The organism is Klebsiella sp. w6 (assembly GCF_033100215.1).
Taxonomy (GTDB): domain Bacteria; phylum Pseudomonadota; class Gammaproteobacteria; order Enterobacterales; family Enterobacteriaceae; genus Klebsiella; species Klebsiella variicola.
Genome location: NZ_CP136907.1, coordinates 2677055 through 2734725, shown reverse-complemented (window position 1 = coordinate 2734725; position 57671 = coordinate 2677055). Strand labels below are relative to the sequence as shown.

General features: G+C 54.7%; 56 protein-coding genes, 2 pseudogenes and 1 riboswitch (2 of these 59 running past the window's edge). Of the genes and pseudogenes, 18 read left to right on the top strand and 40 right to left on the bottom strand.

Translation table 11 applies throughout. The annotated features are described in order from the left end of the window. The 4 genes from R0140_RS13475 to R0140_RS13460 all read right to left on the bottom strand — a co-directional run. Positions 1–1149, bottom strand: the 5' portion of a protein-coding gene (locus R0140_RS13475) for a multidrug effflux MFS transporter (RefSeq protein ID WP_032735605.1). 54 nt of this gene lie to the left of the window's left edge; 1149 of the gene's 1203 nt are visible here — the first part of the coding sequence; the start codon lies at positions 1147–1149; the stop codon falls past the left edge of the window. Between the two features lie 274 nt (positions 1150–1423). Further along, entirely contained in the window at positions 1424–2416 is a 993-nt protein-coding gene (locus R0140_RS13470; protein ID WP_174159404.1) for an aldo/keto reductase, read from the bottom strand. Positions 2417–2622: 206 nt separating this feature from the next. Then, complete coding sequence (locus R0140_RS13465; protein ID WP_072056601.1) at positions 2623–2874, bottom strand: YdgH/BhsA/McbA family protein; 252 nt, start codon at positions 2872–2874, stop codon at positions 2623–2625. 109 nt (positions 2875–2983) lie between these two features. After that, positions 2984–3769 (bottom strand): SDR family oxidoreductase, encoded by a 786-nt coding sequence (locus R0140_RS13460; protein WP_032735609.1) that lies wholly within the window; start codon positions 3767–3769, stop codon positions 2984–2986. 149 nt (positions 3770–3918) lie between these two features. Here R0140_RS13460 and R0140_RS13455 point away from each other — a divergent pair, with 149 nt between their 5' ends. Then, positions 3919–4812 (top strand): LysR family transcriptional regulator, encoded by an 894-nt coding sequence (locus R0140_RS13455; RefSeq protein WP_032735611.1) that lies wholly within the window; start codon positions 3919–3921, stop codon positions 4810–4812. A 31-nt stretch (positions 4813–4843) separates the two neighbouring features. Here the strand turns inward: R0140_RS13455 and R0140_RS13450 are convergent, their stop codons facing one another. The 10 genes and pseudogenes from R0140_RS13450 to R0140_RS13405 form a co-directional block, all read right to left on the bottom strand. Further along, the gene (locus R0140_RS13450) at positions 4844–5833 is read right to left on the bottom strand and encodes an aldo/keto reductase (RefSeq protein WP_032735612.1); all 990 of its coding nucleotides are present in this window, start codon (positions 5831–5833) and stop codon (positions 4844–4846) included. A gap of 51 nt (positions 5834–5884) precedes the next feature. Further along, positions 5885–6547 (bottom strand): NAD-dependent epimerase/dehydratase family protein, encoded by a 663-nt coding sequence (locus R0140_RS13445; protein ID WP_032735613.1) that lies wholly within the window; start codon positions 6545–6547, stop codon positions 5885–5887. Positions 6548–6626: 79 nt separating this feature from the next. Then, entirely contained in the window at positions 6627–7535 is a 909-nt protein-coding gene (locus tag R0140_RS13440; RefSeq protein WP_032735614.1) for an alpha/beta hydrolase, read from the bottom strand. 27 nt (positions 7536–7562) lie between these two features. Continuing rightward, positions 7563–8591, bottom strand: coding sequence for an aldo/keto reductase (locus R0140_RS13435; RefSeq protein ID WP_032735615.1), 1029 nt, complete (start codon positions 8589–8591; stop codon positions 7563–7565). 187 nt (positions 8592–8778) lie between these two features. Then, entirely contained in the window at positions 8779–9630 is an 852-nt protein-coding gene (locus tag R0140_RS13430; RefSeq protein WP_032735616.1) for an aldo/keto reductase, read from the bottom strand. A 111-nt stretch (positions 9631–9741) separates the two neighbouring features. Continuing rightward, a complete protein-coding gene (locus R0140_RS13425; RefSeq protein ID WP_032735617.1) occupies positions 9742–10326 on the bottom strand; it encodes a flavodoxin in 585 nt (194 codons plus the stop codon). A gap of 17 nt (positions 10327–10343) precedes the next feature. Then, positions 10344–11057, bottom strand: a complete 714-nt coding sequence (locus R0140_RS13420; protein ID WP_369821943.1) for a carboxymuconolactone decarboxylase family protein — start codon at positions 11055–11057, stop codon at positions 10344–10346. Between the two features lie 25 nt (positions 11058–11082). After that, complete coding sequence (locus tag R0140_RS13415; protein ID WP_177341731.1) at positions 11083–11604, bottom strand: (R)-mandelonitrile lyase; 522 nt, start codon at positions 11602–11604, stop codon at positions 11083–11085. Between the two features lie 77 nt (positions 11605–11681). Then, a complete protein-coding gene (locus R0140_RS13410) occupies positions 11682–12737 on the bottom strand; it encodes an alpha/beta hydrolase (protein ID WP_032735619.1) in 1056 nt (351 codons plus the stop codon). A 551-nt stretch (positions 12738–13288) separates the two neighbouring features. After that, positions 13289–13894, bottom strand: a pseudogene (locus R0140_RS13405) (N-acyl homoserine lactonase family protein); the annotation flags it as partial. Positions 13895–14054: 160 nt separating this feature from the next. Between R0140_RS13405 and R0140_RS13400 the strand changes: the two are divergent. Next, positions 14055–14942: a LysR family transcriptional regulator gene (locus R0140_RS13400; protein WP_032735620.1), complete on the top strand. Its 888-nt coding sequence runs from the start codon at positions 14055–14057 to the stop codon at positions 14940–14942. A gap of 41 nt (positions 14943–14983) precedes the next feature. Here the strand turns inward: R0140_RS13400 and R0140_RS13395 are convergent, their stop codons facing one another. Next, on the bottom strand, positions 14984–15886 hold the full coding sequence (locus R0140_RS13395; RefSeq protein ID WP_032735622.1) for a LysR family transcriptional regulator: 903 nt from the start codon (positions 15884–15886) through the stop codon (positions 14984–14986). 103 nt (positions 15887–15989) lie between these two features. On the opposite strand from R0140_RS13395, the gene R0140_RS13390 reads away from it, so the two are divergent. Further along, positions 15990–17198 carry an MFS transporter gene (locus tag R0140_RS13390; RefSeq protein ID WP_032754410.1) on the top strand — a complete coding sequence of 403 codons (1209 nt, stop codon included), beginning with the start codon at positions 15990–15992 and terminating at the stop codon, positions 17196–17198. Positions 17199–17268: 70 nt separating this feature from the next. On the opposite strand, the gene R0140_RS13385 is transcribed toward R0140_RS13390, so the two are convergent. After that, a complete protein-coding gene (locus tag R0140_RS13385; RefSeq protein WP_004891914.1) occupies positions 17269–17898 on the bottom strand; it encodes a helix-turn-helix domain-containing protein in 630 nt (209 codons plus the stop codon). Positions 17899–17964: 66 nt separating this feature from the next. After that, entirely contained in the window at positions 17965–18624 is a 660-nt protein-coding gene (locus R0140_RS13380) for a winged helix-turn-helix transcriptional regulator (RefSeq protein WP_022065813.1), read from the bottom strand. Between the two features lie 441 nt (positions 18625–19065). Between R0140_RS13380 and R0140_RS13375 the strand changes: the two genes are divergently transcribed. The 6 genes from R0140_RS13375 to R0140_RS13350 all read left to right on the top strand — a co-directional run bounded on the left by R0140_RS13375 (position 19066) and on the right by R0140_RS13350 (position 25207). Next, the gene (locus tag R0140_RS13375) at positions 19066–19596 is read left to right on the top strand and encodes a fimbrial protein (protein WP_032735624.1); all 531 of its coding nucleotides are present in this window, start codon (positions 19066–19068) and stop codon (positions 19594–19596) included. Positions 19597–19653: 57 nt separating this feature from the next. Then, positions 19654–20331: a fimbrial biogenesis chaperone gene (locus R0140_RS13370; protein WP_032735625.1), complete on the top strand. Its 678-nt coding sequence runs from the start codon at positions 19654–19656 to the stop codon at positions 20329–20331. A gap of 28 nt (positions 20332–20359) precedes the next feature. Next, a complete protein-coding gene (locus R0140_RS13365) occupies positions 20360–22894 on the top strand; it encodes a fimbria/pilus outer membrane usher protein (RefSeq protein WP_317704047.1) in 2535 nt (844 codons plus the stop codon). Between the two features lie 34 nt (positions 22895–22928). Continuing rightward, positions 22929–23936: a fimbrial protein gene (locus R0140_RS13360; protein WP_286125801.1), complete on the top strand. Its 1008-nt coding sequence runs from the start codon at positions 22929–22931 to the stop codon at positions 23934–23936. Positions 23937–23946: 10 nt separating this feature from the next. Beyond that, on the top strand, positions 23947–24459 hold the full coding sequence (locus R0140_RS13355) for a fimbrial protein (protein WP_022065809.1): 513 nt from the start codon (positions 23947–23949) through the stop codon (positions 24457–24459). 127 nt (positions 24460–24586) lie between these two features. Then, complete coding sequence (locus tag R0140_RS13350; protein WP_317704046.1) at positions 24587–25207, top strand: helix-turn-helix transcriptional regulator; 621 nt, start codon at positions 24587–24589, stop codon at positions 25205–25207. Positions 25208–25265: 58 nt separating this feature from the next. On the opposite strand, the gene R0140_RS13345 is transcribed toward R0140_RS13350, so the two are convergent. From R0140_RS13345 to R0140_RS13310, 8 genes are all read right to left on the bottom strand, one after another. Further along, positions 25266–25886 (bottom strand): LysE family translocator, encoded by a 621-nt coding sequence (locus R0140_RS13345; RefSeq protein WP_023322627.1) that lies wholly within the window; start codon positions 25884–25886, stop codon positions 25266–25268. Positions 25887–26071: 185 nt separating this feature from the next. Next, a complete protein-coding gene (locus R0140_RS13340) occupies positions 26072–27178 on the bottom strand; it encodes a PTS fructose transporter subunit IIC (protein ID WP_023322628.1) in 1107 nt (368 codons plus the stop codon). A gap of 42 nt (positions 27179–27220) precedes the next feature. Continuing rightward, on the bottom strand, positions 27221–27532 hold the full coding sequence (locus tag R0140_RS13335) for a PTS fructose transporter subunit IIB (RefSeq protein WP_004179922.1): 312 nt from the start codon (positions 27530–27532) through the stop codon (positions 27221–27223). 57 nt (positions 27533–27589) lie between these two features. Beyond that, complete coding sequence (locus R0140_RS13330) at positions 27590–28060, bottom strand: PTS sugar transporter subunit IIA (protein ID WP_012968206.1); 471 nt, start codon at positions 28058–28060, stop codon at positions 27590–27592. 113 nt (positions 28061–28173) lie between these two features. Beyond that, on the bottom strand, positions 28174–28854 hold the full coding sequence (alsE, locus tag R0140_RS13325) for a D-allulose 6-phosphate 3-epimerase (RefSeq protein WP_012968205.1): 681 nt from the start codon (positions 28852–28854) through the stop codon (positions 28174–28176). 23 nt (positions 28855–28877) lie between these two features. Continuing rightward, a complete protein-coding gene (locus R0140_RS13320) occupies positions 28878–30140 on the bottom strand; it encodes a PTS ascorbate transporter subunit IIC (RefSeq protein ID WP_012968204.1) in 1263 nt (420 codons plus the stop codon). Positions 30141–30170: 30 nt separating this feature from the next. Beyond that, positions 30171–30437 carry a PTS sugar transporter subunit IIB gene (locus R0140_RS13315; protein WP_012968203.1) on the bottom strand — a complete coding sequence of 89 codons (267 nt, stop codon included), beginning with the start codon at positions 30435–30437 and terminating at the stop codon, positions 30171–30173. Between the two features lie 11 nt (positions 30438–30448). Continuing rightward, entirely contained in the window at positions 30449–30886 is a 438-nt protein-coding gene (locus tag R0140_RS13310; RefSeq protein ID WP_023322630.1) for a PTS sugar transporter subunit IIA, read from the bottom strand. Positions 30887–31103: 217 nt separating this feature from the next. Between R0140_RS13310 and R0140_RS13305 the strand changes: the two genes are divergently transcribed. After that, positions 31104–32156, top strand: coding sequence for a LacI family DNA-binding transcriptional regulator (locus R0140_RS13305; protein ID WP_032730998.1), 1053 nt, complete (start codon positions 31104–31106; stop codon positions 32154–32156). A gap of 36 nt (positions 32157–32192) precedes the next feature. On the opposite strand, the gene R0140_RS13300 is transcribed toward R0140_RS13305, so the two are convergent. Further along, complete coding sequence (locus R0140_RS13300; protein WP_012968200.1) at positions 32193–33113, bottom strand: LysR family transcriptional regulator; 921 nt, start codon at positions 33111–33113, stop codon at positions 32193–32195. A gap of 104 nt (positions 33114–33217) precedes the next feature. On the opposite strand from R0140_RS13300, the gene R0140_RS13295 reads away from it, so the two are divergent. Both R0140_RS13295 and R0140_RS13290 read left to right on the top strand, forming a co-directional pair. After that, a complete protein-coding gene (locus R0140_RS13295; RefSeq protein ID WP_032735629.1) occupies positions 33218–33883 on the top strand; it encodes an SDR family NAD(P)-dependent oxidoreductase in 666 nt (221 codons plus the stop codon). 124 nt (positions 33884–34007) lie between these two features. Continuing rightward, on the top strand, positions 34008–34646 hold the full coding sequence (locus R0140_RS13290; protein WP_117126975.1) for a hypothetical protein: 639 nt from the start codon (positions 34008–34010) through the stop codon (positions 34644–34646). Positions 34647–34688: 42 nt separating this feature from the next. Here the strand turns inward: R0140_RS13290 and atzF are convergent, their stop codons facing one another. From atzF to R0140_RS13255, 7 genes are all read right to left on the bottom strand, one after another. Next, on the bottom strand, positions 34689–36485 hold the full coding sequence (atzF, locus tag R0140_RS13285; protein WP_032735631.1) for an allophanate hydrolase: 1797 nt from the start codon (positions 36483–36485) through the stop codon (positions 34689–34691). Further along, the gene (uca, locus tag R0140_RS13280) at positions 36482–40087 is read right to left on the bottom strand and encodes an urea carboxylase (protein WP_317704045.1); all 3606 of its coding nucleotides are present in this window, start codon (positions 40085–40087) and stop codon (positions 36482–36484) included. Before uca ends, atzF begins: the two co-directional genes overlap by 4 nt. 166 nt (positions 40088–40253) lie before the next feature. Then, a complete protein-coding gene (locus R0140_RS13275) occupies positions 40254–40889 on the bottom strand; it encodes an urea amidolyase associated protein UAAP2 (protein WP_008804848.1) in 636 nt (211 codons plus the stop codon). Between the two features lie 10 nt (positions 40890–40899). Further along, positions 40900–41628: an urea amidolyase associated protein UAAP1 gene (locus tag R0140_RS13270; protein WP_008804847.1), complete on the bottom strand. Its 729-nt coding sequence runs from the start codon at positions 41626–41628 to the stop codon at positions 40900–40902. A 4-nt stretch (positions 41629–41632) separates the two neighbouring features. Continuing rightward, positions 41633–42409, bottom strand: a complete 777-nt coding sequence (locus R0140_RS13265; RefSeq protein WP_023297640.1) for an ABC transporter ATP-binding protein — start codon at positions 42407–42409, stop codon at positions 41633–41635. Further along, entirely contained in the window at positions 42406–43221 is an 816-nt protein-coding gene (locus R0140_RS13260) for an ABC transporter permease (protein WP_023297641.1), read from the bottom strand. The genes R0140_RS13265 and R0140_RS13260 overlap by 4 nt, the downstream gene beginning before the upstream one ends. 24 nt (positions 43222–43245) lie before the next feature. Next, on the bottom strand, positions 43246–44304 hold the full coding sequence (locus R0140_RS13255) for a putative urea ABC transporter substrate-binding protein (protein WP_317704044.1): 1059 nt from the start codon (positions 44302–44304) through the stop codon (positions 43246–43248). A gap of 56 nt (positions 44305–44360) precedes the next feature. Further along, a riboswitch (guanidine-I (ykkC/yxkD leader) is annotated at positions 44361–44459 on the bottom strand. Between the two features lie 446 nt (positions 44460–44905). Here R0140_RS13255 and oxlT point away from each other — a divergent pair. Then, the gene (gene oxlT, locus R0140_RS13250; protein ID WP_012968194.1) at positions 44906–46204 is read left to right on the top strand and encodes an oxalate/formate MFS antiporter; all 1299 of its coding nucleotides are present in this window, start codon (positions 44906–44908) and stop codon (positions 46202–46204) included. Positions 46205–46241: 37 nt separating this feature from the next. Here the strand turns inward: oxlT and R0140_RS13245 are convergent. Next, a pseudogene (locus tag R0140_RS13245) lies at positions 46242–46820 on the bottom strand (GNAT family N-acetyltransferase). A 69-nt stretch (positions 46821–46889) separates the two neighbouring features. Beyond that, positions 46890–47078, bottom strand: coding sequence for a hypothetical protein (locus tag R0140_RS13240; RefSeq protein WP_048964918.1), 189 nt, complete (start codon positions 47076–47078; stop codon positions 46890–46892). Between the two features lie 336 nt (positions 47079–47414). Here R0140_RS13240 and R0140_RS13235 point away from each other — a divergent pair, with 336 nt between their 5' ends. Next, positions 47415–47993 (top strand): TetR/AcrR family transcriptional regulator, encoded by a 579-nt coding sequence (locus R0140_RS13235; RefSeq protein ID WP_032754419.1) that lies wholly within the window; start codon positions 47415–47417, stop codon positions 47991–47993. Here R0140_RS13235 and R0140_RS13230 read toward each other — a convergent pair. Then, on the bottom strand, positions 47969–49069 hold the full coding sequence (locus tag R0140_RS13230; protein WP_048964917.1) for an iron-containing redox enzyme family protein: 1101 nt from the start codon (positions 49067–49069) through the stop codon (positions 47969–47971). The two genes, R0140_RS13235 and R0140_RS13230, sit on opposite strands and share 25 nt — an antisense overlap. A 203-nt stretch (positions 49070–49272) precedes the next feature. On the opposite strand from R0140_RS13230, the gene R0140_RS13225 reads away from it, so the two are divergent. After that, a complete protein-coding gene (locus R0140_RS13225) occupies positions 49273–50187 on the top strand; it encodes a DMT family transporter (RefSeq protein WP_032735638.1) in 915 nt (304 codons plus the stop codon). 40 nt (positions 50188–50227) lie between these two features. Here R0140_RS13225 and R0140_RS13220 read toward each other — a convergent pair whose 3' ends face one another. Continuing rightward, positions 50228–51460, bottom strand: coding sequence for an MFS transporter (locus tag R0140_RS13220; protein ID WP_032735641.1), 1233 nt, complete (start codon positions 51458–51460; stop codon positions 50228–50230). 276 nt (positions 51461–51736) lie between these two features. Here R0140_RS13220 and R0140_RS13215 point away from each other — a divergent pair, with 276 nt between their 5' ends. Together R0140_RS13215 and R0140_RS13210 are read left to right on the top strand one after the other, a co-directional pair. After that, complete coding sequence (locus R0140_RS13215; RefSeq protein ID WP_023340169.1) at positions 51737–53344, top strand: FAD-NAD(P)-binding protein; 1608 nt, start codon at positions 51737–51739, stop codon at positions 53342–53344. A 107-nt stretch (positions 53345–53451) separates the two neighbouring features. Further along, entirely contained in the window at positions 53452–54552 is a 1101-nt protein-coding gene (locus tag R0140_RS13210; RefSeq protein WP_012541688.1) for an NADH:flavin oxidoreductase/NADH oxidase, read from the top strand. Between the two features lie 232 nt (positions 54553–54784). Here the strand turns inward: R0140_RS13210 and R0140_RS13205 are convergent, their stop codons facing one another. Next, the gene (locus R0140_RS13205; protein ID WP_025712450.1) at positions 54785–55273 is read right to left on the bottom strand and encodes a hypothetical protein; all 489 of its coding nucleotides are present in this window, start codon (positions 55271–55273) and stop codon (positions 54785–54787) included. A gap of 87 nt (positions 55274–55360) precedes the next feature. Next, on the bottom strand, positions 55361–56266 hold the full coding sequence (locus R0140_RS13200; RefSeq protein WP_173818448.1) for a LysR family transcriptional regulator: 906 nt from the start codon (positions 56264–56266) through the stop codon (positions 55361–55363). Between the two features lie 174 nt (positions 56267–56440). On the opposite strand from R0140_RS13200, the gene R0140_RS13195 reads away from it, so the two are divergent. Further along, complete coding sequence (locus R0140_RS13195) at positions 56441–57418, top strand: NAD(P)H-dependent flavin oxidoreductase (RefSeq protein ID WP_023297647.1); 978 nt, start codon at positions 56441–56443, stop codon at positions 57416–57418. Between the two features lie 32 nt (positions 57419–57450). On the opposite strand, the gene hpxK is transcribed toward R0140_RS13195, so the two are convergent. Beyond that, on the bottom strand, positions 57451–57671 hold the final stretch of the coding sequence (gene hpxK / locus R0140_RS13190) for an allantoate amidohydrolase (protein WP_117126972.1). The gene runs 1039 nt beyond the window's last position; only the last 221 of its 1260 coding nucleotides appear in the window; its start codon lies beyond the right edge, outside the window; its stop codon occupies positions 57451–57453.

Here is a 57671-nt window from a genome sequence, read left to right as displayed (position 1 = left end):
CATGATCCACGACATCGTCCATGGCGTGCCGTCGCTCATTGCAGAGAGTAAAAGCGATGACACAATACCGCTGCCATATTGCAACGAACCAATCAGCGCAGAGGCTGACCCTGCCATATTGGATGGGACATTATCAAGCGCTGCCGCCGTGGATGCAGCGGCAACAATACCGTTCATGGAGAAAAAGATAAAAATTGTCACGACCATTGGCGCCATGCCGCCAGTCTGAATTTTTGCGCAAACAGCCAACACGACCATGGCCAGTGCCGCGACGAGAACAGCAACCCGTAACAACGTATGCAACGGATGGTGCTGAACCAGACGGCGATTAATGGAGCTAAGCCCCATTACACCAATGATATTGACACCAAACAGCCAGCCGTAATGCTGCGGGTCAACATGAAAATAGCTGATGTAGACAAACGGCGAACCAGCAATGAAAGCGTAAGCGGCCACGTAGAAAAAACTGACACACAGGGTATAGCGCATGAATGCGCGATTCTGTAGTAACGAAGCATAGTTGCCGAAAGCGCTGCTCAGTGGTGTTGTCAGTCTCTTTTCGTCCGGTAGCGTTTCAGGTAACCACCAGAGCGCGATAAACATTCCTGAACCCAGAGCCATCAACAGCCAGAACACGGCACGCCAGGAAGCAATGGTGACAATCTGTCCACCCAACAGCGGACCAATCACCGGGGCGATAGCACTGATGATCACCAGAGTCGAAAGCATCTGCGCCGCCCGGGTGCGGACATAGAGGTCGCGGATCATTGCCCTCGCCAGCATCGGTCCGGTGCAGGCACCAAAGGCCTGAAACACTCGCCAGAAGACAATTTGCGGCATAGTTAAAGCCATCGCACACCCAACTGACCCAATAACAAACAGTACCATACCGATAAATAATGGCATGCGTCGTCCGATTCGATCGCTGATTGGGCCCCAGATCAACTGGGCCAGTGAGAAACCAATCAGAAAACCGGTAATGGTCAGCTCCACATCCCCATGTAATTCAGCGGCCATTATCGGCATGGAAGGCAGGTAAATATCGGTGGAAAGTGAAGTAAAGGCCATTAATGCACCGAGAATAACGATAAAAAAGACCCCGGATGTCGCAGCGTGCCTGGACGGAGAAAAGATTTTTTGTTTATTCATAATGTCCTGATAATGTTTCGATGACGGAAAAAGCCTTAAAGGTATAACCCGTGTATTTGGGAAACGTAAAATACAGTACGTTAGGGTTACCTTTTAATCAGATGCTAATCTTGATAAAGAGCCCGGGCGCAAATACTGTTTTTTGACCTGTCCAGAGTGGAATAAATAAGAGTCAGTCTTATAATCAGAGCGGAGCTCTGCATCTGAACGTTCTACTGATACGTAAAGTGGGCCGGACGAGGGGAAAAATGAGGTCCACTCGCCCGACATTCTGTCAGAATACGCTCAGGACAGCATGAGGAATATAAGGTGCCTCCAGCGCAGCGATCTCTTCCGGGCTTAGTGTGAGATCCAGCGCGGCGACCGCGTCTTCAATATGGTTGATGGCGGTGGTGCCGACGATAGGGGCTGTAATAAACGGTTTACTGAACTGCCAGGCAAGCGCCACCTGTGCCATCGACACCCCTTTGTGTTGTGCGATTTTTTCCAGGTTATCGACCACGACTTTATCTGCCGCCTCCGTCGCTCCCCAGACCAGTGGAGAGACGCCATCAATCTGAGAACGCTTCGTCCGTGTCCCCCATGGACGGGTAACCCGGCCGCCGGCGAGCGGGCTCCACGGGATGAGCGCTACGCCACGGTTCTCGCAAAGGGGGATCATTTCCCGCTCTTCTTCACGATGGATCAGCGAGTAGTGGTTTTGCATCGAAACAAAGCGGGTCCAGTTATTTTTTTCCGCGATGTTCTGCAGTCGCTCGAATTGCCAGGCGTACATCGAGGAAGCGCCGATATAACGCGCCTTACCACTTTTGACAACATCGTGCAGGGCCTCCATAGTTTCTTCCATGGGAGTGTGCGGATCCAGACGGTGAATCTGGTACAAATCGACATAGTCTAATTGCAGTCGCTTCAGACTGTGGTCGATTTCAGCCATGATGTTTTTCCGGGAAAGCCCGCCTCCGTTAGGACGGTCCGGGCGCATCGGAAAATTAACCTTTGTAGATACCACAATGTCATCCCGGTCAAGATTAAAGGCCTTGATCAGTTGCCCGGTGACGATCTCACTGCTTCCCATCTGGTACACATTGGCGGTATCAAAGAAATTCACCCCCAGTTCAATCGCCCTCTGGAAAATCGGCTTGGCGTCGTCAAAATCTCTGGCCCAGGGAAACAGGCCATTTTCACTACCAGGTTTGCCAAAGCTCATCATTCCCATACAGATCTTCGACACATCCACGCCCGTATTACCCAGTTTGGTATATTTCATGTTTAACCCCAGTTAGTTACGTGAACAGCATTAACATGCCAGTGAACGTTTTTGACAGAAGTAAAGAATAAACAGCAATATTTGATGAGCATCAGCGCTATTAGTGTTTATTCATATTTCTGTAGCGTGCAGGCGGTGTTTTATATCTTTTGGTGAAAACTCTCGTAAAAATCTGTTGTGATTCAAAACCAAAAAGACAGGTGTGACTACCGGTAAATTTCTGCAACCCCGTGCATTTTATTATTCCCTGAGGCTGATAATATTTTGAATGAGGTTGCTCCACGGGCATCTGCCTTAAGGGATAATTCCCCGGTCAGTTCATCCAGAGATAACGCATTACCGGCTGACACGACACCAATTTTTTCTTTACCGGTTGTATTGGTAATTTGTTGTGCTGCACTGGCAATATTTAACGACGCGAGTGTTGATACAATAAGAATAAACAGAGTGGATTTCATTGCCTTAACCTCTTTACTTTCTGGTATTAAAAATGAATGCAGAATACTTCTGCGGTTGATGTCAATACAGATGGATGCGTAACATCCGCCCTACCGTTAATGCGACGATTCACGCCGCTGTCGAATCAGGATGAATGGCATACAAGTCAGCCCTGATAAAATCAGGCTCTTTCTCCGGAGGCATATTATTTAAATCATGAACCCCATCATTGCGGATTGGATTATCCGGAAGCATATCAGCAAACAGTGGAGTGAGCGTGGCCTGCTCATTGCCCTTTACCGCAACCAGCTCAAATGTTTTATTTTCTGCGGCAATATCCGTTAATGCGGAAACCAGTACCCTGGCGATTTGGTCACGAGCAATCACGCCATCTTCCGGTGTTCCGGCATGGCGCCTGTCCCCCTGCAGAAAAACCAGTTGACGCTCATCCGGCTCGTTATAATCAAACCAGCCTGGCCTGACGATGGTATAAGGATGTCCGCTGGCCCGCACAAGACGCTCCGCTCTTCGCTTCCAGTCATGGACTTCTGTTCGCTGGTTCCAGGCCCCCAACCTTTCTGTCACGCCAATCGTGGTCATCAGTACGATGCGGACCGCAGCGCCGGTGAGAAGCTTCAAAATGTTACGAACGCCGCCATAATCAATGGCTCTGGCGCCAATACGACCTTGTTCACCGGAGCCCAGTGTAAAAATCACCGCATCAATATCTTTGATGACATCCTTTAATGTTTCCGGCATCGCGACATCACCATAAACAACATCGGTATCGTGGGGTAACAATCTGGCTTTCCGTGGATTCCTGACCAGCGCTCTGGGCTTATGTCCCATTTTAAAAGCCTCAGACACGACATGGAGGCCGATGCTCCCTGTAGCGCCGACAATTAATATTTTCATAATGGACCTTGATTCGAATGTGCAAATATTTCAATGGACAGATCATAGCAGTTACCATAACTCACAGTAATGAGGCTAAAATGATTGTGTCTATGAACAGTTCTCATGAGTCTGGTATATTGAGAATGGCTTGATCTGGAAAATAACAAATGCTCAGAGAGAATTTTAACGAGCTTCAGCTCTTTCTCGTTGTCGCCAGAGAGCGAAGCTTTACTAAGGCGGCAGGTAAACTCGGTGTCACGCAATCGGCACTCAGCCATGCCATGAAAGCACTGGAAGAACGCTTAAACATACGGCTTCTGACCCGCACGACGAGAAGTGTGGCGCCAACTGAAGCCGGAGAACGGCTTATCGCCTGCCTGGAACCGCGCATCGCGGATCTTGAGCAGGAGCTTGACTCCCTTATACAGTTGAACGGGATCGCCTCAGGGAATATCCGCCTGACCTCCGGAGAGCATGCGGCACGCAGCCTCGTCTGGCCGAAACTCAAACCGTTTCTCCGGGAATACCCGGAAATCCACGTAGAGCTCATGGTGGATAACGGCTTTGTTGATATCGTTGAAGGCCGTTTCGATGCCGGTATTCGCCTGGGGGAAAGCGTAAACAAAGATATGGTCGCTGTAAGGATAGGCCCTGATATACGTATGGCCATCGTGGCTGCCCCGTCGTATTTTGCGGATCACCCGGCACCAGAAACCCCTCATGATCTCCAGGATCATCGTTGTATCAATATGCGCCTGCCCACCGTTGGTGGCCTTTATCACTGGGAATTTGAAAAAGACGGGAAACCCCTCCGTGTTCGCGTGGAAGGACAACTGACGGTTAATCTGTTGCCCGAACGAATTGATGCCGCACTGTCCGGATTTGGCCTGGCCTGTGTACCGGAGAACATGATCCAGGACTATGTGAAGTCCGGCGCCCTGATCCAGGTATTACAGGCGTGGTGCCCCTTTTTCCCGGGCTATTATCTCTACTATCCCAGCCGTAAACAGCATCCGCCAGCCTTTGCCCTGATGATTGATGCGTTACGTCACTCAGAATAGCGGGCCTGTATATACACAAACCCGCTCCCGTTTACCGGCCCACGCGCGCCTGAAGTGCGGCAGGATAACGTTCCCCAAGGATTTTAACTGTTTCCAGGGCCCGGGAGATTTTCTCCAGTTCGCCTGGCGAAAGCTGGATTTCCGCTGCCGCCAGGTTTTCTTCCAGCCGGTGCAGTTTTGTGGTGCCGGGAATGGGAACAATCCATGGCTTCTGCGCCAGCAACCAGGCCAGTGCAATCTGCGCCGGGGTCACTCTGTTTTCTGCGGCAATCACGCTGATCAGTGACACCAGTTTTTCATTCGCCTCCAGCGCCTGTGCCGCAAAGCGGGGAACTTTGCTGCGAAAATCATCTTCGCCAAATGTTGACCCGGCCCGGATCGTCCCCGTCAGAAACCCTTTGCCTAATGGACTGAAGGGCACGAAACCAATGCCCAGTTCTTCCAGTAAGGGTAAGATTTCCTGCTCAGGCTCACGCCACCACATGGAGTATTCACTCTGCAGGGCGGCAACAGGCTGTATGGCATGGGCACGGCGAATGGTTTGCGCACCGGCCTCAGAAAGACCGAAATGCTTCACCTTACCCTCAGCAATCAGATCCTTTACCGTCCCCGCGACGTCTTCAATGGGGACGTCCGGGTCGACACGGTGCTGGTATAACAGATCGATCACGTCTGTTTTCAGACGTCGTAATGAACCTTCCACTGCTTCGCGAATGTGCGATGGTCGGCTGTTTAAAATTTGCTGCCGGTTATCATTTCCAAAGGTGAAGCCAAATTTAGTGGCAATCACCACCCGCTCGCGCAGTGGCTTTAACGCCTCACCCACCACCTCCTCGTTCAGATAGGGGCCATAGACTTCCGCGGTATCAAAGAAGGTCACGCCGCGTTCAACCCCTGCACGAATAAGTTCGATCGCCTGACGAGTGTCAGTCGCCGGGCCGTAGCCGTGACTGAGCCCCATGCACCCCAACCCCAGCGCTGATACCTGAAGTCCTGATTTACCGAGATAACGTTTTTGCATTGATACGTACCTTTTCCTGTTGTTGCGTAAATACCCGGTTCCGGCAGAAGATCACCGGCCCAGCCTGTTGATATCCGCGGTCTCGAGAATAAATGACGTGGCTTTCCCCCGCACAACACTGAGCATGGCGCGTCCCAGTATGTCCGATGTGGTAAACAAGGATGGCACCACCACTAACCAGACGGGAGACAACAGAAATAGCGGGGTGAGGAGGCGTAATACAATCCGGTACCCGGGCGTTCTGCTCCGTGCCCCTGGTGCCGGACGAATAATACCGGGGCGCACCGCGCCTGCATGGCGGAACGGCAGCCTCAGCAATTCGGACTCCACCCGCTGGCGGACACGGGCCCACATGGACTTTCCTCCTGCCCCGGCAGCAGAGCAGTAACAAAATGAGATGCCGGGATTGATACGAAGCAGCATTTTCGCCCATTTGAGTGTCAACGTTTCTGTAATGTGCGCATAGGCCGCTTCATCCATCCCACTGGAGCTGATCCCAATAGCCCAGATACAGGCATCATATCCATGTAACTTATTCTCGATACCCGAAACCTCAAATAAGTCCGGGAGGATAAGTTCCTGCAGTTTTTCATGGGTGACGCCCGTCGGCTGGCGGCCAACTACCAGAACCCTTTCCACATCCGCGGCATTCAGGGCAGTCTGAAGCACGCCGGCCCCCACCATTCCCGTGGCGCCGGTGATGATGACTTTCAATTTTAATCTCCTGCAAGCCCTTTGTTCAGAACGACCGACAGCCCCGTGTTTTCAGCGAAATGGCTGTCGTTCTCTGGGATCACAATTTAGCCGAGAAGAAACCGGCAAGCTTTTCGAAGGCCGGCTCAACATAATGTTTCACGTCGTACAGATCGACGTGTGTCGCTCCCTTGACCACAAACACTTCTTTATCCTGGCTGGCGGCTTTGCTGTAAAACGTATCAACAAAACGGCGGGCATCCGACCGTTCTCCCACGATCAGCAAGAGTGGCTGCGTCAACAACGTATTAATGCGGTCTGTTGCGGAGAAAGTCAGCAGTTTGTCGAGGCTTGTCATCATGACTTTATTGCACGATCGGGGATGCCCGGCACGGGGCGTCCGGTAATAGTCGTGGGCCTCCCGCATCGTGACCGATGTGCCTTCATCCACCGTTTCCGGGACGTAGGGCATATACCGGACGGTTGCGCCTTTTATTTCGGCCGTCCGCTGTGCGGAAACGGCTTCCAGCATATGAATCTGTTCTTCCGCGGTTAGATTCCCGTCCCAGCCTTCGCGGATCGCCGCGCCAGCATCGGTGCCGCTGACGCCGGCGATAGCCTTAATCCGCCGGTCAGTCGTAGCGGCACTGATGGCATAACCTGCGCCGGCACAAATACCCAGTACGCCAATTTTGTCCGGATGAATAAAAGACAGGGTATTGATGTAATCGACAGCACAGCGTATATCCTCAACCCGCCGGAAGGGATCCTCCAGGTAGCGCGGTTCACCTTCGCTGGCTCCCTGATGGGAGGCGTCAAAGGTGAGAACAACCAGCCCCTTTGCAGAGAGGGCTGCGGCATATAATGCCGGGGATTGTTCTTTTACCGAGCCTGCAGGGTGTACACAAATGACCGTGGGATACGTTTGTGTCTCGTCGAACCCTGGAGGAAAGTACAGCGTTCCTGACAGGTTTATCTGGTTATTTTTAAACACCATATTTTTTTTCATCAGCACGATCTCGCTTTAAACTGCAGGTTATCTGGACAGTGCATGAAGTACCGCCTGATCGACTGCATTGTCATTCATCCAGTTAGGGTACAAAGGCGTCAGGGCAGTGAGGCTATCCAGTCCGGATAATTCTTCCGGGGTCAGCTGTAGCTCTGCGGCATGAAGATTGCTGTCTAACTGTTCACGTTTACTCGAGCCCAGTAAGACGCTGGTGACGGCTTTCTTCGACAGCAACCAGGCAATTGCCACCTGGGCAACACTGGCATGATGTGCCCGGGCGATGTGGTGCATGCTGTCGAGTAAACGGAAACCGGCTTCCTTATCGGTGGGTAAAACATCGAAGCCAGAAAGCCGGCTGTTGTTATCCGGGGCGGTTCCCCGGGTGTATTTCCCACTCAGAAATCCTGCGGCCAATGGACTCCAGACGGTCAGACCAATCCCGTAATGCTCGATCATCGGAATAATGTCACGTTCGACATCACGTCCAAGTAACGAGTAGTTCATCTGCCCGTGGGTGAAGGGAGCCCAGCCGTTCGCTTTCTGCAGTTCAATGGCAGCAGCCGCCTTCCAGGCCGACCAGTTGGAAAACCCCAGATAACGCACTTTACCCGCCCTGACGACATCATCCAGGGCCTGAAGCGTTTCGGTTAATGGTGTAAATGGATCTTCAATATGAACAACATAGACATCGATCCAGTCAGTTCCCAGGCGTGTGAGGCTCTGATCCACCGAGCACAAAATGTGTCGGCGTGAAAGTCCAGCCTGAGTTAACGGCTGACCGCTACGGAAACCCACTTTAGTGGTGATCACCGCTTCCTGCCGTCTGTGCTTCAGCGCCTTGCCCAGTAAGGATTCTGATTCGCCGCCGGCGTAGGCGTCGGCGGTATCAAACAAATTAATCCCTTTGTCCAGGGCAACGGAAACCAGCTCATTCGCCAATGCGGCGTCGACTTTATAGACAGAGGCAATGTCGTTATTGCCATCCGAGAATGTCATAGCGCCAAACGCGAGACGGGATACAGCCAGTCCTGTCTGACCTAATAGTGAATATTGCAAAAGTTCTCTCCTGGTTGATCACTACAATGAGTGAGTAATCACTCATCTTTATGGGTGTTTTTGCAATTTTCTAGTACTCTCTTACGCAAGAGGGGATGCGGGTTCTCGCAGGATATAGCCGCCCGGCAGGGCGGTTGTTCACCCCTCATGATATGCCGGAGGTCACCTCGCCTCCGGCATATCCGTATTAAACCTCGAGTTTTCGCTCCGTTAACCATTCCACCATGGCCGGGTCGCGATGGGAGAAGAAGGCGCTGGTCGCGGTATCCAGTGCGGTGATTTTCAGAATATCCTCTGCGCTCAGTTCAAAGTCGAGGATGTTAAAGTTTTCTTCCATCCGTGCTTTGCGTACCGACTTAGCCAGTGAAACAACATTGCGCTGAAACAGCCAGCGCAGCACGACCTGTCCCACGCTTTTGCCATACTTATCACCGATATCCGTTAACACCGGATGCTGGAACAACCCGTTCTTCCCTTCCGCAAAAGGCGCCCAGGCCTCCGGCTGAATATCACGGCTTTGCATCCAGGGTACCGCGTGTAACTGCTGATTGAAGGGGTTGACTTCAATCTGGTTGACGGCAGGGATCACACTGTTGAAGGCCATCAGGTCAGCGAGCCTGTCAGGGTGGAAGTTGCTTACGCCAATGGCACGGATTTTACCTGCCCGGTGCAACTCTTCCATGGCACGCCAGGCCCCGTGTACATCGCCATAAGGTTGGTGAATTAAGTAGAGATCGACATAATCCAGTTGCAGGCGATTCAGAGAACGCTCAAACTGAGCTTTAGCGCCTTCGTAACTGGCACCCTGCAACCAAAGTTTGGTCGTGACAAAAAGCTCATTTCGGGCAACACCACTTTGCTTCAGCGCATTACCAACCTGGGTTTCATTCTGGTAAGACGCGGCGGTATCAATCAGACGATAGCCTGTTTCAATGGCATCCACGACTGCCCGTTCACACTCAGCGGCATCCACCATCTGAAACACACCAAAGCCAAGTTTAGGCATGGTAATGCCGTTGTTAAGTTGTACTGTTTGCATGACGGTATCCTTTATCGGTTAGGCAGGAAAAGCATAACGCAGAGTGGCGTATACGATTAGAGGGCGTAATTCACTAGGACTCATTAACAGGGTTCATTAATCACCACTCAATTAGCTACGTATCGCCTCTAACCAGCTTGTTACTGTCTCGGTTGTTTTCTTTTCCTGATCGCATTCGATGACCAGAGGCCTTTCCCGGCGAGCAGCCGGAGCGAGGCGTGCCAGCACTTCGTCGCTGTCCCCTTTACCGTACCCACCATGAGTAATGAAAGAGATAAGCAATTTTCCCGCGAGATCATGAGTACTCAGGAAGGTTTGCACGACGGGAGGTACGCTGGTTCCCCAGATGGGGAATCCCAGATACACCGTCTCATAGCGTGCGAAGTCCCCTATGTTGTTTTTCAGTGCAGGGAGGATCCCATGCGCGCGTTCCTGTTTCGCCTGTTCTACAGTCTGAAAGTAATCTTCCGGATAGGGAGTGCCGGGTTCAATCTCAAACAGGTCTGTTGTCAGGCTACGGTGTATCACACCGGCGATCACCCGGGAGTTACCGCTGCGGGAAAAGTAGACGACCAGGGTTCGGCTTTTATTCTGTACTGACCCGGTACCGGCAGCGGACGATACCGGGACAGTACTGGCAATCGTCAATCCGGCCAGGGCAGTAATCAACATTCTGCGGGTAGGATCGTGTTCCATCCGGAACTCCATTATTGTCAACGGGTCAGTGTCTGCTGTAGTGCATGTTCAGCCCGGACGGCAGCCTCATTTTCACCATGTTCACGCAATACCCGGGCCAGCTGACGTAACTGACCCACCGTCAGGCCAATGCGCTGACTGGCGCGCATATGCGACAATAACTGTGCCTCCACACCCGGCGTGGCCGCCAGAGCTCCGACAGTTGCCAGTTCGCGGCTTTCCCAGTCGAGGTTATCGCGGGAAAAAATATCGCCAAACAGGTGAGTTTGCAGAAACTGGTTAATTTCCGGTGCAAAATCAAAAACCGCGCCCTTAACCGGTCCGCCTGAAAGCAGAGCCTGATTTTCGGCGCCCACCCGACGGAGTTCGTCTCCGACAGGGATCTGTCGTTGGGGGGCTTTCCCCACAGCATCATGAAGACCCTGCTGTTTACGCACCTCCACCACCTTCATCAGTTCATTGAGCGCATTGAGGCTGCGGGGGAAACCGGTATAGGCATAGAGCTGAATGAGGATTTCTTTGGTTTCGTTGATCGTGAGTCCGGCATCAAGTCCCTGATTCAGAGCCGCATTCAGTTTCCCCATCTGGCTGCTTGCCATCGTAGCGGCAATCAGGGGGATCGCCTGCTGGCGTTCAGACAAGGTATCTGACGCAGGTTGTTGGTGGTGCATTCCGGTGACCTCTTTTTCTGCTGCGTTGACGGAAGAAACCATGAACTGGCCAGCCATCATCAGCAAGGCCACCATCGCGGAGGTTTTAATGGGCGTGATATTGTTCATCCGTTACTTTCTCCATCCAGTCAACTGTCTTTCCATTTATATTCCCGGTAATGGCCAGATGTGTCATAGCACTCTCAGGGGCGGCGCCATGCCAGTGCTTGACGCCGGGCGGGCACATCACGACATCACCCGGTCGAATAATTTGCACGGGCTGTCCTTCCTGCTGCGTCAGGCCGATACCGGAGACCACAACCAGCCGCTGACCGGCCGGATGCGTGTGCCAGGCTGAACGGGCTCCGGGTTCAAAAGTCACGTAAGCGCCGGACACATTGATATTTTTGTCAGCCTGGAACAACGGGTCGACTCGCACGCGCCCTGTAAAATTCCCGGGTGCGCCATAGGCGACAGGTTGGCTGCCCGCGCAGATAATCTGAACTGAATCGGATTCCTGTGCGAAAACTGGTGTGGCGACAAAAGAGGCGGCGATAGCTGTGATGCCGGCAATCAGCAAGTGGCGGCGAGTCAGTGCCTGACGGGCGAATTCTGTTTTATGTTCCATAGTTAACCCGATGTGAGTGATAGAACGATCCCCGGACAATGTGATTACGCCGCGGGGATACAGGAATGACAAAATGATCAGAGGTTCTGGCTATAGAACTGCGTTAGTTTCCCCATTGCCGCGTTTACATATTTAGGCACCCAGTAGGTTTCGATATGGGTGGCGCCATCAATTTTAAATAATTCTTTATTTTTGGTACCGGTCGCTTTGGCAAATGCATCTTCCGTCATATACAACGTGTCAGCTTTGGTACCGGCGATCATCAGCAATGGTTTGTTAATCAGATTGATATGATCGGTCACGTCGAAACTCATCAAATCCAGTAAACTGCTGGTTGTGTATTTAAACGTTGAGTTCGGGTGCGCATGGGTCTTCCAGTAGTATTCGTAACCCTGGCGATATAACGCAAAAGGTAATTTGGCGATCTGCTCATCCGTCAGGTTGGCATCGCCGGAGTAAAGGACTTCGCCGCCCGCAGCTTCCTGCGCTCGGGCATCAGACGCCTGCTGAAGACGCTGCTGAATGGTATCCAGCTGTGAATTCTGTAAGCCATTGCGGCGCACAAGACCTGAGTTAAACATACTGATGGTGGCAATAGACTTGAAACGTTTGTCCGTTTCAGCCGCAACCAGGGAATATCCACCACCGCCACAAATGCCGAGCAGACCGAGTCGGGCTGTATCGACCCCCGGATAGCGGGAAATGAAATCGGCCATACCATGGATATCTTCAATGCGGTTTACGGGTTTATCCACATTACGCGGTGTACCACCGCTGGCCCCCTGATAGGCAGCATCGGCTGCAATGGTAATATACCCCTGCTCAGCCAGTTTCTGGGCGTACAGACCGGCAACCTGTTCTTTCACCCCCCCGTTCGGGTGAGCCACAACAATGGCCGGATATTTTTTGGCTGGATCATAATTTGCCGGCGTGTAAACGTTAGCGGCAATATCGATTCCGTTGAGTTTATAACTGACAGGATGAATATTTACTTTGCCTTTCACATTCTCAGTGATGGCACCTTCATATACGAGGGTAAACGGATTTTGTCTGTAATCTGCGGCCATGGCTGCTCCCGTTGAGACCCCCATCATTGCGACAAGAAATGCTGAATTAATAATGCGACGTTTCATGAAACTCCCCTTTGGCGGATGATTTTTGCAGATAACTAATGGAGTTGAGGCTGTAGACTGGCCGCATTAACTCTGCACGCGGAAAGGATGGCAACAGGCCTGCTCAGAAGTTATGAAGAACATAGTACTGGCATTGTCCTGCCGGATAATCCCGTCAGACGGGATAGGCTTTATGAGCCATTCTCATAAATTAAGGAATTTTAGACTGGCACTCATCCTGGTGTGGCTCCCAGAAGGGTATGCCTCTCACAATTTATGCCCCGCTCCGTATGGCGCTTCGTTTCATTGTCAGGGCCGCTCTTTATTCAGGCCCCTGGATTCACCTGGTGATATGGGCGGTTCCCTTCACATTCGTGGGAACAACTTCAACAGACAGCCTCGTGTCGCAAATTTGCAGTTATTGTGATTTCGGCGCAATGGAACGCAAGCCGGACAGGATAAATGCGAGCACAGTTGCAGTTAATGTGAGCAGGTGGCGATTTTCATTTGCAGCTAATTCGAGCAGAAAAACGGGATAAATGCGAGTCGGCGGGATTTCAAACGCGATTCGTTACAGCTAGCGTAAAATTTGTACCACCCGGTAAGCGGATAAGAAAAGATTGATGGCCCGGTGAATGCCCTGGGGTGAAAATACATTGTAACGTGCCATCACCGTAAAGGTCATAGTGATCATCGGACAACCCGTTCAGAAAAAGCCAGTTAAGTTGGGGACGATCGAAATCGCGTCGGCAATAGGCTCCCGAAGTAAACCAGTCAGGGGCAAAGGCATATTCATACTCTTGCCTCTGGACAACATGCGTAGCATGGGGGAAGCGACCAATTGCTCCCGTATGATCAGAGTGCAAATGGGACAGGACCACATAGCGGATATCCTCAGGAGCAATGCCAATCCTCTTAAGTTGTTCCACGCAACCCTGTTCTTCTGACATCACCGGTTTAAACTGCTCTACAGTACTTCCCCAATAACCGCTGGGATCTTTCAATCCTTCGACAGCCAGACCACCGTCAATCAGCGTAAACCCATCCGGATGGGTCAGCAGAAACCAGGGGACAGGGATCTCATAATGCTCTCCCACGCCCTGATTCATCCGGATATGCTGATATCGACAATGCTGTGTTCCTGACTGGAACATGAAAAGCTTTATCTCTGGCATCATTATTTTCCACCAATAAATCAATTAAATAGATTGAAATTTAGCCTGACTCAGGCCTTGAGTCTGGATTTTTCATTATTTCGCAGGAAAGCAGTAGATGCCTGTCCCCACTTACATTTATCGGTAAAGCCAATATAATTGGTGAATGGATCTCTTCTCAGCAATGCGCATATTTATCAGGGTGGTTGAACGGGGCAGCATGTCGGCTGCAGCCCGCGATCTCGGCATTGGCCAGCCCGCCGTGAGTGAAAGAATAGAAAAACTGGAAGCACATCTTGGGACACGTTTGCTTAGGCGCAACACGCGTAATATGTCTCTAACGCACAGCGGTAACGTGTTTTATGAGCGAAGCAAAACGGCCATTCAGGCGGCAGAGCATGCTCTTTCTGTGAATGAAGAAAATCAGGGGCTGCAAGGCAAAATCCGTATTGCCGCGCCCTATTCCGCCGGAGAAAGCCTGCTGATGCCTGCATTGTTGCAGCTTCAGAACGAGCATCCGGAGCTGCAGGTCGATGTCATTTTTAACGACCGCGTCATCGATCCCGTCACCGAGGGGGTCGATTTATCACTGAGATTAGGTGATGTCTCCGAAGGTTTTTTTGTCGCGCGCCCGCTTGGCACCGTGCGCAGAGTGTTACTGGCCTCTCCGGCTCTGCTGGCGAAAATGGGTCATCCTGACACGCCGGATGCGCTGACAGATTATCCATTTGCTGCTGTTTCCGGTGTATTCGCCAGTAATCGCATTCAATTGATCGCTTCCGAAGATCAACTCATTAATGTTCCCGTCAATATTCAATTTCAGTCCACGCACTGGCGGAGTGTCCTCTCCTGGTTATTAGCGGGACATGCCATTGGTGTTTTGCAAAGTCCGGTTTGCAGAAAAGAAATGGCAGACGGCGCGCTCATCCCCCTCTTAAGCCACTATCCGATCCCGCCATTTAGTGCCTGGTTGCTCCATCCACCAGCTGGGATGATGTCGTATGAAACGCGAATTTGTGCCTCCCTACTGGAGGGCTATCTCAGAGATTTGTTGCTTGAGCCGGCCGGCTGAATAGAACAGCGCCGCCCTGGCGCGCTGAAGATGGCCTCTTGTTAATGACTCAATCTCTGATGCATGAAATCAATAAGCGCTCTTGTTTTTGCCGGCAAGTAACGCCGATCTGAATACAGAGCGAACAATTGCAAGGGGGCTGCCGATTGTTCAAATTCAATCTCGATTAACCGCCCATCATCAATATAGGGTTGGCAGGCTTGTTTCGACAGGATGGCAAAACCGACACCTGAGATGGCCGCTCGCCCTGCCATCTCTCCGCTGTTGACCCGATAACGACCGTTAACCTTAATCGTCTCGAATCCGCCCTTTTTATTCACAAACTGCCAGGGAGCGCCTTTAAGCGCATTCACCGTTGTAATACAGGGTAACTCTTCAAATTGCTGTATTCGAGAAGGCGTGCCATAACGCAGGATGACGGAGGGGGCCGCAACGATGGTGCAAGGGATCGTCACCAGATGACGGGCGATGTAGTCACTGTCATCCATCTGACCACGGCTAACAATGACAGCTAAATCCAGATCATCTCGCAGGGATTCATAACCCGACAAATTTGTGACGCAACTTATCTCCAGATCCGGATGCTGACAGGCGAAATCAGCAACAACAGAGCCCAGCAATACAGGACCGATTTCATTGGGAATACAGATACGTAATGGCCCCTTGAATTGCATTTGTCGCAACGTTAATTCGGTTTCAGTTTGCTCAAGTGCTTCCAGTAATGGTTTCGCCCGGGTATAGAGTAGATGCCCAGCCTGTGTGAGCTTCATATGTCGGGTACTGCGCTCAATGAGCTGAAGGTTCAGTTTGTCTTCTAACTGAGAAATGCAACGGCTCACATTTGATGTCGGCATTTCCAGGGCTTTCGATGCCCCCACAAAACTGTCTCGTTCCACCACAGCAATGAAGATTTTCAGCGCATTAAAGTCCAGGACCGGCCGCATCAACTATCCCACATATGATAATAATGAGTGCCATTTTTACCACCTAATCGACAAGTTTGATAGCAGTTAAGCTAGGATATCTTTCATCCACAGGTCGCTTGCTATGCCACTGGTCACCACAACATTTAATCAAAAGACGCTCATTCGGATTGCTTTGGTAATCGCTTTTGTCCAGTTTACTAATGCGCTGGAATATATGATGTTCAGCCCTGTTTTTACATTTATGGCTGCAGATTTCGCTGTTCCCGTCACCTTCTCAGGCTATGTATCCGGTATGTACACATCTGGAGCCGTCCTGTCAGGAATTATCGCCTTTTACTGGGTTGACCGTTGCAATAAGAAGCGTTTTTTAATCGCTAATATGGTACTGCTAGCCATGGCGACACTGTTGACGACATTGACCACCCGTTTTCCTCTTCTTCTTACATTGCGCTTTTTCGCAGGACTGGTTGGCGGTACGACAATGGGGGTGGGGATCACTATTTTGATAAACCACACGCCGGCTGACTTGCGCGGAAAAATGTTGGCGACGGTGATTGCGTCATTTTCGATGGTCAGCATCGTGGGGATGCCCGCTGTACTATTTTTGTGTACTCATTACGGTTGGCATGTCGCGTTGTGGTTAATCTGTACACTGTGTTGGTTGGCATTGCCACTGATCATCTTCATCATCCCTCAGGATCCCGTCACTTTCGACACGTCCCACGCGCTGCCCCTCGATGTAGATACTTTACTGTTTGCTTCCGGTAATGCGCTGGTACAGTTTAGTCCAATGCTGATCATTCCTGTCCTGGCGCCATTAATGACGCAGCTGTTGGGGGCTTCTCAAGGTCTGCTGCCCTGGTTGTTCTTCGGCGGGGGCCTGGCGGGGTATCTGTCTACCAGAATGACAGGCGCATTAACCTCTCGTGTTTCTGCTTTGAGTTTGGCGACCGGGTCGACCCTCGTTTTTATCCTGAGCTTACTGATACCCCTGATGGGCTATCCGCATCCGGCGCTATTTATTACGTTATTTCTCGGCGCAGCTTACAGTCGTCTGGTGTCATCGTCGGCGGTGACGATTCAGTTTCCTGATAACAAGCAACGAGCGGGATTCTCTTCATTACAGACATCCATGATGTATCTGATGACAACTGCCGCATTTTTCCTGTCTGCTTTTTTGTTACCCGACCATCGCATGGCGCTACAAAATATGGACACGCTGTTGGCGGTATGTGCAATTACCGCATCAGGAACCCCAATTATTGTCATCGTTTTGCAAAAGAAACTGGCTAAGCGTTCGTTCGAGCCCGATCGTTTCACCACTGAGTAGAACAGGGCGCGCCCTGCCCTGGACCTTTAAAACCCAGGTGTGGTCGCTAAATTGAGATGAGGGGCGTTATTTAGTACCTGGCGGGAAGCTTATGGATTTTGATGAGTCTTCCCTCCTCCATTTCGATAAAACCACCCGTTTTTAAATCCGCAAGAATACGCATGACACCGCTGCGAGACAGATGGGTTTTCTCGCGGATGTAGAGTTCTGCTGTGACTGCCGCGCGATAACTCTCATCTTCTTCTATGAGATTGAGCAACTGCTGGCGGATCATTTCGTACGCCGTCGGAGCGCCCTGCGGCATCACGTTGTTGTAAAGTCGGCCATACACAAACATCAGTTGCTTTGAGAGCAGTCCCCATAACGATTTTTCTTTAATAATGTCATTAACACGAGCGGTGGAGATCTCGCCAATCAGGCAGGGGTTTATGGTTTTGATATAGTCATCGAAGTAAATATCCGTCAGATTGGCAAGACCAAACACGGCGGGACTGCGTGCAGTGGACAGCATCATATTATCGTTTCGGCGATAAACCGCTACGGTTCCCTCGAGGATCAGGTAACACACCCCCTGGCCGTTCACCTTGAAATCCAGTTGCTCCCCTCTTTCGGTTTTACGTGGTGTGCAATACGGCTGTAAGTGAGTAATCAGCTCTTGCGCGTAGGGTGAACCTTTGTGAGGTCTTTCTGAAGAGGACATAACCGATAACCTTAATATTGACCTGTCTGATTATAGCGTGGCTTCCAGTCGCGGGTATCCTCATCGTCAGTATTTTCGAGGCAAATGGTTGATATCAAGCAGTATACCCCGTTCCATGGTGATGTACTTCCCGGTTCGTAGCTCGGCCAGAATTCGCATAATCCCGCTCCGTGAAAGATAGGTTCGGCTCTTAATATAGGCTGCAGCCGTAATTTTTTGCCGTATCGCATCCGGCTCTTGCATGAGTTCAACAAGCTGAAAGCGGATGATGTCATAAGCTGACATCTGCGAGATTTGTGCGCAATGCTCATACACCCGGGAGGCCGTGTAAATGAGGAGTTTCGAAAAATGCTCCCACAGATCCAGTTGTGCCACGATGTGATTAAAACAATCCAGTGGCACACGGGCGATCTCTGACGTCTCCAGCGCTCTCACATAAAGATGCTCTGAGGAAAACTGACTACTGACGCCCAGAATAAACGGTGCTGATTCAGAATTTAAAACAATGCCATCACCGCGACGGTGCAGCGCAACGCTACCTTGCAATAGCAAAAAGCACTGCCGGATATCATCTTTATAATAATGCACGACGTCACCTCTGCCGATCACGACTCTTTCTGCTGCTGGCAACACATGTTTTATCAATGCCTCAATGTGCCGGAATGGTTTTAATTCCAGAGCAAGTGATTTGTCATGATTTTCCGGGGGGGTTAAGCGCGTGTTCATAAGCAGCCTCAATTCCTCAACTGTGATCGCTTTTTGTATCGTCCTGAAGAATTATCTTAAAAATTAAGAATCCACGGAATATTGAGTTGCAGTCTAAAAGTAGACCCGCCCAAAGATGCTCTCTAAGTTATTGATTTTTTAATCCATGAGGTGTCGGTCTAAAAATAGACTGAGCATTAACAATGCCAATAAACAAGCAATAAATGTTGAATATTCGTTAAATGAAAGTCTACAGGTAGACCCAGAAAATAATTGAGTTTAAGAAAATGATTAGATAAATTTTAGCCAGTCAGCAGAACAGTTCAGGGTTTACCGTAATTAATTATGGCTGCCATGCTGCACAGTAAAATAAAGGCACCGGTATATAAAGAGTGTATACGCTCCTCGGCACCCTATTGCCTGAATACGAGTGGTATACAAAGTTAATAAGGAAACAGAGTAATGAAAAAAAGTCTTATTTTAGTTGCATTGACCGCAACTGCAGCGCTGTCAACATCTCACGCTTTTGCTGCCGCTGGCACCGTAAATTTCGTTGGGAACATTCTGGATACTGCCTGTGAAGTCGATGTGGCATCGCAAAACCAGCAGGTTAACCTCGGTAATTTTTATAAAAGTGAATTCCCGAACAGTGGCACAAAAGCGGCTGCAAAAGATTTTAATATTGTGCTTAAAAACTGTCCAACCACGGTAACTTCGACAAAAGTACGCTTTGATGGCCCCCCCGATCTGACCAACCCTAACCTGCTGGCTATTGATACCTCAGCCTCCAGTGCGGCGTCAGGGGTGGCGATTAACCTGATGACTGCCGATAAAGTCGATCTGCCTTTGCACGGTGAGAACAGCTATAACTACGTGCTTAGCAGCACCCAGGACAATACGCTGAAATTCTATGCGCAATATATCTCCACCACGGCATCAGTAACGCCGGGTACGGCCAACTCCGTTGCTAACTTCTCCATTGTATATAACTGATTTTCTGTTCAGAAAACCTGATGGGGTCGATACGGCCCCATGTTTTAGAGGTCTAAAATGAATGTTCTTCGCAGTATCTTGCTCACCACCACGATAATGAGTATTGGCTTATCTTTTGCTCAGGCGGGTGTCGTTATTGGTGGCACGCGCGTCATTTTTGATGGTAATAAAAAAGAAGCTTCTATTAGCATAAACAACCCGGGTAACACCCCCTATCTTATCCAGTCATGGATTGAAACGCCGGGTGATGGGGTCGGGAAGGCACCTTTTATTATTACCCCGCCGTTATATCGACTGAATAATGGGCAACAAAACGTCGAGCGCATTGTTGCCACCGGCGCATTACCTCAGGATAAAGAGAGTCTGTTTTGGCTTAATATAAAAGCTATACCCTCCGCATCTCAAGTTGACAATACGCTGCAAATTGCCATTAAAACCCGAATTAAACTCATCTACCGGCCGGCGACGATGAAAGGCGCCTCCCCTGAAGAACAGGCCGATAAATTACGCTGGCAACGCGTAGGGAATAAAATACAGGTAAACAATCCGACTCAGCATGTCATGAATTTTAATGAAATCTCGCTTGCAGGTAAAAGAGTGCCTGATGTCAGTTATGTATTACCCGGCAGTACGGCGATGTTTGATTTACCCTCCGGCGTAACGGGCGGGCCAGTGACATTCAAAATTATCAATGACTATGGCAGTCCCGGGGCAGAACACAAAGCCAGTCTGTAGGCTGGCGAAAAGACACTGAGTGGGATTTATGATGATGGCAATGGATTATATAAAAGTACGATCTCCACGGTTGGCATTGTTGATAACCATCGCGCTCTTCGGTACTACACAAAATAGCTATAGTCGCGATTTTTTTAACCCAGAGCTGGTTGAACTGGATAATCCAGGGACAGAAAGAGTCGATCTTTCAGGTTTTGAATCTGGTGCGCAAGCCCCCGGGAATTATCATGTTGATGTCGTCCTGGACGATCAGTTAGTCGATACCCGCGATATTATGTTTGTTTTGCTGAAAGAGCGTGGCGATGAAGAAAAATTAGTCCCCTGTTTATCCATTGAGCAATTAGCAAGCTGGGGAGTCAAGACTGGACTTTTTCCTGCGTTAAAGGGCGAAACCTCCTGTGCGAACCTGTCCGCCATTCCTCAGGCCAGTACAGATTTCCAGTTTGCCATGCAGCGTCTGGTATTGAGCATTCCGCAAGCGGCAATCTCAGCGCAAGCTCGTGGATCGGTGCCACCAGATCGCTGGGATGAAGGGATTAACGCCGCCCTGCTTAACTACAGTCTGAGTGGGGCGAATAACTGGGCCAAAAATAACAACAGCAGCAACAGTGATAGCCAGTATGCCAACCTGCGTCCGGGAGTAAACATCGGCCCCTGGCGGTTAAGAAATTACACCACCTGGTCGCGAGATTCACAGGGGCACGATGCCTGGGACACGGTTTATACCTATGCACAACGTACGATAATCCCGTTAAAGTCGCAGCTCACACTGGGTGACAGTTCTGCCCCGGCAGATGTTTTCGACAGTATGCCTTTCCGGGGAGGACAACTTGCTTCCGATGATGACATGCTGCCCGACTCCCTTAAGGGCTATGCCCCTGTGGTGCGTGGTATCGCCCGGACCAATGCCCAGGTGATCATCCGCCAGAATGGCTATCAGATTTACCAGAGCTTTGTGGCGCCGGGCGCGTTTGAAATTACGGACATGTATCCTACCGGCGGCGCCGGCGATCTTGATGTCACGATTAAAGAGGCTGATGGCAGCGAGCAGCACTTTAGCGTGCCATTTGCCTCACTTCCCGTATTACAGCGTGAAGGCCGAATAAAATATGCTTTAACAGGCGGCCAATATCGTTCGTACAACGGCAGCGTGGATAAGACACCCTTTGGCCAGATGAGCGTTATTCTCGGCTTGCCCTACGGGTTCACGTTTTACGGTGGATTGCAGGAGTCGAGTAAATATCAGTCGCTTGCCGCGGGCGTGGGTAAAAACATGGGTGACTTTGGCGCTATCTCCAGCGACATCACCCAGGGCTGGTCCACGCCGTACAATATGCCGAAATCCAACGGTCAATCCTGGCGGGCTCGATACAGTAAAAATTTTGCTTCAACAGGCACTAACTTTGCGATTGCCGGCTACCGCTATTCGACCAGCGGCTACTATGGCATGCAGGAGGTCCTTGATTCTTATGGTGACAGTAATGCGCTCCAGGATAGACGCCGCAACCGTGCGGAGCTGACGTTGAGCCAGGGGTTGGGAGATAATCTGGGATCGGTGATGCTGAACGCCTCGCATGAAGATTACTGGAATTCAGGTAAGGCGATGGAATCCTGGAGCGTTGGGTATAACAACTACTGGCACAGTATCAGTTACGGTCTGACATGGACCCTGAGCAGGAATGGTAGTACGGGATCGTACAGCGATCACCAGAGCGACGGTAAAAACCAGATGCTGGCGCTAAATATCAGCATCCCGCTGGAAAAACTCTTGCCGCAGACATGGGCAAACTATGGCATGAATGCCAGCAAGCATAACGGTACGACACACAGCGTTGGGTTGAATGGCGTTGCGATGCCAAATAATGCGCTTAACTGGAATATTCAACAGGGTTACGGCACTCACGACGTGGCCTATACCGGCAATATGAATGGTGATTATCGAGGCACCTATGGCGAACTGACGGCCGGGTACAGCTATGACAAAAATACCGACCGTCTGAATTATGGGATTCAGGGAGGCGTGGTTGCGCATGCCAATGGCGTGACGTTCTCTCAGCCACTGGGTGAAACCAACGTGCTGATTGCTGCCCCCGGGGCTGCCGGTGTAGGAATCCAGAATATGACCGGCGCGACAACCGATTATCGCGGATACACGCTTGCCTCTAACTTAATGCCTTATCGCAAAAATGATGTGTCATTAATCACTGAAACATTGCCGGCTAACGTTGAGTTAGAACAAACGGTCAAAACCGTGGTCCCGACGCGTGGCGCGATTGTCAGGGCGAACTATCTGGCAAGCGTAGGCGTTCGCATGTTGATGACCTTGACCCAGCAAAACGGCCAGTGGGTACCGTTTGGTGCAATTGCCAGCATTGAAGGTGCAGAACACAGCAGCTTTATCGTTGGCGAAAGCGGTCAGGTGTATTTGACGGGCCTGGATCCCCAGGTCAACCTGACCGTGAAATGGGGAAATCAATCCGCAAACACCTGCAGGGTGCATTATTCGATTAATATGGCGAAGCTGAATAACGATGTGATTATCGATACTGCTGCTTGCCGTTAACGTTGAACTGAATTTTTAAATCAGGTGCATAGACATGCGACTTTTCCGATCTGCATTATTAATGCTGGCTTTGTTGTTTCCCTTGAGTGGCATCTGCTGTAACTATAATTTCATCGGCTCTCCCTATACTGTGGATTATGGCAATATTATCGTTCAGCGCGATGTCCCCGTTGGGCAAGCAATCAGCAATGAGATATATGGCTCCTTAGCACATGCTTATTCCTGCATTACAACCGGCAATGAAGGGTCAAGCTCAGGGATGAAAAGCGGGGTTTTACCCTATGTCGCGACGTACGGGGCGCGGCGCGTTTATAAAACCAATGTGCCTGGGGTGGGTATTTCTTTCGGCTTTTATATGAATTCCAAAGCAGGCGTTTCGACTTATAGCGGCACCGATTATATTGACCGCGGTAACGCTTCATTGTCCAGTTGGTCATCAAACCCTGGAGAGTTAGTTAGCCATGACTATCAGCCGGTTATACAATTCTGGAAGATTGGTGATATTACATCCGGCTCAGTGACGGGACAACTTGCATCGTTTGTCGCCTTCACAATGCAATATCTCGGCGGAGAACAAGCTCCTGAGATACCTGTGAATGCGGGGGCCGGATCTATTACCCAGGTGGCATGTGCGGTAAAAACATCGAATATTTTATTTGAACTGGGGGACGTCTTGGTTAGTGAATTCGGCTCTGCGGTAGGCACAACGCCCGCTAATGCGCAGAAGACGCAGAATCTCATTCTGGACTGCGATGCCGGAGCCAATATTAACGTCATGCTCACCGGGCCACAAAATCCCGACGTCAGCGATAATACCGTGCTGGCATTAACCGGTCAGGGCAGCGCAGGCGTCGCCCGTGGGGTTGGCGTGCAGCTGGTTTATAACAATACTCCCCTCACCCTTGGCAATAATCTGGTTTTGAAGAGAACCACGGGTGGCCAGGAGATGTTCCCATTAACAGCACGCTATTATCAGACCAATACAACGGTAACCACCGGCATCGCAAACGCGTCCGCAACGCTGAGCCTTACCTATCAATAAGGGCTGTTAAATGAAAATGAATATACTAGTCTTGCTGATGGCATGCGCAACAGCATTACCTGCGCTGTCGGCAGACAATGTAGATATTAAAGTCACAGGCCGTATTATCGCAGCACCCTGCGTTTTTAACGGTGGAAATTCAAATATGAATATCGATCTTGGTAATATCCAGGCAACAAATATGTTCACACCTGGATCTTCGTCCGATCCGGTTTCTTTTAACCTGCTATTTACCAGCTGTCCGCCGGGTACGCTGAGTGTGACGACACGTTTTAGCGGAACGCCTGACCCGGAAGCGGGCATGAATTATTACCAAAACAGCGGCACGGCCACCCGCGTGGCGATTGCTATGTCTGATGCCACCACGGGTGTGTTAATGGGCAATGGATCCAGCATCACCCAAAATATTGCCGCAGACAGAACGGCGAAGATGCCGATGAAAGCGATGGTCACTTCTGTGGCAGGAAGACCGACACCAGGTTCCATTCGCGCTGTCGTCGTTTTGACAATGCAGTACAACTGACTGGCCGCTGGCTATAGAGGATCCAATGCGCGCTAGTCGTTTTCCTCTTCAGGGAACTAACCGGGTGATAGTACATACTGCATCTATTACCCACATTCAGGAGAGCTATTATGTTTCGGTATGGTAAATGGTTAATATTGTAATAAAAGAGCCGGATACCCTCTTTCAGCGTGGGCTGACCTTTCTATTTAGTGATTTCTTTTCCCAACACAATACCAAAGTTGACTTCAATTTTAACTTTACGTCGGAAAGTGTGAAGGTAGCGGACGTCATTGTGCTGGCATTATGTCCAGGAGAGTGTTTTATTTGCTGTCCTGAACTGCAGGAGCGAAAAAAAGGGATTGTGATTGGCGTTGTTGATGATGATACGCGTGTTACGGCTTTACCCTCTTGTTTTCAGGATATTATCTTTATTTCTCGTCGGGATTCCGTCACGCGGTTACGTACAGCATTGCACGGTGCCTGGCACCGGCTGCAGCAGACAAATACGCGACAGTCATCCATGTCCTGTTGTGATTGCCAGCCCACCAGGCTGTCTCCACAGCAGATCCGCATCATGACCTGTTTATATGAGGGGATGTCGGTCATGCAAATTGCAGACGAACTCATGATTAGTGAGAAAACGGTCTATGCGCATAAATATATGGTCATGAGAAAATTTAACTTACGCAACGATCATGAGCTAATGCTCCTGCTCAATAAACTGACCAAAAATTGCGCCTGGCCAGGTGGCTTTATAAATATATAACTCAATGATAGCAAAGGTGATAAAAACAACTGATACAGGGGCATACGCCCCTGCGTGACTACCGGCGGCTCATGGCCAGCTTCGCGGCAAATAGCAGAAACAGGCAGCCGGTTGTCCGGTCCATCCATTTCACCACGGCTGGTTTTTTCAGGATGCCGGCGGCATAGCGAGTGGCGGTAATCAGCGTTAACGACCACAGCGTCCCTATCAATACATGGATGGTGACCAGGAGAAAGGTCCAGTTGATCGGTGAATGCCCGGCAGGGATAAACTGGGGCAAAAACGAAACGTAGAAGACGCCCATTTTGGGGTTAAGCACATTCCCCAGCATCCCACGCAGGAACCAGTTACTCGTGGAATCTGATTCGGTCGGGTTGGGGTTAAATTGCTGGCGTGGGCGCAGGAGCAACTGGATGCCCAGCCAGCAAAGGTATCCTGCTCCGCACCATTTCAATAAGGTATAAGCCAACTCAGAAACCGCCAGTAGCGCACCTAAACCAAAGGCCACCAGCGCGCCCCAGATAAAGCATCCAAGATCAATGCCTAACGCGGCATGCAAGGCTTTGCGTCCCCCTTCAGCGGTCGCCGTGCGGAGAATAAGAGCAGTATCAAGACCTGGCGTCAGGGTAAGCAGTGTGGCTGCGAGGGTGTAAGCAAGAAGTGAATCAGTGACGAGCATTTCCTGTCTCCGAAAGAGACAAGGCTACTGAAGCATTCACATTTTTGCAACAACAATGTTCACCCTGCTCCACTTTTACCCAGCCGTCTACCTGACGCAACTCAGCCCATAACTAAGGACCCCTCGGTTATGGGCTGATTTGCAGGACTAGCTCAACGCCATTGATAAAATAATACGGGGGTAAGTTAGCTCACTTTAATATCATCAAGGTCGATATCCTCTTCTTCGTGATCATGAGTAACCAGCACATCACGCGGAATATCTTTTTTGATGACAGCATAAACCGTGGCGGTAACAACAATATTCACCAGCAGGGCCATAATGCCAGCCATCGGGTGTGACATGGTGGGGATCATCAGTACCCCACCAAAAGGCACCGTGGCATCCGCACCATACACCATGGTGACTGCGCCACCGCACGCGCCACCGATGGCCGCGGCGGCGATACCGCGGACGATATCGTTCATGACGATCGGGATAGAGCCTTCAACGATATTAACAATCCCCATTGGAACCGCCGATTTTAAGGTTTCCACTTCTTCACTGTTATAGATGTTCTTACGCAGAAGCTTAGCAATGAAGAAAGCCAGGCCGAAACCAATAGGCGTTGCGGTGTTAACTAACTGAAGCGCGGTAATCGGCTCATTTATTCCCTGCGCCTGCAGCGTGAGAACGAAGGCAAAGCATGTCTTATTAAGCGGGCCGCCAAAGTCAACAATACACAGAGCGCCTATCACTGCGCCCAACACAAGATTCGATGACGTGCCCATACTTCTCAGGAAAGATGTCAGCGCTTCCGTAAAGATACCGATAGGCGTACCAATGATATAGACCATAATCAGGCAGCTGATAATGGAGGCAAAAAAGGGCACGATCAACGTTGGCATCAAACCGCGAGCCCAGTCAGGCACCTTGACGTTTTTGATGATCGCCAGCGCGATATAGCCGGCAATGTAGCCACCGATCATCCCGCCGATAAAGCCTGCGCTGATGGTGTTCGCCGCCAGCCCGACAACAAATCCTGGTGCGATGCCCGGCTTGCCAGCAATCGAGCCGGAAATCCCCACCGCAATGACTACCGGCAACAGCCCAAGCGCCTTAGCGCCCAGAGTGGCCATCGCCTGCCATAAATCAAATTGCCCCGGCGTTAACGTGTCCTGCACCGTTCCACCAAGCCCCATGCCGATGGCAATAATAAACCCAGCACCACAGACAATGGGGATCAGAAATGAGATAGCGGTCAGCAGATGTCCTTTAGGATTTGCTGCTTGCCATATTTGTTTTAGAGACATAAATTACGCCCTTAAGTATAGAGTCAGCAGGCCGAAATAAAATTATGAATTGACTATTTCACTGAGTTTTTCAATCAGTTTATTAGGGGATTTCACTGCCGTTTCCGTGGCGACTTTGACCACTTTCTTACCCGCAAACCGTTCTTCTCCCGTCACTTTAACATCCGCGGCAAGCAGAACAATATCTGCCATGGCAATCTCATCAGCGGTTAACTGATTCTCAATGCCGATGGTCCCTTGGGTCTCGATTTTAACGTTATGACCGGCTTTTTTGGCGGCTGTTTCAATTTTCTTTTGAGCAATATAGGTGTGTGCAATCCCCACCGTACAGGCGGTAACTCCGACAATATTCATCACGATTCTCCGTTAATTCATTTAATAATGATATAAAAGAATGTTAACAACTACATATTACGCTTCGGTGCTTTCAGTTTCTGAATTGAAAAGCGCAATGATTTTATATGGATCAGATTCAACCAGTAATTTAGCGATAATGTCTTCGTCAGCCAGTGACCCGGACACTTGCGCTAACAGGCGAATATGAGTGGCATTTTGATCCACCAGGCAAACCGCAAATAAAATAATACAGCGAACATCGCTGCCATCCATGGTCTCCCAGGGAATGGTATGTTGCGTGCGTCCGATGGCTAATGCGGTACGGGAAACACCGGAAGATTTGCCATGCGGGATCGCAATATGATTTTCAAAACCGGTAGAGCCTTGCTCCTCACGTAACCAGACATCACGAATAAAGTCCTCCTTATTAGTCACCGCACCATCCTGTACTAGTAAATCGGTGAGTTCTTCTATCACCTCTTCTTTCGTTCTGGCGGTCATATTTAACTTGATGTTTTTAACATTAAGCACTGTCGAAATATCCATAATTCACCCGCATTCATATAGAGTGGTCGTTGAATAACAGAGCAGGCATCGCTTGCGTGATGCAGGTCTTTTAATTTTTTTTAAATATATGCTGTGGTTCGTAAAAAAATTAATTAGGCAGCGACGGTTTCACGCTGGAAAATCTCGATCATTCTGTCCCATGCCTGGCTGACATCCTCATGGAGAGAAAACAGACCCGATGTCCCTACGATAAAGACATCCACACCGGATTCGGCAATCTGGCCAAACGTTTTTGCATTGCAGGAGCCATCAATTTCTGTCAGATAGTGATAGCCATTATTTTTGCGCATACTGATGAGCTTTCTTATCTTGTTCAGCGATTCAGGAATAAACTTTTGTCCGGCATAGCCCGGATCAACTGACATGACCGTCACTTTATCCAACAGGTGCGCATATTCAGCAATACTTTCAGCCGGTGTCGCCGGGTTCAACACCACCCCGCATTGCTTGCCTGCATCCTTGATCTGATTCAGCAGGCGGAAAATTTTGTTATTCGCCGTCTCGGGATGAAAGCTAATGATATCGGCGCCGGCCTCGAGACACATGGGAATAATATCTTCCGGATGGTTCACCATCAGATGGACATCGATGGGAACGGTAGTGATTTTTTTCAGGTTCTCAATAAAAAAGGGAGACAGTGTGATATTGCGGACGTAATTACCATCCATTATATCAACGTGATAAAAATCCGCTTTTTTATTCATTGCCGTGATCTGTTCTTTGAACTGCGTTAAATCCATGCACATCAGTGAGGGTGAAAATTTCGCGCTCATAAACCATCTCCGATAATAAATAGTTAGTTAAACATTGCGATAATATGCCCCAGAACGATGCCGACAACGCCAAAGTCTGCATCGCCAAAGGTTGTAGAACCCAGGCCCATATCTCCCATCATTGGCAAAAGGATGGCCGGCAGGAACGAAATGAGCAGGCCGTGGGCAAATGCCCCCACCACTGCCCCGCGACGTCCGCCAGTGATGTTGCCGTAAACGCCAGCCGTTGCCCCGCAGAAGAAATGAGGCACCAGCCCCGGGACGATGACGCTCAAGCCGAACAGCGGGCAGAGGAACATGCTGACCAGGCCTGCAACAAAGCTTGCGAGAAACCCGACGATGACGGCATTTGGAGCAAAGGGAAACACCGTCGGGCAGTCGAGCGCCGGCTTCGCATCTTTCACTAATTTGTCTGCAATACCTTTAAACGCTGGCACAATTTCGGCAATCACCATCCGCACACCGGCGAGGATGATATAAACCCCCGCAGCAAAAGTGAGGGACTGAATAATGGCGAAGATAATAAAATTCTGACCGGCACTCAGTGTCTCCTCGACAAAGGTTTTGCCCGCGACGACCACCAACACCAGGAACAGAATCATCATGGTGAGAGAGATGGCCACCGACGAGTCGCGAAGAAAATTGAGTGACTTAGGCACTTTAATTTCTTCAATCGAGGGGCTACCTTTCCCGACGACTTTGCCCACCAGCGCGGAAAGCAGATAACCAATAGAGCCAAAATGGCCGAGAGCCAGATCGTCAGTATTGGTAATTTTACGGGTAAACGGCTGCAAGATCGCCGGAGAGATCACCATCATCGCGCCGAGAATCACCGCCCCGATGGCCACCACCCACCCCCCCGACAATCCCCCGACTGACAAGATCACCGCCAGCATCGCTGCCATATAGAGCGTGTGGTGGCCCGTTAAAAAGATGTACTTTAATGGCGTCAGACGCGCCAGGGCGATATTGATCAACATGCCCAACACCATGATTGTGGCGGTTTCCGTGCCATAATTCTTCTGCGCCAGCGCGGCCATCGCGTCGGTGTTAGGGACCACCCCCTGAATATGAAATGAATGTTCAAACAGCTGGCTAAAAATGGTTAATGTATAGGCAATGATACCGGCGCCTGCCGTTAAAATAACAAAGCCCATGATGGTTTTCAGTGTTCCTGAAATAACATCTGAAATTCCTTTTTTTTGCAACAGCAGACCGATCAGAGAAAACAATCCAACCAGAATTGCCGGTGTCCCTAACACATCATAAATAAGGAAATGAAGCATATTAAACTCCACGGTTCAGAAAGCCGTTGCTTAAATGTGTTCTGCTAAAATCTCTTTGATTTTATTGTTGTCGAGTAAATTACTTAATCCAACAACCTTTGCGGAATGACCAACTAAATGTTCGGCAATATCGTTGGCGCTCAGAATAAGGTCCGCCGTTTCGCTTTTCGCTGACGTCAGGTCGGTATGCGCGACTTCAGCCTCTTTATTCATTTCGGCAAGAATTTTTTTGACATTCATTTCAACGATAAAGCTGCTGCCTAAACCATTGCCGCAGACGATGAGTACTTTTTTCATTCTCTTTTCCTTCAGTCAATAACAGCCTGAATTGCCTTAATATCATCGGCTTTTAACAATCGTTCTAGCTTTTGCTGATCGCTAAAGAGTTCTGCCAGTTCACCGATCATCGTGATATGTTCATTCCCGGAACGAGCGCATAGCATAATAATCACGTATACCGGGTCGTTCTCCGTTGAGCCAAATGATATGCCCTCTTTAATATGAAGGAGCGATAATCCATTCCTCAATGCACCTTGTTCAGGGCGGGCATGGGGCATTGCTAATCCCGGGGCTAATAGATAATAAGGCCCAAGTTCTTCATGGCTTTTCAAAATCGCCTCAATATAGTGCTCTGCCATATACCCCTGCGCCAGCAAAGGTTCTGCTGAGAGTCGAACGGCATTTTTCCAGTTATCTATTGAGTTAATGACATTAATTTTATCCGGGGTTAACCAGTCTCTAATCATATGCACTCCCGAGGGGTCCCATGTGCTGAACTATAAACAGCTAAATAAAATGCAACTGTGATACACCTCCCAAAGTTAGCGCTAACAAGCAAAAATGTTAAAAAATGAGTTACCGCTAACACTGGTTATAATGTGCTTTCCCCCTCGCTGTGGTAAGTTATAATGTGTATCAACGATTTACTTTTGTTACTTTTTATTTTTCAAACGGTTGGTGATCCTGGTGAAGAGTCTAGACGCAGACAATAGCCCGAAAGAAAAACGTCGTAAGGGAACTGGGAAGATAACCCTGACCGAAGTGGCTGAGTTTGTCGGCGTGAGCGCCATGACCGTCTCGCGTGCGCTGAGAATGCCTGAAAAAGTCAACCCTGACCTTCGCGACCGTATTGATGCGGCAGTAAGCCAACTCGGCTATGTCCCCAATCTCCAGGCGCGTAATCTGGCGTCGGTCCATTCCGATCTCATTCTGGCCGTCGTCCCCACCTTCTCTTCGCCAGGTTTTTTGCCGGTGTCGGAGGCGTTACAAAAGATCCTGACTGAACGCGGCTATACCATGATGTTTATGGAATCCGGTCATGACGGCCAAAGCGAACAAAAAACGTTTGAAAAAATGCTCGCCTATAACCCGGCAGCGATTATTCAGTTTAATATCGACACCATTGAGAGCTGTACCCAGCTGCTGGCCAACGTAGATGTGCCTATCCTGGAAATTGGCGCGTTAAATACGCAGTCTGTTGGCATGTGCATCGGTGTGGATTACGGTAAGGCTGTGAAACAGATCGTGACCCACCTGGCGGACGCCTCATTAAAAAATATCGCGTTACTGTGTACCCCGGCCAACAATACAATGTTTCGCCAGCTCCTGAGCGGCTGGAATACGGCGATGCTGGCCCTTAACCGTTCTCCGCATCGGGTAGTGACCACTCATTTGCCTTCCACCATTGCCACAGGGGTGAATATTTTCAAGGATATGATGATCACCTGGGGCGATCTGGATGCGCTAATTTGCACATCGGATGAAATGGCGTGTGGATGCATGATGGCCTGCCACAGCGCCGGGATCAAAGTGCCCAATACCGTAGCCATTGCGAGTTTAGGCGGCGGGGTATTATCGACAGTCTGTTCCCCTGCCCTGACAACCGTTGAATTTCCCTGGCATGACATTGGGGTGAAGGCCGGGAAAGCGCTTCTCGACCTGCTCAACGATAAACCTTGTGAAAAGTTTATTGAAATTCCGTCAGTACTCAAAGTCCGGGCCAGTACCGCGGTATAACCGCCATCCGTGGCTTGCTCTATCGGCACCCCCCGTTTATCGCTTCAACTCGTCCTGCCACAGCGGGGATGACGCCAGCTGCTGGCATACCGCGTCGATAAATACCCGGGTCTTGGCGGGAACCAGCGTGCCGGGCGGCATCAGGGCATAAACGCTAACCCGCGCCGCGCTGCGCCAGTCGGGCAGCACGCGGACCAGTTCCCCGCACTGCACCGCCTGATTAACCATCCATCCCGGCAGCAGTGCGATCCCGGTTGCGCGAATGACCGCCGTCAGCAGCGCTTCACTGATATTGGTGGTGAGGGGGCCAGCTGGCGTCACCTGGATATGCTCCCGACCATTCTCGAGGATCCAGTAGGGCCAGTCCGGATGGTGGGTAAAGCCGAGGCACCGATGGGCTGCCAGTTGCTCAGGATGAGTCGGTTCACCGTAGCGTTGCAGATAGGCCGGCGAAGCAATCAACTGGCTGCGAAATGCCCCCAGCTCGCGCCCGGTTAAGGTACTGTCCCGCAGGTTTCCCAGGCGGATCACCGCATCAAACCCCTCCGCGACAATATCGACTCGTCGATCGAGAAAATGGGCATCAAGGCGAATATCCGGATACGCCTGCAGGAAATCAGGAAACATCGGGGCAATCAGCTCCCGGCCAAAGGTCACCGGCAGTGAGACCCGCAACGTTCCCTGTGGGGTGGCAGCAAAGTCGCCTACTTCCCGGCTGGCGGCGCTGAGCTCATCCAGCGCCGTGCGGGCGCGCTGCAAAAACCAGGTCCCGGCTTCAGTCAGCGTTACGCTACGGGTGGTACGCACCAGCAACCGGACACCCAGTTTTTTCTCAAGGTGGCTGACCCGGCGGGAAATCACCGACGCATCCCGCTCCAGCCTGAGGCTGGCCCCGATAAAACTCCCTGCCTCAGCCACACAGACAAACGCCATCAGCTCATCAAAATCATCGAACATGATTCCTGCACCCTGCACATTAATCATTTGCAAATAAGGCTGATTATCAGCGATCTGTTGGTCTATTAACATAGCGGCTCTTCAACCTACAGTGAGAGCAGCCTATGAAAACGTTTTTGAGTATTGGGTCCGGTCCTGGGATGGGAATGGCGACGGCCTCACGATTTGCCGGTGAGGGATTCCGGGTAATACTGTCCTCTCGCAATAAAAGCAATGTGGCGGCGCAGGCCGACCAGTTGAGAGCGGCTGGATTTGCCGCGGAAGGCCGCGTGGCGGACGCCAGCGATATCATCAGTATCGCGGAACTCATTCGTGAGGTAGAGGAGGAAACCGGCGGCGTGGATGTGCTGCATTTCAATGCCGCGGCCATGCATGACGGTAATCTGGAGACCCAGTCGGTGGCAGGCTTCATTGAGGATCTCACCACTAATATTGGCGCGGTATATGCTGCCATCAAAGCGGTCACTCCGCGGATGGCCGCGCGTGGAGAAGGCGCGATCCTGCTGACTGGCGGGATGTTTGCCACTCAGCCCCACCCGGAGTATCTGACGTTGAGCATCGGCAAAGCCGGGCTGCTTAACCTGACGCATGGCCTTTTCCCGGTATTGAAAGCGCAAAATATTCATCTTTCCATCGTGACGGTGGGGGCCTACGTCACGCCGGGTTCCGCCGAAGCCCGGGAGATTGCCGATCTGTTCTGGCAGCAATACCGCCAGCCATCCGCGCAATGGACAGCGGAAGCATTTTATCCCGTCCCACACCATCAGTAACCTTCCCCGGCCGTCGCCTGGCGTCCGGGAGCCATCGCCCGGACGTGCGGAAGAAACGTCATCCATCGCTTGCTTTCCCTGTCACCTCGGATCAGGATACGACGATATTCATGGAGGCTATGTGATGAAATATTCTATCGGTATGGCGGTGACGTTATTGTTGAGCACGCCGGTGCTGGCGGCGGGCGAGCTTGAGATTAACCAGTCTCCCCTGACGCTGGTGTTGAGCGATCAGAATCAGGCACGGGTCTCTTCCTGTGCCGATTTCATTGCGCTGCGTAAAGCGGGAGAGACCGTCGATGCGCTGCCCGGGCTTTCCGACCCAGATGGCCGTGCGGCGGAAGCGGCGTTATTCTCCTGCTGGCTACAGGCCTACACCATCGATCATACGTTATTCACCTCTGCCGCGCCGAAACCAACCCTGGCTGAGGTGGTTCAGCACTTTCCTGCCAGCGCGGCGTTTATCGTCAGCGATGACGAAAAGCAGGACGTCGCCAAAAACTATGTGGGGAAAACCATCGCCGACTATACCCCGGACCTGAAAGCCAGGGACGATCGTCTGGAATCAGCGGCCAGCGCCAGCGGTTATGTGCTGGATGAGTATTATGCGTTTACCGATAAGCAAGGGCATCAGCTCAACATTGTCGCTCTGGTGGGCTACGCCATCGGCGGTACGGCAAGCGTGAAAAGCTACTATCGCATCGATGACACGCACGCCCGCGTCTGGAGCGTCACCCTGCTCGATGAGAACAGCCCGTTATAAGCGAGGGTTCCCTCTGCGGCGCTACCGCAGAGGATGTTCCGTTTACCTGGCCAGCCACTGACGCCAGCCGCCCCAGGCGGTGATCTCCGTGGCATCCCCCAGCCCGCCGGCTTCGCAAATAAAGCCCGTCACCCATCGACCGTCGGCCAGCTCAACCTGTCCCAGCCCCAGCGGCGCGGGAATAGCGGCCAGCAGCGACCCCACCTCGGCGCTGGGTATCTCCCAGACTTCCACCGCTATCGCCGCGCCGTCGCGCTCGTCACGCACCATCGCCGGGCGCTTGCCATCCGCGAGCGCGTACAAACGATAGCGTGGCGCGCTGTGGGTCGCCTGCAGCAACCGACCGCCCCGCGCCAGCAATTGACCGTTTAAGGGCAGACCGGCCAGATGCGCACCGCATACCGCCAGTGCCATCCGGTCATGGCCTGCGGAATGCGCAGGCGGCGGGCTCTCCAGCCGCGCGCCGCCTGCCAGCGGCAGCCGCTCCGCGCGCTGGAAGGCGTCGGCCAGGCTCAGCAAATACTGATCGGTAAACGCCCGGCCAAACAGCGTGACGCCGGAGGGCAATCCGTCAGGCATAAACCCGCACGGCACACTCACCGCCGCATAGTCCAGCAGGTTCATAAAGTTGGTGTAGTAGCCCAGATCGGCGTTGCGGGCGATCGGCTCCGCCGCCAGCTCGTCGAGCGTCACCGGGCGCGGAAAGGTTGGCGTCAGCACGCAGTCCAGCGTATCAAGGATGGCATCGCACTGCGCTTTATACCCCTGCAACTGATACATCGCCTTAAAGGTCGCCGTCGCGTCGATATCAGGCGCTTTCGCCAGCACGTCGCGAATCACCGGCAGCACGGCATCCGGCTGCTGCTCAATCAGCGGTCCGGCCACCGCATAGCGTTCAGCAACCCACGGTCCGTCATACAGCAGGCGGGCGGCGGCCAGAAATGGCGCGAAATCGATCGCTACCGGCACGCCGCCGAGCGCCGTCAGCCGCTGCACGGCCTGGGCGAACAGCGCTTCGCTGGCGCGGCAACCGAGGAAGTTCAGCGTCTGCGGAACGCCAAAGCGAAACCCGGCGGACGGCCTGCCAAAAGCCTGCCGGCTGTTCCACTGAGGATTGCGGCGGCTGTAGCTATCCTGCGGATCGGCCCGGGCAACCAGCGCCAGCAGCTGGCTGGCCTCGTCGGCGGTAGCGCTGAAAAAGGTCACACAGTCCAGCGTGCGACAGGCAGGGACAACCCCGGCGGTGGAGATCACCCCTTTCGTCGCTTTCAGCCCCACCAGGTTATTCAGCCCGGCCGGAACGCGACCGCTGCCGGCGGTGTCGGTCCCCAGCGCGAAGCTGGCGACACCCAGGGCTACCGCCAGCGCGGAGCCGGCGCTGGAGCCACCGGAGGGGTAAGCCGGGTGGTACGCGTTGCGGCAACGTCCGTACGGCGAACGGGTTCCGTTCAGGCCGGTGGCAAACTGGTCGAGATTGGTTTTGCCCACCGGCACGGCTCCCAGCGCAATCAGCTGCGCGACAATGGTCGCGCTTTGCGTCGGCCGGTATGCAAACGCCGGGCAGGCAGCGGTCGTGACGATCTCAGCAAGGTCAATATTGTCTTTGATCGCGAACGGCACGCCGTACAGCGGAAGCGTCTCTGGCGAATGGCCTTCCAGCGCCGCGAGAAACGGCGCCTGCTCCGCTTCGCTCAGGAGATGGATAAACAGATTAAATTCGGGATTCAGCGTTTCCGCCCGCTGGCGGATCGCCGCCAACAGCGCCCGCGGGGTGGTGTTGCCGTTACGATAGTTCGCCGCCAGGGTCGCCAGGCGTAAATCAAACGTCTGCTGCATCATGCCTTCTCCTCAATAATCACTGCCACCCGTTGCCCGGCACGCACCGCGCTGCCTGGCTGCACATTGACCTGCTGAACCCTGCCATCGCACGGCGCCAGCAGCGGGATCTCCATTTTCATCGACTCAAGCACCACCAGCACATCACCGGCGCGTACCTGGCGGCCCACCGCGGTCTGTACCTGCCACAGATTACCGGATACCGGGCTTTCCACCCCCTGCTCGCCCGGCTGCAGCGGCGCATCGCCCGTTTCTTCTGCGGCGCTCTCCTGACTGTCGAAATGGGCCTGGCCGCTGGCGATCCAGCGATCGCGTTCGGCGTTAAACGCCCGCTGCTGATGGTCGCGAAACGCGTCAATGCTCTGCGCCTCGCGAGCGAGAAATTGCTGGTATTCCGCCAGCCGCAGCGTGCTGTGTTCGATGCGCAGCGGATAGCGACCGAGCGGGAAATCGCGGCGAATCTCCAGCAGTTCATCGGCCGAAACCGGATAGAAACGCAGCTGATCGAAAAAGCGCAGCAGCCACGGCTTGCCGGCAAAATCGGCCACCTCGTGATAGCGATTCCACATCTGCAGAGTGCGGCCGACAAACTGATAGCCGCCCGGGCCTTCCATGCCGTAGACGCACAGATACGCCCCGCCGATGCCCACCGAGTTTTCCGCCGTCCAGGTTCGCGCCGGGTTGTACTTGGTGGTGACCAGCCGATGGCGCGGATCAAGGGGCGTGGCCACCGGCGCGCCGAGATAGACATCGCCGAGGCCCATCACCAGATAGCTGGCGTCAAACACCGTGTTCCATACGGCCTGCTCATCCGGCAGATCGTTTATCCGGCGAATAAACTCGAGGTTGCTTGGGCACCACGGGGCGTCCGGGCGGACGGTGGTCATATATTTGTCGATCGCCTTGCGGCAGGCCGGATCGTCCCAGGAGAGCGGGAGATGCACGACCCGCGTTGGAACCTGCAGATCATCGCTCATGCAGACCGTGGCCCACTCCCCGCTGACCCACGCCAGCAGGGTCTCCAGCGCCAGCGTTTCCGGCTGGAAATGCAGCTGCAGCGAGCGGATCCCCGGCGTGATATCGATGATCCCTTCCCGGGCTTGCCCTTCAAGGGCCTGCATCAGGGCATGGATGCGAAAGCGCAGCACCAGATCCAGCTCCGCCTCACCGGCCTCCAGCAGCAGATGGGTATCACCGGAGAGGCGCGCCACCAGGCGTTTGTCGGCGTCACCGCAGGTCATCACCACCGGCGAGGTGAGCGGCACAGGCTGCCAGGCAACGTCCTGCGCCTGCAGGGTCGCCAGCTCCGCGCGACGACCTGCCGCCAGCCGCCGGGCGGTGGGGACGTCCACCGCCACAAAGCGCACTTTATCCCCCGCCTTAAGCTGGCCCAGTTGCCAGAGATCGGCTTCGATAACCGTGACCGGGCAGACGAAGCCTCCGAGGCTTGGGCCGTCCGGCCCGAGGATCACCGGCATATCGCCGGTAAAATCCACGGCCCCCACGGCATAGGGGTTGTCATGAATATTCGACGGATGCAGCCCGGCTTCGCCGCCGCTGTCACGGGTCCAGACCGGCTTAGGCCCGATCAGGCGCACGCCGGTGCGGCTGGAGTTAAAATGCACTTCCCAGTCGGTGGCAAAAAAGGTCGCCATATACGCCGGGGCAAAGAACTCCGGCGCGCCGTGGGGACCATAAATCACCCGCAGCGTACGGACGTCCGTCAGCGCGGTGCGCAGCCCTGCGGGAAGCGCCGCGCCTTCCCCTGTCTCAACCAAAGGCGCAAGATGCAGCACGTCGCCAGCGCGTAGAGCCCGTCCGCCGTGGCCGCCAAACTGGCCGAGGGTAAAGGTGCTTTTACTGCCCAAATAATCCGGTACCTGAATACCGCCGCGCAGGCAGAGATAGCTTCTGACGCCTGGTCCGTTTATTGCCCCCAGCCTGAGGGTCGCCCCCGCCGGAATAGTGAATACGCAGTTCATGTCCTGCCCGGCGCCATCGAGCGTGACGGTGAGCGGCGCGCCGCAGATCACCGCCTGTACGGCGGTATTGAATTTCAGGGTGGGTCCGCTAAGGGTGATCTCCAGCGCGGCGTCGCCCTCGGCATTGCCCAGCAGACGGTTGCCCAGGCGCAGCGCCCGGTCATCCATTGGGCCCGAGGGCGGGACGCCCACCGCCCAGTACCCCAGACGTCCCGGATAGTCCTGGACGCTGGTCTGGGTGCCGGCGCTCAGAACCTCCACGGTATCGGCCCGGTAGCGCAATTGCTCCAGGCAGCGGGTCCAGGGTTCTCCGGCGGTAAACGGTGCAAAGCCGAGGATCTGCTGCAGGTATAAGCAGTTGGTTTCGACGCCATACAGGCGGGTCTCCGCCAGGGCCTGCGCCAGGCCGGCGATTGCCTCATCGCGGCTGGGGCGCCAGACGATAGCTTTCGCCAGCAAGGGGTCGAAAAACGGCGGCACTTCACATCCGGCTTCCACCCAGCGGTCGATGCGCAGCGTGGCGCCGTCCGCCGGCGGAAACCAGACGTCGGTTAACAGTCCAGGCGAAGGCTGAAACTGGCGGCCAGGATCTTCGGCGTAAATTCGCGCCTGAATGGCATGGCCCCGGGGCTGTAGCCCGGCGGCCAGCTCGCTCAGCGGCGGTAAATCCCCTGCGGCCAGGGCGATCATCCAGCGTACCAGATCCACGCCCCACACCTGCTCTGTGACGCCGTGCTCCACCTGCAGGCGGGTATTGACCTCAAGGAAATAGAAGCGCTGCGCCGCACTGTCGTAGACAAACTCCACCGTCCCGGCGCTGCGGTAGTTCACCGCTTTCCCGAGAGCAATGGCCGCGCTACACAGCGCCTGCGCCATCCCATCCGGCAAATTCGGCGCCGGGGTCTCTTCAATCACTTTCTGGTTACGCCGCTGCAGCGAGCAGTCGCGCACGCCGAGGGCGATAACCTCCCCCTCACCGTCGCCGAAGATCTGCACCTCCAGGTGACGGGCGCGTTCGATATATTTTTCGAGAAACACCCCAGCGTCGCTGAAGTTGTTTTGCCCCAGCCGCTGCACCGTGGCAAAGGCCTCGCTCAGTTCGCGGGCGTCGCGGCAGACGCGCATGCCAATCCCCCCGCCGCCCGCCGTGCTCTTGAGCATCACCGGGTAGCCCACCGCCTCAGCCGCCTGGCAGGCTTCCTCGCTGTCGGCCAGCAGTTCACTGCCCTCCAGCAGCGGCACGCCCTCCGCCTTCGCCAGCGCGCGAGCGGTATGTTTCAGGCCGAAGGTACGCAGCTGTTGCGGGGTCGGGCCAACAAACGCCAGTCCCGACGCCTCACAGGCTTCGGCGAAGGCGGCGTTTTCCGACAGAAAGCCGTAGCCGGGATGGATGGCGCGGGCGCCGCTCTGCAGCGCGGCGGCAATGATCTTCTCTACCACCAGATAAGTTTGCGCTGCCGGGCCCTCGCCAAGGCTGAGCGCTTCATCCGCTTCGCGGACGTGCAGACTGCTCAGGTCGGCTTCGGCGTAAACGGCAACCCCCTTCACCTGCATGGCGCGCAGGGTACGTAAAATGCGGCAGGCTATCGCCCCGCGGTTGGCAATCAGTAAGGTATCAAACATAAGCGGAACTCACAGCGTAGCGGGTCGTCCCGCAACAATTCGTCTTTCCCTGAGGTCGTCCCCGGGGGAACCGGCGCTTAAACGTGGCGCGTCGGCGTGTGATTCAGGCGGTCGGCGCGAACGGCGAACAGCCGAAAGGCCAGCAAACGCCAGCGCTGCCAGCGGGTCAGTTCCATACCAGCACCTCGGCGGGGGTCGGGTTCCAGCCATTGCAGGGATTGTTGAGCTGCGGGCAGTTGGAGATCAGCACCATGGCGTTACACTCCGCGCGCAGTTCAACGTATTTTCCCGCCGCCGAGATGCCATCCGCAAAGGTCAGACCGCCCTCCGGCGTTACCGGCACGTTCATAAAGAAGTTAATGTTGGCGCCGATATCGCGCTTATGCAGGCGGCCATCGTGCAGACAGGCGCAGAGAAAATTGTCCCGGCAGCTGTGCATATAGCGCTTGTCGAGAGCGTAGCGCACGGTGTTGCTCTCCTGGGCGCAAGCGCCGCCGAGGGTATCGTGCCGTCCGCAGGTATCAGCCACGATGGTCATCAGCGGATGGCCGAGGTTGGAATAGAGCACGCTGCCGGCGGTCAGGTAGGCGTTCCCCTGGCGACGCAACGTGCGCTGCGCATCGTAGCGCTCGCGCGGGTTGTCGGCGTTGTAAAACAGGGTATCAATCGCCTGATTGCCTTCGAGATCGAGCAGGCGCAGGGTTTGCCCTTTTTTAACCTCAAACAGCCAGGGTTCCCCGGCCGGGATCACATGGCGATAGACGGCCTCTTCCGGGCGTCGGTTACTGGTGATAACGGTCATGAACGCCTCCTTACAGGGCAAAAAGTTGGGTATTACGGAACGCGCGCTGATTCTCATCGCGGGTCAGGAGCGCCTGGATGGCCGCGTCCTCATCGTCGGCCTGATACCAGCTCAACTGCACCGGACGGGGGGCATATTCTGTGGCCGGATCCTGGGGATGCGGCAGCGCGGTGAGCACCAGCAGGACGTCCATCGGGGCAAACAGCTCAACGTAATCCCCGGCGCGACTGTTGCCGGCAACAAACTGGAAACGGCCCTCGTCATCGACGGTGACTTTGCTGAAGAAGTTGACCACCATCAGCAGATCTTCCAGGCCGAGATCCCATTTACCCATCTCCACCAGCAGGTTATCGACGCCGTTGCGGTAGAAGCCATTACGTAATTCCTGGTAGCGTCCGGCGCCATATTTGTCGTGTGTCTCTTCGGCGTTAAGGACCCCGCCGAACGGATCGTGCCAGCCGCAGCTGTCGGCGACGATCCCGGCCAGCACCCGGCCCATGTCGGAGTAGAAACAGTGTCCGGCGGTCAGGCGCGCGGTATGCTGGCCCTTGAGGGTATCCGGCAGGTTCAGGCGCTCACTTTTCTCATGGGGGTTGAGCATCATCATGCTGACGTTCGCCCCGCCGTCGATATCAGTCAGGCGCAGGATCTGCCCTTTGCGCAAAATCAGCGAGGTATGCGCCCCGCCGGGAAGCCGCTCTTCGCGCAGGCTGGGAGTGGCGTGAAAAAGTACGGTCATCAATTTATCTCCTTAATGCGTAAACGTTGGTGTCACTACCGGTGGCCAGCTGCGCCATCCGCGCCTCATTGAGCGGGATATCGTAGGTAATGCGCGCTCCCCAGGCGTTAGGCGCCTGCGGATCGATGCGCACTTTGTCGAACACCAGCAGCCGGGTGCCCAGGTTGAAGCCTTCGGCCAGATCGTGGGTGACCATAAACACCGTCATGCGCGTTTCGCTCCACAGCTGGAGCAGCAGCGCATGCATATCTTTGCGAATGCCGGGATCCAGCGCGCCGAAGGGCTCATCGAGCAGCAGCACCCGCGGCTGCATCACGAACGCCTGGGCGATGGCCAGCCGCTGTTGCATCCCCCCGGACAACTGCGCCGGATATTTATCCAGAGCGTGCCCCAGCCCCACTTTCTCCAGCATGTGCTGGGCCTGTTGCCGGGCCTCGCGTTTTCTGCCGCCAAACAGGCGCCCCAGCAGCGGAGACGCCGGCAGCTCCAGGCCGATGGCGACGTTATCCAGCACGTTGAGATGCGGAAACACCGAATAGCGCTGGAAGACCACGCCGCGGCTGCGATCCGGCTCCGCCGCCAGCGGCTGGCCATCGAGCAGGATGTCGCCACGGGTCGGTTTTTCCTGACCGAGCAGCAGGCGTAAAAAGGTCGATTTACCACAACCGGACGCGCCGACCATCGAGCAAAACTCGCCCTCTTTCACCTGCAGATTGATGCGCTCCAGCACCACGTGTTCGCCGTACTCCTGCCAGATGTTTTTGATGTCGATAAAACTCATCCCCGGCCTCCTTCCGCCCACGGGAAACAGGCTTTGTGCAGCTGGCGCAGCGCCAGATCCATCAGCCATGCCAGCAAGGTGATCCAGATGACATAGGGAATAATCACGTCCATCGCCATATAGCGCCGCACCAGGAAAATGCGGTACCCCAGCCCGGCGGTAGCGGAGATGGCCTCGGCGGAGATCAAGAACAGCCATGCCGAGCCCAGCAGCAGGCGCAGAGAGGTGATCAGCCGCGACAGCAGCTGGGGAAGCACTACCCGCAGCACCAGGGTCCAGCTATTGGCGCCGAGGGTCTGCGCCTTAATAAACAGCTCCGCTGGGATCTCCTTCGCCCGCTGCTCCAGGTCGCGCGCCAGCATTGGCGTAATGCCGATGACGATCAGCATCACTTTCGACAGCTCATCGAGGCCGAAGACGATAAACAGCACCGGCAGGATCGCCAGCGGCGGGATCATTGACACCACCGTCAACAGCGGCGACAGCGCCGCGCGGTACATCGGGAAGACGCCGGCGGCGATGCCGATACCGAGGCCGATCAGCGACGAGACGGCCAGGCCCGTCAACAGACGGCTCAGGCTGATCAGCGTATCGGCCCACAGCAGATACTCACCGCTGCGTTTGTCCGGGGTGAACGCCATCCGGTCAATGGCTGCCACCATCTGCGACAGGCCTGGCAGCAACTTGTCCTGCGGATTGGCTTCCAGCCGCACCGCCGATCCAATAAACCAGGCGGCGATCAGCACGACAAAAGGCAGCAGCATCAGCGTCAGGCGCATCCCCTTTTGGGGATAACGGTTAATGTGGCGCATGGCGTGGTCTCCCGGCGATAATCATTACAGCTGGCCCGCGGCGGCCAGCTTCAGGTAGCTGTCGTCAAAGCGCAGTTTACGGTTGGCGGCATCGCCGAGGGTGACATTTCCCGGGAAGGTCATACCGATAAAGTCCGCGCTCTGCGCCCCTTCACCCAGCAGGCCTTTATCGAACGAGAACTGCGCCACTCGCTGCATCGTTTTCGCCAGATCCGGCGAGGAGATAAACGCCAGGGTGTCGGCAGGGGTCCAGAACAGATGGGTTGTTTTCAGCTGTGCCTGGTAGCCGGCAAGATCGGTGCCGGAGTCGGCGGCCATGGCGCTCAACGCCTGGCTATCCCCGGCCTTCATTTTGGCCATCATTTCAAACCAGGCGCCGGTCAGGGCTTTGCCCAGCGCGGGGTTATCTTTCAGGGTCTGGGTATTCACCACCATCATGTCGATAAGCTCGCCCGGCACCTGTGAGGAGCTAAACACTTCGCTGGTTTGTGGGGTCTTTTTGATAACCGACAGCTGTGGATTCCAGGCCACCGCCGCCCGCACGCCGCTGGTGCCGAAGGCCGAGACGATATCGGCATCGGAGGTATTCACCACCTTGACGTCTTTTTCCTGCAGCCCGGCTTTTTCCAGGCCGCGCACCAGCAGATAGTGGGATACCGACAGCTCCGGGAGATACACCGACATCCCTTTCAGGTCGCTGAGCTTTTTATCCGCCCCTTTCATGACCACCCCGTCGTTACCGTCGGAGTAGCTGCCGGTGATCAGCGCTGTGCTGTCGACACCGCCCGCCGCCGGGATCGTCAACGCGTCCATGTTGGTCATCGTGCAGCCGTCAAACTGGCCGGCGGTGTACTGGTTGATGGATTCGATGTAATCGTTGAGCTGGACGATATTGATCTTGATGCCGTATTTGCTGGCCCATTTATCAATGATCTTTTCGTTACTGATGGTTCCCCAGGGCATCCAGCCGGCGTAGATGGTCCAGCAGACGTTGAACTCTTTTTTGACGGCGGCAAACGACGGGACGCTGGTCAGCAGCGTCAGCGACAGGACAAGTGAGCGGAGGAGCGGCGATGTTTTCATGGTGGACCTCTGGTTAGCACGAGAAACGGAGCAGCGCGACACCCAACGGTGCTGCTGTCTCCCGGGCTTTTATCCCGCCGTGTAACCTCGCCGAGGTCGCCAGCTCTCGGACCAGACGTTCACCGCGGTGAACCGGAACCCTAGCCAGCTATTGTGTGATCTGAATTGTCTGTTGCGCTGCTTTCTGCCGATGTTCTTGCAAGCGCCATGCCAGGAGCCAGAGGCCGCTCACAGCCGCGTTTCGCCGCCAGCGGACGCATCGATTCCCAAAAATGGGGAGTGATATTGGGGCATTGCATGGCTTTGGTGCAGGAAAACGCAGAGCGCATGCGCCGACATTCTGTGGATTTGCCACGAACGTTTCCCACGCACTGCGATGACCCATTTGCACCGCCTCAGTGCCGCTCCTTCACCATGTCGCATCCCGTCAGTTACCACCTGATTACATTAACCTGCTGAATATAAATGATTATTTTATATGGCACGTTTAATGCTGTGCGCTTGTATACCGCGATGTGGACAAGATCGTATGCCGTATGGCCACAACACGTCGTCACTCTGCGGTCGCCACCTTCCCCTTTCCGTGAGGCATCCAGGGTGGATGCGTTTCACGGAAGCCTGCTTACTGAAAACGGAGAACAACATGACGACACTCAGCGAACCGTTGGTTACCCCGAAATATGGCAAATGGCGCCAGCTGGTGCTGGGCTTGATCTGTATGGCCGCCATTTCCAGTCCGCAATATGTCTGGACGCTGCTGACAAAACCTCTGGCCGCCAAGCTTGGCGTGGGTTTGCCAGAATTGCAGGTCACCTTCTCGCTGCTGATCATCCTGCAGACCTTCTTTTCCCCTTTTCAGGGGCGGTTAGTGGAAAAGTTTGGCCCACGGCGGCTGATCGCTATTGGCACGGTGATGGCGGGAATGAGCTGGGTGCTTTCCGCGCAGGTGAATGGCCTGGCAACGCTCTGGCTGGTTTATGGCTGCATGGGCGGCCTCGGGACCGGGATCGTCTACATCGGCGTTGTCGGCCTGATGGTCAAATGGTTCCCACAGCAGCGGGGATTTGCCGCCGGCGCGGTGGCGGCGGGCTACGGGATGGGGGCCATCATAACCACCTTCCCCATCTCCCTGTCGCTGACCACTAACGGCCTTGAACACACGATGACGACTTTCGGGATCCTTTTCGCCCTCGTCGGCTTCCTCGCCAGTCAGGGGCTGAAGCTGCCGCCGCCCGCTGTCTCCCAGCCCGTCAGTCAGACGGTGGCGCAGAGCAGCAGATCGTTTACTTCCCGGGAAATGTTGCGCCAGCCGCTGTTCTGGCTGATGTTCGCCATGATGGCGATGATGTCGACTTCCGGGCTGATGGTCACTTCGCAGATGGCGGTGTTCGCCGAGGATTTCGGCATTAGCCAGGCGGTGGTGTTTGGCATGGCGGCGCTGCCGCTGGCGTTAACGATAGACCGCTTTACTAACGGCTTAACCCGGCCGCTGTTTGGCTTTATTTCCGACCGCTTCGGCCGCGAGCAAACCATGTTTATCGCCTTTGCGCTGGAAGGCGTGGCGATGATGCTCTGGCTGGCGTGCCGGGAAGATCCGCTGCTGTTTGTCCTGCTCTCCGGGGTGGTGTTCTTTGGCTGGGGGGAGATCTTCTCTCTCTTCCCGTCGACACTCACCGATACGTTCGGCAGCGAGCATGCCGCCACCAACTATGGCTGGCTGTATATTTCTCAGGGCATCGGGTCAATCTTCGGCGGCCCGCTGGCGGCACTGCTCTATCAGTACACCCACGGCTGGCATGTAGTCTTCAGCTGCGCGATTGGCCTTGATTTTGTCACCGCCGCCCTCGCGCTGTGGGTGCTAAAACCGTGGCGCGCGCGCTTTATCCGCCAGCACAGCTAACTGCAGCGCTGACAGAAGTGACGGCTCGCCCGTCACTTCACGGATATTCGCTGCGCAGCAGCGCGTACAGGTACTCATCGCCCCACTCGCCTTTAAAAAAGATATTCTGCCGGTAATGCGCCTCGCGACGAAAGCCCAGCCCTTCAAGGAGTTTGATCGCGCCGGAATTGCGGGTATCAACCACCGCCATCAGCCGGTGATGGGCTAACTGTTCAAAGAGTAAGGCCATCACCGCCCGCATGGCTTCCCGGGCATACCCCTGATGCTGATATGTCGGGGAAAAGGTCATTCCCAGCTCGGCCTGTCTGCCCTGATCGAAAAAGTGGATCCCCACATCTCCCGCCAGCGCACCGTTGGCCTGGATCTCTACGGCAAGCTGGAACCAGCTCTCATCCTCAGCAAAGGCCAGCGAATGCTGTTGTTCATAGAAGGCTGTCGCCTCTGTCATGCCGTAGTGGGTCCAGCTCTGAAAGCGGGCCACCTCCGGCAGATTGCGCTAATGGCTGAAAGACGGCAGATCTTCCGTTCTGAACCGGCGCAGCAGCAGCCGGGGCGTGGTCAGGGGTAATATCATCTCTTCTCTTCTTCTTAATGAGACAGGCAATCGCGGGGCCATCTTAACCTGCTAGCCTCAACCCAGCCATCGCACTTCCTTGTCAATTTAATATAAAGTTAAATTTCGATATTAAAATTTCACAAACCGATAAAACATTACAATAACAAATACGAAAAACAGGGGAGCAAGCCAGAGAGGCGTCTTTGGAAAAAAGAGCCCTTGCGCCACGGCGAAGAGGATGGTCAATACAGCTGGGCCATAATATGATATTAACGACCTGAATATTCTTCGCAGCAATCTTTTAATAAGATTCATCATAGTTATCGGATCATCCTGGTAATGATGTCTGTAATACCCTCATTCGATGCCTGTCCTGCTGTAACCGTCTCAGACTTCAGAAATAATGGCTATCAGAAAGTACATCATTCACAGCTTATGTGTATAAAGGTCCGAATAATACGCCGGTTCGGAAACATAAGGACATGACTTGTGCATGTCTACGCAATCTTGTTTTGTTGAGGGAACCGACGCCGCATAAACCGCGGCTGATTTACTTTTTGCCCGTCTGGCGGCAAGATCCGGCATAATGCACCGCTGTCGCAGGACGGCCGTGTCACCGGCAGTCGTGACAGCGAACATTCGACAGGAAAACGCATGAAGCCAAAACAAGCGGACATTCTCCGCCACGCCAGCGCGCTGTTTAATCGCGAAGGATATCAGTCGCCCAGCATCGAGCGGATTGCTGAACATGCCGGCATCTCCAAAATGACCTTCTACCGCTATTACGCCGATAAAGAGGCGCTCATTCTGGCTATCCTCAAGCAGAAAGAGAGCGAATTTATGCAGGATTTGGCGCAGATCACGGCGGATAAAGCCAGCGCGCGGGAGAAGCTGTTTGCCGTGTTCGACTACTACCATCGCTGGTTTATCTGCGACACGTTCCACGGCTGCATGTTTACCCGCGCACTGTTTGAATATGGCGCGTCATCGCCGGCGATCCGGGAGCAGTGCTCCCGGTTCAAGTCGCTTCTCTGGCAGTTCTTCCGCGATATCCTCCTGCAGGTGTTAAAACCGGAACCTGCCGAGCGGGTCGCCATGATGATGGTGATGCTCATCGATGGCGCTATCGCCGCTCAGCAGGCCGAGTCCGTCGAATGCCGGGAGATCCCACCGGGGATCACCGCCTGGAGCGCAGCCAAAGCGCTTATTTACTCAGAAGGCGGAACGCTGTGAGATGATGCGCTGCCGTCCAGCGACTGCAGGGCCGCCAGCAGGCAATCATAGTAATCGTTGCAGGTTTGCAGGCGCAGCGCGGCGCCAAAGTAGACCTCCTCCATCGCCGCCGGATGTTTTTTGCCAATCGGCACAATCACATTGTTCAGCCAGCCGTCCGCATGACCGATATCGACGGTGATATGCTCGGCATAGTAATGCACGTCGCGATCGGAAAGCCCAATCCGCCGGCAGCCCGCCACCAGTTTTTCATACTGCGGTGGGTCGAGCAGCTCGGTCATCGCCATGACCCCCAGCGATTTGTAATAATGCTGACGGTTTACGCCGCCCAGCATAAAGGCGTTATACCCGGCCAGCCCCTGCCAGTCGTACAAATGGGCAAAATGATTGTCCGGCAACGCGATATTCCGCCGCTTCAGTAAATCCTTATACAGATTGACGTGGGTGATCTCAGTGCTGCCCTGACCTATCTCATCCCACAGATTTTGCGCAATCTCGGCGCGGGTTTCCGGCAGCGAACCGACCAGCCCCATCGCCACAAGATCGAAGAACAGCAGATTCAGCGCGCTGTCGCTTTTGAAGAAATAGTCGATCTGCGCCGCGGAGGCCTCGCTGGCAAGGAAATCGAACAGCGGATGATGAGACGCCGGGTGCTGCTGGCATAAGGCGCGCAGTTCGTCGACGATATTGCCGGCGTTAAGCACCGGTCTCTGGCGGTGGAAACGTTTGCTTTCCGCCCGCAGCCACTCGGACTCAATGTAGTTTCTGATCCCGGAGAGTAGCGGATGAAACTGATTGGCTGCCGCTGGCGAGAGCGGGTCGGCAAGCCAGGACTGATAGAGGATGAACAGCGCATGGTGAGCCCGCTTTTTGGCCTGTGGATCGTCAGCGGAGAAGGCGCGGATGCAGGTATTCTCAGTCAGATGCCAGGCTCTGTCGGCCACCAGCGGGTTGGCCGTCAGCTTCAGCGACAGCGCGTTGCTGTGCAGAAGCTGGTCAATTAACTCATCCAGTGCCAGCCTGGCCATCACCGCGGTCTGGTCACTACCAATGACCCCATTTTCTGTGTTACGCATGGATTTGTCCCTGTTAAATGCATGGCAAATATACGGTATAGTACCGTTCGCAACGCGGCAACGAAAATTTAGGAATAACAAATATCATATTGTAAAATAACTACTTTTAATAAATAAAACAAAAGACCACTATAAAAATATTGATATTATAAAATTATTAAAGTTACCATCTAGTACAGTGATAAGCGACGCAAGGAATCAGCATGCCCTATCTGTTACTGACGCTGGCCGCCCTGTTCTGGGGGGGAAATTACGTGGTCGGTCACGTGCTGGTTCAGGGCGTGGATCCGATCCTGATGACCGAAGCGCGATGGGCGTTGACGGCGCTGCTGCTGGGCCTGCTCTACCGCCGGCAGATCGCCGCCAGCCGCCACCTGCTGCGGGAAAACGCGCCGGCGGTGCTGGTGCTAACGCTCTGTGGCCAGGTCAGCTTCCCGCTCACGCTCTATATTGGCCTGCAAACCACCTCCGCCCTCAACGCCGCCATCTATATGTCCGCCACGCCAAGCATGGTGCTGCTGATTAACCGGCTGATTTTCCGTGACCCGGTATCGGCCCGCAACTGGCTGGGGGTCATCTTCAGCACCCTTGGCGTGATGATCCTGTTATTCCAGGGGAACCCACTGCATGCCACCTCGCTGCATACCTTTTCCGTCGGCGATCTGTGGGCCATGGGGTCGGCGCTGAGCTGGGCGCTCTACTGCTCGCTATTACGTCTGAAGGACCGCCGGATCCCGGCGAATGGCTTTGTCGCCGTCAGCTCGCTGCTCGGCGCCCTGATCCTGCTGCCCATCTTCATCTTCTGGCTGATGCGCCACCCGGCGCAGGACTGGGCCGCCTGGCGCGAGCCGTTTTTCCTCAGCGGCCTGGCGTATCTGGTGATTTTCCCGTCGTGGCTGGCCTATCTGTTCTGGAACAAAGGTATCGCCGCGATTGGCGCCACCCGGGGAGAAATTTACACCCATATCATCCCGCTCTCCGGCGGGGTGTTGAGCATCCTCTTCCTGCATACCCAGCCGCATGCCTGGCATCTGTTCAGCGCCCTGTTTATCATGGTGGGGATTGGGATCTGCTCGCTGGAGAAACGGCAGGCGGCGGCAATTCGTCTGCGCGGCTAACGTACGCTGCCGGGCGCCTGACGACGCCCGGCAGCAGAAGTTAACGGCTGGTGGAGAGCGGCTGGCGATGTCCCGCTCCTGCGGGCTGGATCACCCGTCCCTCGCGACCAAAGAAGGTCAGGACGGTAATGACAATCGCCACCGTACCGGCCACCAGGGCCATCGCCAGACCGTAGTTATGCCCATGATGCTGGGCGATTGACGCCTGGAGAGTGGCATTCACCGAAGCCAGCAGATTACCCAGCTGATAGACGAAGCCAGGCAGCACCGCCCGGGTGTTGGCCGGGACCAGTTCATTGAGCCAGGTGGGGATCACTCCCCAGGCCCCCTGCACCATAAACTGCATCAGAAACGCCCCCGCCCCCAGCGCCAGCGAGCCGCTGGCGAAAGCCCACAGTGGAATGACCGGCAGCGCCAGCAGGGCAGCGATCATAATCGCTTTGCGTCGGCCAATCTTCTCCGACAGCGAACCGAAGAACACTCCACCAATAATCGAGGCGATGTTGTAGCAGACCGCGATGATGCTGACCGTTTTAGGCTCGAAGCCGTGCTGGACTTTCAAAAAGACCGGGTAGAGATCCTGCGTCCCGTGGGAGAAAAAGTTGAAGGCCGCCATCAGCACCACCAGGTACAGGCACAGCTTCCAGTGACTACGCAGTACCGGCAGCAGCGCCGTGCTCGCTTTACTTTGCCGGGCCGCCAGCCAAACCGGGGACTCCTCGACGCAGAAATAGATAAACGGCAGCAGCAGCACCGGCGCGGCGCCAATCACAAACATCCCGCGCCAGCCGAGTTGTTCAAACAGCAGGCCGTAGGCGACGGCCGCCAGCAAATAGCCGAAGGGATATCCCGCCTGGAACAGACCGGACATCAGACCGCGCGAGCGGTCGGGGATCGTCTCCATCGCCAGCGACGAGGCCACGCCCCAGATCCCGCCCATCGCCACGCCATACAGCACCCGCAGCAGAAAAAACAGCATCAACGACGGCGCGGCGGCGGAGAGCAGCTCAAAAGCGGAGAAGAAGACGATATTCAGCATCAGAATGGGTTTGCGACCATACTTTTCCGCTGCCCTGCCGAAAATCAGCGCGCCTATCGGCCGCACGGCCAGGGTAAGCAGAATCGCCAGGGTGACCTCTTCAAGGTCGACGTGAAACGAGTGGGCGATATCGCTCAGTAAAAAGACCAACAGAAAGAAATCGAAAGCATCGAGCGTCCAGCTTAAAAAACTGGCAATCGCCGCGTTGCGCTGTCGTGAAGTCCAGCCATGCATCTTGTCATCCCTATCCCGACGGGGTTGCCGGGAGCTTGCGCGGCGTCCGGCAGAGCAAGCTGGTGTCACCGCTTATGTAAATTGTTTGTATAGAAAGTTGCTCTTTTGTTAATTACACCCTTTTTCCGGCCGTCGGCAAGTTTATTAGCCTGCTAATTTGTTTCAAATTGCGTGTAACGGCCCACCGGATCGGCAATTTTCGACCAGAATTAAAGACAGGCTGGCGTCAATGAACCGCTGTCCATGCCGCATCCGCCCACAGGAAGGGAGAGAATCATGAAGAGAGTTGCCATCGTCGGCGTGGGGCCGACGGGGATTTACACGTTCTATGAACTGGTGAAGCGTGGTGAGCCGCTGGCGATCACCCTGTTTGAAAAAGAGGCGCAGGCCGGGGTGGGTATGCCCTACAGCGATGATAATACGGCGGCGCAAATGCTGGCCAACATCGCCAGCATTGAGATCCCCCCTATCGACCTGACCTATCTGCAATGGCTGCAGCAGCACAGCGACGCCTGGCTGGCGGCGCGCGGCCTCGAGCGGCACACGCTGCATGAGCGCCAGTTCCTGCCGCGAGTGATCCTCGGCGAGTACTATCGCGACCGTTTTCTGTATCTCACAGAGCGGGCCCGGGACGCCGGCTTCATCGTTAGCGTTTGTGAATCCTGTGAAGTGACGGATATTGCCGTCCAGCCCGCCGGGATCGCCATCCACACTGATAGCGCGGCAGAACCGGTTATCGTCGATCTGGTGGCGATTGCCACCGGCCATCTGTGGCCTGAGGAAGAGCGCGCCAGTCGACAGTATTTCCCCAGTCCGTGGACCGGACTGATGGACGCCCGGATCGCGCCCTGTCGGGTCGGGATCCTCGGGACCTCTTTAAGCGCCATTGATGCCGCCATCGCCGTGGTGGCCCAGCATGGTGTTTTCCATACTGAGAACGACAAAACGACCCATTTTACCCTCCATCCTGGCAGCGAGGCGCTGGAGATCACCCTGCTGTCGCGCAATGGGGTGCTCCCGGAAGCCGATTTTTACTGTCCGATCCCATGGGAGCCGCTGGAGATCGCCACCCCTGCCGCCCTTGAGGCTGCCGTCGCGCAGGGCAGTGACGGGCTACTGGATCGGGTATTCGAGCTGGTCGTGCAGGAGCTGGAATATGCCGCCCCGGCCTGGTGCGAGGCGACGGGGCTGCGCCAGCTAACGCCTGACAGCATCGCCGAGGCCTGGTTTGCCGACCGTCTCACCCATGACCCGTTCCAGTGGGCGCAACGCAATCTGCAGGAGGTGGAGCGCAATAAGCGCGAACACCACACGGTGCCCTGGCGCTATGCCATTCTCCGCCTGCACGAGGCGATTGAAAGCGTGGTGCCGGAACTCAACGACGAGGACAGCCGCCGCTTCCGGCGCGGGCTCGCCCGGGTGTTTATCGATAACTATGCCGCCATCCCGCCGGAATCCATTCGCCGGCTGCTGGCCCTGCACCAGGCCGGTATTCTGCGTATTGTGGCGCTCGGCGAGGATTATGACCTGCAGCGCGAGTCTCACCGAACGCTGATTGTCCATCATCAGCAGCGCTGTGAATTCGATGTGTTTATCGATGCCCGCGGGCAACAAGCGTTGAAAACCCGGGACCTGCCCTTCCCATCGCTGCGCCAGCAGCTGCTGGCCTGCGGCGACGACATTCCGGACGTCGGCGATGACTACACGCTGCAGGCGCCCGAGACGCTGCGCGGCCGGGTCGCTTTCGGCGCCCTTCCCTGGCTGATGCACGATCGTCCCTTTGTGCAGGGGCTGACGGCCAGCGCCGAAATTGGCAGCGCGATGGCCCGTGCCGTGTCGCAGCAGGCGACGGGCCGCCGGCGCCGCCTGTGGTTTATCGAATAGCGGGCTGCTTAAACGCAATATCCGAATAAAGGAGGGCAAACAGGCGTGCTATAAACAGTGACTGTTTGCCCCCATGCAAGACCCTGTCTAACTTTTACGAGGTACTCATGAGCCATCTTTTTAGCGCGACGCGTATTGGTCAGCTGGCGCTGGATAACCGCATCGTTATTGCCCCCATGTGTCAGTACTCTGCCGACGAGGGTAAAGCCACCTCCTGGCACCGGATCCATCTTGGTCAGCTGGCTTTCTCCGGCGCTGGCCTGTTAATTCTGGAAGCCACGGCGGTAGAACCAGCGGGACGTATCTCGCCGGGGGATCTGGGTTTGTGGGATGATGAAACCGAAAACGCGCTGCGCGCGGTGGTAGAGGATATTCGGGCCTGGTCGCCGATCCGCCTGGGGATCCAGCTGGGGCACGCCGGACGCAAAGCCTCCTGCGCGGCCCCGTGGCAGGGTGGTCATCAGCTGGCCCTTAATGAGGGTGGCTGGCAAACCGTTGCCCCCTCCGCCGTGGCGTTTCACGATGGCGACCGCGCCCCCGCCGAGCTGAGCCTTGCCGATATGGCGCGCATCAAAGCGGCGTTTGTCGCCAGCGCGTTGCGCGCCCAGCGTCTGGGCTTTGAGCTGATTGAACTGCACGCCGCCCACGGCTATCTGCTGCACCAGTTTCTCTCGCCGCTCAGCAATCAGCGCCGTGATGAGTACGGCGGTTCTCTGGAAAACCGTCTGCGCTATCCGCTGGAAGTGTTTAACGCGATCCGCGAGGCGGTGGGCAACACCATGGCGGTGGGCGTCAGGCTGTCGGCTACCGACTGGGTCGAAGGCGGCTGGGACTGCGAGCAGTCCATTCAGTTTAGCCAGCAGCTGGAAGCGCTGGGCAGCGACTATATTCACGTCTCCAGCGGCGGATTGTCGCCGCAGCAGTCGATCACCGTCGGACCGGGTTATCAGTTGCCATTCGCCCACGACATTCGCCAGCAGGTTGCTATCCCGGTGATTGGCGTGGGGCTGATCACCGATCCGCAGCAGGCGGAAGCGGCGCTGGAGGATGGCGATGCCGACCTGATCGCCCTCGCCCGCGCGGTACTCTACGATCCGCACTGGCCGTGGCACGCCGCCGCCAGCCTCGGCGCCCAGGTTCGCGTCCCTTCGCAGTACCTGCGCTCCGAGCCACACGGCCTGAAAGGCACCCTGCTGCCAAACCGTTGAACCCGCAGCGCGCATAAAAAAGGGGTATCGTAAGATACCCCTGAGCAGGATGCTATTGCGGTCCACGTGCCGGGCGACGACGGCGCCTTGCCCGGCTTACACAAGGGTGATGCCCGGTCATTGCGCAGCCAACCCACCCCCTGCGTAGGCCCGCGCAAGCGCAGCGCCGCCGGGCAATCTATCAGGCTCCGCTCCCTATATTTCCTGGCGCGGGTCAGGCAAACAGCGCAGGTTACTGCTGGGCGGGCGGTGGCGTGGTGTTCTGTTTGTCCGCCGCGATACTGTCCTGGATGGCCTTGGTTTTGCTCGCCGCCTCCGCCGAGAGCTGATTGGCGTCGCCGATGGCATTGTCTTTGATTTGACCCGCCTCTTTGACTATGCGGTCACTTTCCTGCTTTGCGTTCTGCTTCACGGCATCGGCCTGGGCTTTCGCCTGCTGGGCGATGGCATCCGCTTTCTTGTCCGCCTCCGCCTTGATGGCGCTGGCCTGATCCTTCAGGCGGTCGGCCTCGGCGTCAGCCTGGCTTTTCAGCGTATCGATTTGCTTATCCGCATCCTGTTTAATCGCCTGCGCTTTGTCCGCCGCGGCATCCTTCATCTGCTCCGCATTATCTTTGGCCTTATCCAGTTTGTTATCCACTTTCGACGCATCGTCGCAGCCAAACAGGGTCAGACACAGAGCGGAAGCAAGTAGTGTTTTATTCCAGAGTTTCATCAGCATTCCCTTACAGGTTAAGTCGTTATCCAGCTTTGTGATTCATTGCTTAATAGCATTCACATTTTATATATAAACGCTCAGCCAGCAGAGTCAAGCCGACACCGATCGATCCAGGGTCGCTACCAGCCCCTGCAACCAGTCGGCAAAGACCCGCACCTTATGCGACAGATGCCGGTGCGGATAGAGCAGCGACAACGGTCGACGCGGCGCCGGAAAGTCCGGCAAAATTTCCACCAGTTGCCCGCTGTCGATATAAGGTTGCAAAAAGAAACGCATCCCCTGCAGCATCCCCAGCCCCGCCAGCCCGGCGGCAGTAAATACTTCAGAGTTGTCCAGCACCAGTTTACCGGGGATGGCGATCTGCCTGATGCCCTCCGGGGTCTGGAATCGCCAGGGCATAATCTGCCGGCTGCTGCTGTTCACCCAGTTCACCGCCAGATGCGACTGCAGGTCCTCCAGCGTCGCGGGCACCCCATAGCGCGCCAGATAGCCCGGACTGGCGCAGGTGGTTAACGCCACCTCCCCCAGCGAACGCGCCACATAGTCGCCATCCTCAAGATCCCCCACCCGCAGCAGGCAATCCAGACCATCGCGCAGCATATCCCGGCGTACGTCGGAGCTGCTGAGGACAATCTCCACCTCCGGATGGGCCTGATAAAAATCCGGCAGATGCGGGATCACCAGCAGCCGGGCAAAGGCGATCGGCATATCAACGCGCAGCTGACCGCGGATCGGCCGGTCCGGCGCGAACGACTCCAGCAGATCGTCGGCCTGGGAGAGCAACGGTTTGCTGCGACGATAAAACTCTTCCCCCTCCGGCGTAAGATACAGACGCCGGGTGGTGCGCTGCAGCAGCCGGACCCCGCTCTCCTGCTCCAGCTGCTGCAGCGCTTTGGTCACCGCCGGTCGGTGGATCTGCAAATTTTCCGCCGCCTGGGCAAAGCTGCCGGCATCGACGATTTCAATAAAAATTGTAATATTTTCAAACAGATTCATTTGCATGATGGCCCGCCTCCCACCTCTTCATCAGTTCACATTATTACTAATTTAATAATAGTGATGAAAGTTTTTGCTCATTTTTTAAAACAATAAAGACGCCTACACTGCCCTCATTGCCGCATCGCTGGGGCGAAGAGATTTATAACTTATTAACATAAAAGGAAAAATATCATGCAACCTAACCGCGTCGCCCGCATTCTGGGTATTGAAAAACCGGTGGTCCAGGGGCCCCTCTCCTGGCTAACCGATGCTCGTCTGGTGGTGGCCGTCGGCAACGCCGGTGGGCTTGGCGTGCTGGGCCCGAACGCCGGACTGACGGCGGCAACCGCCGTTTCCACCCCGGAGGCCACCGCCGAGAAAATGCGCGAAGAGATCCGCAAAACCAAACAGCTGACCGAGAAACCCTTTGGCGTCAACCTGATCCCGACGGCGGAAAACGATATCTGGACGCCGGCGATCCTGCCGGTGATCAAAGAGGAAGGCGTTAAGGTGGTGGTCTACACCGGCTACGGCGAGGGTTCGTTAAAACCGGCGCTGTTCGACGAACTGAAAGCCGCCGGGATCACCATTATCTATCGTGACATCAACCCGACGCCGGAGAACAGCCGCCGTGCGGAGCAGGCCGGCGCGGATATTATTGTCGCCACCGGCTTCGACGAAGGCGGCACGCTGCCGGGTACCGCCCTCGGGACCTTCACCATCGTCCCGCTGATCGTTGACGCGGTACAGCGGGTTCCGGTGATGGCCGCCGGGGGGATCACCGACGCCCGGGGCGCGCGCGCCGTCCACGCCCTCGGTGCGGAAGGGGTTTTCGCCGGCTCGGTATTTATCAGCACCATCGAAAGCCGGGTTCCCGACTCGGTGAAAGCGAAAATTGTGGCCGCCAACGGTCTGGATCTGCGCCTGTTCCGTACCCTGCCGGACTACTACCGCGCGCTGCCCGGCAAACTGAGCGACACACTGGTAGCCATGGATCGTGCCGGCGCCTCAAAAGCCGAGCTGGCCCAGGCGATGGGCGGTCTGCGCGGGATGCGGCTGGGCATGCTGGAGGGGAATACTGATGAGGGGTATATCTCGGTGGGCGCGGGGATCGGCAACATCCATGCCATCACCTCTGTCGCCGAGGTGGTCAACCAGCTGGCGGTCTGAAGCCGCCAGCCGGGGCTCGGCAACCGGCGCGATCAGGCGTCGGCCACCTTCTCTACCGCCCGGGAGAAAGCGTCGATAGCCAGTCCGACGTCGGCGGCGGTGACCGACTCCGCCGGGTGATGGCTGACGCCCCCCAGGCAACGCACAAACAGCATGGCCGATGGCCAGCGCTCGGCGATGGCGATGGCGTCATGCCCTGCGCCGCTCGGCAGCGTCAGCGAACGCCCCTGCACCGCCATCACCGCCTCACCCA

Excerpts from the sequence above, each read along its gene's own strand:
- R0140_RS13355 (WP_022065809.1), top strand. The coding sequence starts at position 23,947 with ATGAAAATGAATATACTAGTCTTGCTGATGGCATGCGCAACAGCATTA.
- R0140_RS13370 (WP_032735625.1), top strand. The coding sequence starts at position 19,654 with ATGAATGTTCTTCGCAGTATCTTGCTCACCACCACGATAATGAGTATT.
- R0140_RS13255 (WP_317704044.1), bottom strand. The coding sequence starts at position 44,304 with ATGAAAACATCGCCGCTCCTCCGCTCACTTGTCCTGTCGCTGACGCTG.
- R0140_RS13455 (WP_032735611.1), top strand. The coding sequence starts at position 3,919 with ATGCTCAGAGAGAATTTTAACGAGCTTCAGCTCTTTCTCGTTGTCGCC.
- R0140_RS13220 (WP_032735641.1), bottom strand. The coding sequence starts at position 51,460 with ATGCATGGCTGGACTTCACGACAGCGCAACGCGGCGATTGCCAGTTTT.
- R0140_RS13200 (WP_173818448.1), bottom strand. The coding sequence starts at position 56,266 with ATGAATCTGTTTGAAAATATTACAATTTTTATTGAAATCGTCGATGCC.
- alsE (WP_012968205.1), bottom strand. The coding sequence starts at position 28,854 with ATGAGCGCGAAATTTTCACCCTCACTGATGTGCATGGATTTAACGCAG.
- R0140_RS13425 (WP_032735617.1), bottom strand. The coding sequence starts at position 10,326 with ATGGAACACGATCCTACCCGCAGAATGTTGATTACTGCCCTGGCCGGA.
- R0140_RS13390 (WP_032754410.1), top strand. The coding sequence starts at position 15,990 with ATGCCACTGGTCACCACAACATTTAATCAAAAGACGCTCATTCGGATT.
- R0140_RS13385 (WP_004891914.1), bottom strand. The coding sequence starts at position 17,898 with ATGTCCTCTTCAGAAAGACCTCACAAAGGTTCACCCTACGCGCAAGAG.
- R0140_RS13320 (WP_012968204.1), bottom strand. The coding sequence starts at position 30,140 with ATGCTTCATTTCCTTATTTATGATGTGTTAGGGACACCGGCAATTCTG.
- R0140_RS13295 (WP_032735629.1), top strand. The coding sequence starts at position 33,218 with ATGAAAACGTTTTTGAGTATTGGGTCCGGTCCTGGGATGGGAATGGCG.
- R0140_RS13360 (WP_286125801.1), top strand. The coding sequence starts at position 22,929 with ATGCGACTTTTCCGATCTGCATTATTAATGCTGGCTTTGTTGTTTCCC.
- R0140_RS13440 (WP_032735614.1), bottom strand. The coding sequence starts at position 7,535 with ATGAAAAAAAATATGGTGTTTAAAAATAACCAGATAAACCTGTCAGGA.
- R0140_RS13460 (WP_032735609.1), bottom strand. The coding sequence starts at position 3,769 with ATGAAAATATTAATTGTCGGCGCTACAGGGAGCATCGGCCTCCATGTC.
- R0140_RS13240 (WP_048964918.1), bottom strand. The coding sequence starts at position 47,078 with ATGATGAATCTTATTAAAAGATTGCTGCGAAGAATATTCAGGTCGTTA.
- R0140_RS13420 (WP_369821943.1), bottom strand. The coding sequence starts at position 11,057 with ATGATGGCTGGCCAGTTCATGGTTTCTTCCGTCAACGCAGCAGAAAAA.
- R0140_RS13225 (WP_032735638.1), top strand. The coding sequence starts at position 49,273 with ATGCCCTATCTGTTACTGACGCTGGCCGCCCTGTTCTGGGGGGGAAAT.
- R0140_RS13205 (WP_025712450.1), bottom strand. The coding sequence starts at position 55,273 with ATGCTGATGAAACTCTGGAATAAAACACTACTTGCTTCCGCTCTGTGT.
- R0140_RS13450 (WP_032735612.1), bottom strand. The coding sequence starts at position 5,833 with ATGCAAAAACGTTATCTCGGTAAATCAGGACTTCAGGTATCAGCGCTG.
- R0140_RS13400 (WP_032735620.1), top strand. The coding sequence starts at position 14,055 with ATGCGCATATTTATCAGGGTGGTTGAACGGGGCAGCATGTCGGCTGCA.
- R0140_RS13415 (WP_177341731.1), bottom strand. The coding sequence starts at position 11,604 with ATGGAACATAAAACAGAATTCGCCCGTCAGGCACTGACTCGCCGCCAC.
- uca (WP_317704045.1), bottom strand. The coding sequence starts at position 40,087 with ATGTTTGATACCTTACTGATTGCCAACCGCGGGGCGATAGCCTGCCGC.
- R0140_RS13465 (WP_072056601.1), bottom strand. The coding sequence starts at position 2,874 with ATGAAATCCACTCTGTTTATTCTTATTGTATCAACACTCGCGTCGTTA.
- R0140_RS13345 (WP_023322627.1), bottom strand. The coding sequence starts at position 25,886 with ATGCTCGTCACTGATTCACTTCTTGCTTACACCCTCGCAGCCACACTG.
- R0140_RS13430 (WP_032735616.1), bottom strand. The coding sequence starts at position 9,630 with ATGCAAACAGTACAACTTAACAACGGCATTACCATGCCTAAACTTGGC.
- R0140_RS13195 (WP_023297647.1), top strand. The coding sequence starts at position 56,441 with ATGCAACCTAACCGCGTCGCCCGCATTCTGGGTATTGAAAAACCGGTG.
- R0140_RS13315 (WP_012968203.1), bottom strand. The coding sequence starts at position 30,437 with ATGAAAAAAGTACTCATCGTCTGCGGCAATGGTTTAGGCAGCAGCTTT.
- atzF (WP_032735631.1), bottom strand. The coding sequence starts at position 36,485 with ATGATGCAGCAGACGTTTGATTTACGCCTGGCGACCCTGGCGGCGAAC.
- R0140_RS13235 (WP_032754419.1), top strand. The coding sequence starts at position 47,415 with ATGAAGCCAAAACAAGCGGACATTCTCCGCCACGCCAGCGCGCTGTTT.
- R0140_RS13215 (WP_023340169.1), top strand. The coding sequence starts at position 51,737 with ATGAAGAGAGTTGCCATCGTCGGCGTGGGGCCGACGGGGATTTACACG.
- R0140_RS13350 (WP_317704046.1), top strand. The coding sequence starts at position 24,587 with ATGGTTAATATTGTAATAAAAGAGCCGGATACCCTCTTTCAGCGTGGG.
- R0140_RS13230 (WP_048964917.1), bottom strand. The coding sequence starts at position 49,069 with ATGCGTAACACAGAAAATGGGGTCATTGGTAGTGACCAGACCGCGGTG.
- R0140_RS13410 (WP_032735619.1), bottom strand. The coding sequence starts at position 12,737 with ATGAAACGTCGCATTATTAATTCAGCATTTCTTGTCGCAATGATGGGG.
- R0140_RS13275 (WP_008804848.1), bottom strand. The coding sequence starts at position 40,889 with ATGACCGTTATCACCAGTAACCGACGCCCGGAAGAGGCCGTCTATCGC.
- R0140_RS13310 (WP_023322630.1), bottom strand. The coding sequence starts at position 30,886 with ATGATTAGAGACTGGTTAACCCCGGATAAAATTAATGTCATTAACTCA.
- R0140_RS13260 (WP_023297641.1), bottom strand. The coding sequence starts at position 43,221 with ATGCGCCACATTAACCGTTATCCCCAAAAGGGGATGCGCCTGACGCTG.
- R0140_RS13340 (WP_023322628.1), bottom strand. The coding sequence starts at position 27,178 with ATGTCTCTAAAACAAATATGGCAAGCAGCAAATCCTAAAGGACATCTG.
- R0140_RS13375 (WP_032735624.1), top strand. The coding sequence starts at position 19,066 with ATGAAAAAAAGTCTTATTTTAGTTGCATTGACCGCAACTGCAGCGCTG.
- R0140_RS13300 (WP_012968200.1), bottom strand. The coding sequence starts at position 33,113 with ATGTTCGATGATTTTGATGAGCTGATGGCGTTTGTCTGTGTGGCTGAG.
- R0140_RS13470 (WP_174159404.1), bottom strand. The coding sequence starts at position 2,416 with ATGAAATATACCAAACTGGGTAATACGGGCGTGGATGTGTCGAAGATC.
- R0140_RS13330 (WP_012968206.1), bottom strand. The coding sequence starts at position 28,060 with ATGGATATTTCGACAGTGCTTAATGTTAAAAACATCAAGTTAAATATG.
- R0140_RS13270 (WP_008804847.1), bottom strand. The coding sequence starts at position 41,628 with ATGACCGTACTTTTTCACGCCACTCCCAGCCTGCGCGAAGAGCGGCTT.
- R0140_RS13335 (WP_004179922.1), bottom strand. The coding sequence starts at position 27,532 with ATGAATATTGTCGGAGTTACCGCCTGTACGGTGGGGATTGCACACACC.
- R0140_RS13395 (WP_032735622.1), bottom strand. The coding sequence starts at position 15,886 with ATGCGGCCGGTCCTGGACTTTAATGCGCTGAAAATCTTCATTGCTGTG.
- R0140_RS13365 (WP_317704047.1), top strand. The coding sequence starts at position 20,360 with ATGATGATGGCAATGGATTATATAAAAGTACGATCTCCACGGTTGGCA.
- R0140_RS13265 (WP_023297640.1), bottom strand. The coding sequence starts at position 42,409 with ATGAGTTTTATCGACATCAAAAACATCTGGCAGGAGTACGGCGAACAC.
- R0140_RS13290 (WP_117126975.1), top strand. The coding sequence starts at position 34,008 with ATGAAATATTCTATCGGTATGGCGGTGACGTTATTGTTGAGCACGCCG.
- R0140_RS13380 (WP_022065813.1), bottom strand. The coding sequence starts at position 18,624 with ATGAACACGCGCTTAACCCCCCCGGAAAATCATGACAAATCACTTGCT.
- oxlT (WP_012968194.1), top strand. The coding sequence starts at position 44,906 with ATGCGTTTCACGGAAGCCTGCTTACTGAAAACGGAGAACAACATGACG.
- R0140_RS13210 (WP_012541688.1), top strand. The coding sequence starts at position 53,452 with ATGAGCCATCTTTTTAGCGCGACGCGTATTGGTCAGCTGGCGCTGGAT.